The 45,583-nt window shown below is 70.8% G+C and carries 62 protein-coding genes and 2 pseudogenes; 49 read left to right on the top strand and 15 right to left on the bottom strand.

Annotation, left to right across the window (positions count from 1 at the left end; all coding sequences use genetic code 11):
* The 5 genes and pseudogenes from ABZ896_RS28410 to ABZ896_RS28390 all read left to right on the top strand — a co-directional run.
* Positions 1–779 (top strand): annotated as a pseudogene (locus ABZ896_RS28410) (hypothetical protein); the annotation flags it as partial.
* A gap of 14 nt (positions 780–793) precedes the next feature.
* Positions 794–1,228 (top strand): conjugal transfer protein TraB, encoded by a 435-nt coding sequence (locus tag ABZ896_RS28405; protein ID WP_360935068.1) that lies wholly within the window; start codon positions 794–796, stop codon positions 1,226–1,228.
* A gap of 88 nt (positions 1,229–1,316) precedes the next feature.
* Positions 1,317–3,617, top strand: coding sequence for a winged helix-turn-helix domain-containing protein (locus ABZ896_RS28400; protein ID WP_360935065.1), 2,301 nt, complete (start codon positions 1,317–1,319; stop codon positions 3,615–3,617).
* 39 nt (positions 3,618–3,656) lie between these two features.
* Positions 3,657–3,851, top strand: a complete 195-nt coding sequence (locus ABZ896_RS28395) for a hypothetical protein (protein ID WP_360935062.1) — start codon at positions 3,657–3,659, stop codon at positions 3,849–3,851.
* A gap of 114 nt (positions 3,852–3,965) precedes the next feature.
* Complete coding sequence (locus ABZ896_RS28390) at positions 3,966–4,499, top strand: hypothetical protein (protein WP_360935059.1); 534 nt, start codon at positions 3,966–3,968, stop codon at positions 4,497–4,499.
* An 81-nt stretch (positions 4,500–4,580) separates the two neighbouring features.
* Here the strand turns inward: ABZ896_RS28390 and ABZ896_RS28385 are convergent, their stop codons facing one another.
* A complete protein-coding gene (locus ABZ896_RS28385) occupies positions 4,581–4,799 on the bottom strand; it encodes a hypothetical protein (protein ID WP_360935056.1) in 219 nt (72 codons plus the stop codon).
* A gap of 93 nt (positions 4,800–4,892) precedes the next feature.
* On the opposite strand from ABZ896_RS28385, the gene ABZ896_RS28380 reads away from it, so the two are divergent.
* From ABZ896_RS28380 to ABZ896_RS28275, 22 genes are all read left to right on the top strand, one after another.
* Entirely contained in the window at positions 4,893–5,654 is a 762-nt protein-coding gene (locus ABZ896_RS28380) for a hypothetical protein (RefSeq protein WP_360935053.1), read from the top strand.
* A 255-nt stretch (positions 5,655–5,909) separates the two neighbouring features.
* On the top strand, positions 5,910–6,374 hold the full coding sequence (locus ABZ896_RS28375) for an RRQRL motif-containing zinc-binding protein (protein ID WP_360935050.1): 465 nt from the start codon (positions 5,910–5,912) through the stop codon (positions 6,372–6,374).
* Positions 6,375–6,397: 23 nt separating this feature from the next.
* On the top strand, positions 6,398–6,964 hold the full coding sequence (locus ABZ896_RS28370; RefSeq protein WP_360935047.1) for a hypothetical protein: 567 nt from the start codon (positions 6,398–6,400) through the stop codon (positions 6,962–6,964).
* Positions 6,961–7,248, top strand: coding sequence for a hypothetical protein (locus tag ABZ896_RS28365; RefSeq protein WP_360935044.1), 288 nt, complete (start codon positions 6,961–6,963; stop codon positions 7,246–7,248). Before ABZ896_RS28370 ends, ABZ896_RS28365 begins: the two co-directional genes overlap by 4 nt.
* Positions 7,249–7,345: 97 nt before the next feature.
* A complete protein-coding gene (locus ABZ896_RS28360; protein WP_360935041.1) occupies positions 7,346–7,837 on the top strand; it encodes a hypothetical protein in 492 nt (163 codons plus the stop codon).
* A gap of 134 nt (positions 7,838–7,971) precedes the next feature.
* Positions 7,972–8,436 (top strand): Pycsar system effector family protein, encoded by a 465-nt coding sequence (locus ABZ896_RS28355; RefSeq protein ID WP_360935038.1) that lies wholly within the window; start codon positions 7,972–7,974, stop codon positions 8,434–8,436.
* A complete protein-coding gene (locus ABZ896_RS28350; protein WP_360935035.1) occupies positions 8,433–8,786 on the top strand; it encodes a hypothetical protein in 354 nt (117 codons plus the stop codon). Before ABZ896_RS28355 ends, ABZ896_RS28350 begins: the two co-directional genes overlap by 4 nt.
* Before the next feature lies 1 nt (position 8,787).
* On the top strand, positions 8,788–8,955 hold the full coding sequence (locus ABZ896_RS28345) for a pRL2-8 (RefSeq protein ID WP_360935032.1): 168 nt from the start codon (positions 8,788–8,790) through the stop codon (positions 8,953–8,955).
* Between the two features lie 75 nt (positions 8,956–9,030).
* Positions 9,031–9,522, top strand: coding sequence for an ATP-binding protein (locus ABZ896_RS28340; protein WP_360935029.1), 492 nt, complete (start codon positions 9,031–9,033; stop codon positions 9,520–9,522).
* The gene (locus ABZ896_RS28335; protein ID WP_360935026.1) at positions 9,519–9,719 is read left to right on the top strand and encodes a hypothetical protein; all 201 of its coding nucleotides are present in this window, start codon (positions 9,519–9,521) and stop codon (positions 9,717–9,719) included. Before ABZ896_RS28340 ends, ABZ896_RS28335 begins: the two co-directional genes overlap by 4 nt.
* A gap of 10 nt (positions 9,720–9,729) precedes the next feature.
* Complete coding sequence (locus ABZ896_RS28330) at positions 9,730–10,044, top strand: hypothetical protein (protein ID WP_360935023.1); 315 nt, start codon at positions 9,730–9,732, stop codon at positions 10,042–10,044.
* Between the two features lie 95 nt (positions 10,045–10,139).
* Positions 10,140–10,442 carry a hypothetical protein gene (locus ABZ896_RS28325; protein WP_360935071.1) on the top strand — a complete coding sequence of 101 codons (303 nt, stop codon included), beginning with the start codon at positions 10,140–10,142 and terminating at the stop codon, positions 10,440–10,442.
* 92 nt (positions 10,443–10,534) lie between these two features.
* A complete protein-coding gene (locus tag ABZ896_RS28320; protein ID WP_360935020.1) occupies positions 10,535–11,062 on the top strand; it encodes a hypothetical protein in 528 nt (175 codons plus the stop codon).
* Entirely contained in the window at positions 11,059–11,349 is a 291-nt protein-coding gene (locus ABZ896_RS28315) for a hypothetical protein (RefSeq protein WP_360935017.1), read from the top strand. The genes ABZ896_RS28320 and ABZ896_RS28315 overlap by 4 nt, the downstream gene beginning before the upstream one ends.
* A gap of 20 nt (positions 11,350–11,369) precedes the next feature.
* On the top strand, positions 11,370–11,549 hold the full coding sequence (locus ABZ896_RS28310; RefSeq protein WP_360935015.1) for a hypothetical protein: 180 nt from the start codon (positions 11,370–11,372) through the stop codon (positions 11,547–11,549).
* Positions 11,550–11,559: 10 nt separating this feature from the next.
* A complete protein-coding gene (locus tag ABZ896_RS28305) occupies positions 11,560–12,462 on the top strand; it encodes a hypothetical protein (RefSeq protein ID WP_360935012.1) in 903 nt (300 codons plus the stop codon).
* Positions 12,462–12,932 (top strand): hypothetical protein, encoded by a 471-nt coding sequence (locus ABZ896_RS28300; RefSeq protein ID WP_360935009.1) that lies wholly within the window; start codon positions 12,462–12,464, stop codon positions 12,930–12,932. Before ABZ896_RS28305 ends, ABZ896_RS28300 begins: the two co-directional genes overlap by 1 nt.
* Positions 12,929–13,105 (top strand): hypothetical protein, encoded by a 177-nt coding sequence (locus ABZ896_RS28295; RefSeq protein WP_360935006.1) that lies wholly within the window; start codon positions 12,929–12,931, stop codon positions 13,103–13,105. The genes ABZ896_RS28300 and ABZ896_RS28295 overlap by 4 nt, the downstream gene beginning before the upstream one ends.
* Before the next feature lie 79 nt (positions 13,106–13,184).
* Positions 13,185–13,421, top strand: coding sequence for a hypothetical protein (locus tag ABZ896_RS28290; protein WP_360935003.1), 237 nt, complete (start codon positions 13,185–13,187; stop codon positions 13,419–13,421).
* Positions 13,422–13,542: 121 nt separating this feature from the next.
* Positions 13,543–14,001 (top strand): RNase adapter RapZ, encoded by a 459-nt coding sequence (locus tag ABZ896_RS28285; RefSeq protein ID WP_360935000.1) that lies wholly within the window; start codon positions 13,543–13,545, stop codon positions 13,999–14,001.
* Positions 13,998–14,690, top strand: coding sequence for a hypothetical protein (locus ABZ896_RS28280; RefSeq protein ID WP_360934997.1), 693 nt, complete (start codon positions 13,998–14,000; stop codon positions 14,688–14,690). Before ABZ896_RS28285 ends, ABZ896_RS28280 begins: the two co-directional genes overlap by 4 nt.
* Entirely contained in the window at positions 14,684–15,214 is a 531-nt protein-coding gene (locus ABZ896_RS28275; RefSeq protein ID WP_360934994.1) for a hypothetical protein, read from the top strand. Before ABZ896_RS28280 ends, ABZ896_RS28275 begins: the two co-directional genes overlap by 7 nt.
* 88 nt (positions 15,215–15,302) lie before the next feature.
* Here ABZ896_RS28275 and ABZ896_RS28270 read toward each other — a convergent pair whose 3' ends face one another.
* Both ABZ896_RS28270 and ABZ896_RS28265 read right to left on the bottom strand, forming a co-directional pair.
* A complete protein-coding gene (locus ABZ896_RS28270) occupies positions 15,303–16,400 on the bottom strand; it encodes a ParB/RepB/Spo0J family partition protein (protein WP_360934991.1) in 1,098 nt (365 codons plus the stop codon).
* The gene (locus ABZ896_RS28265) at positions 16,400–17,134 is read right to left on the bottom strand and encodes a ParA family protein (RefSeq protein WP_360934988.1); all 735 of its coding nucleotides are present in this window, start codon (positions 17,132–17,134) and stop codon (positions 16,400–16,402) included. The genes ABZ896_RS28270 and ABZ896_RS28265 overlap by 1 nt, the downstream gene beginning before the upstream one ends.
* Before the next feature lie 564 nt (positions 17,135–17,698).
* Here ABZ896_RS28265 and mobF point away from each other — a divergent pair.
* From mobF to ABZ896_RS28240, 5 genes are all read left to right on the top strand, one after another.
* On the top strand, positions 17,699–19,441 hold the full coding sequence (gene mobF / locus ABZ896_RS28260; RefSeq protein WP_360934985.1) for a MobF family relaxase: 1,743 nt from the start codon (positions 17,699–17,701) through the stop codon (positions 19,439–19,441).
* Between the two features lie 137 nt (positions 19,442–19,578).
* Positions 19,579–19,776: a hypothetical protein gene (locus ABZ896_RS28255; RefSeq protein ID WP_360934982.1), complete on the top strand. Its 198-nt coding sequence runs from the start codon at positions 19,579–19,581 to the stop codon at positions 19,774–19,776.
* 626 nt (positions 19,777–20,402) lie between these two features.
* The gene (locus ABZ896_RS28250) at positions 20,403–20,831 is read left to right on the top strand and encodes a hypothetical protein (protein WP_360934979.1); all 429 of its coding nucleotides are present in this window, start codon (positions 20,403–20,405) and stop codon (positions 20,829–20,831) included.
* 611 nt (positions 20,832–21,442) lie between these two features.
* Positions 21,443–22,843: a replication-relaxation family protein gene (locus ABZ896_RS28245; protein WP_360934976.1), complete on the top strand. Its 1,401-nt coding sequence runs from the start codon at positions 21,443–21,445 to the stop codon at positions 22,841–22,843.
* A gap of 89 nt (positions 22,844–22,932) precedes the next feature.
* On the top strand, positions 22,933–23,229 hold the full coding sequence (locus tag ABZ896_RS28240) for a hypothetical protein (protein WP_360934973.1): 297 nt from the start codon (positions 22,933–22,935) through the stop codon (positions 23,227–23,229).
* Between the two features lie 54 nt (positions 23,230–23,283).
* Here the strand turns inward: ABZ896_RS28240 and ABZ896_RS28235 are convergent, their stop codons facing one another.
* Entirely contained in the window at positions 23,284–23,508 is a 225-nt protein-coding gene (locus ABZ896_RS28235) for a hypothetical protein (protein WP_360934971.1), read from the bottom strand.
* Positions 23,509–23,647: 139 nt separating this feature from the next.
* Here ABZ896_RS28235 and ABZ896_RS28230 point away from each other — a divergent pair, with 139 nt between their 5' ends.
* Positions 23,648–24,052 carry a hypothetical protein gene (locus ABZ896_RS28230; RefSeq protein ID WP_360934968.1) on the top strand — a complete coding sequence of 135 codons (405 nt, stop codon included), beginning with the start codon at positions 23,648–23,650 and terminating at the stop codon, positions 24,050–24,052.
* Positions 24,053–24,079: 27 nt separating this feature from the next.
* Here the strand turns inward: ABZ896_RS28230 and ABZ896_RS28225 are convergent, their stop codons facing one another.
* Both ABZ896_RS28225 and ABZ896_RS28220 read right to left on the bottom strand, forming a co-directional pair.
* Positions 24,080–24,988 (bottom strand): Ku protein, encoded by a 909-nt coding sequence (locus ABZ896_RS28225; RefSeq protein WP_360934965.1) that lies wholly within the window; start codon positions 24,986–24,988, stop codon positions 24,080–24,082.
* Positions 24,989–25,075: 87 nt separating this feature from the next.
* Complete coding sequence (locus ABZ896_RS28220) at positions 25,076–25,285, bottom strand: DUF6207 family protein (protein ID WP_360934962.1); 210 nt, start codon at positions 25,283–25,285, stop codon at positions 25,076–25,078.
* A 76-nt stretch (positions 25,286–25,361) separates the two neighbouring features.
* Between ABZ896_RS28220 and ABZ896_RS28215 the strand changes: the two genes are divergently transcribed.
* The gene (locus ABZ896_RS28215; protein WP_360934959.1) at positions 25,362–25,694 is read left to right on the top strand and encodes a hypothetical protein; all 333 of its coding nucleotides are present in this window, start codon (positions 25,362–25,364) and stop codon (positions 25,692–25,694) included.
* Positions 25,695–26,014: 320 nt separating this feature from the next.
* Here ABZ896_RS28215 and ABZ896_RS28210 read toward each other — a convergent pair whose 3' ends face one another.
* Positions 26,015–26,602, bottom strand: a complete 588-nt coding sequence (locus ABZ896_RS28210) for a hypothetical protein (protein WP_360934956.1) — start codon at positions 26,600–26,602, stop codon at positions 26,015–26,017.
* 410 nt (positions 26,603–27,012) lie between these two features.
* Here ABZ896_RS28210 and ABZ896_RS28205 point away from each other — a divergent pair, with 410 nt between their 5' ends.
* A complete protein-coding gene (locus ABZ896_RS28205) occupies positions 27,013–27,774 on the top strand; it encodes a hypothetical protein (RefSeq protein WP_360934953.1) in 762 nt (253 codons plus the stop codon).
* A 12-nt stretch (positions 27,775–27,786) separates the two neighbouring features.
* Here ABZ896_RS28205 and ABZ896_RS28200 read toward each other — a convergent pair whose 3' ends face one another.
* The gene (locus tag ABZ896_RS28200; protein ID WP_360934950.1) at positions 27,787–28,323 is read right to left on the bottom strand and encodes a DUF6233 domain-containing protein; all 537 of its coding nucleotides are present in this window, start codon (positions 28,321–28,323) and stop codon (positions 27,787–27,789) included.
* Positions 28,324–28,532: 209 nt separating this feature from the next.
* On the opposite strand from ABZ896_RS28200, the gene ABZ896_RS28195 reads away from it, so the two are divergent.
* Both ABZ896_RS28195 and ABZ896_RS28190 read left to right on the top strand, forming a co-directional pair.
* Positions 28,533–28,835 (top strand): hypothetical protein, encoded by a 303-nt coding sequence (locus tag ABZ896_RS28195; protein WP_360934947.1) that lies wholly within the window; start codon positions 28,533–28,535, stop codon positions 28,833–28,835.
* Positions 28,836–29,077: 242 nt separating this feature from the next.
* Positions 29,078–29,596, top strand: a complete 519-nt coding sequence (locus tag ABZ896_RS28190; RefSeq protein ID WP_360934944.1) for a hypothetical protein — start codon at positions 29,078–29,080, stop codon at positions 29,594–29,596.
* A 217-nt stretch (positions 29,597–29,813) separates the two neighbouring features.
* Here the strand turns inward: ABZ896_RS28190 and ABZ896_RS28185 are convergent, their stop codons facing one another.
* From ABZ896_RS28185 to ABZ896_RS28170, 4 genes are read right to left on the bottom strand one after another with little or no spacing between them, the layout of a single operon-like run.
* Complete coding sequence (locus ABZ896_RS28185; RefSeq protein WP_360934941.1) at positions 29,814–30,002, bottom strand: hypothetical protein; 189 nt, start codon at positions 30,000–30,002, stop codon at positions 29,814–29,816.
* Positions 30,003–30,005: 3 nt separating this feature from the next.
* Positions 30,006–30,155, bottom strand: coding sequence for a hypothetical protein (locus ABZ896_RS28180; RefSeq protein ID WP_360934938.1), 150 nt, complete (start codon positions 30,153–30,155; stop codon positions 30,006–30,008).
* Complete coding sequence (locus tag ABZ896_RS28175; RefSeq protein ID WP_360934935.1) at positions 30,155–30,796, bottom strand: hypothetical protein; 642 nt, start codon at positions 30,794–30,796, stop codon at positions 30,155–30,157. Before ABZ896_RS28175 ends, ABZ896_RS28180 begins: the two co-directional genes overlap by 1 nt.
* 46 nt (positions 30,797–30,842) lie before the next feature.
* Entirely contained in the window at positions 30,843–32,225 is a 1,383-nt protein-coding gene (locus tag ABZ896_RS28170; RefSeq protein WP_360934932.1) for a hypothetical protein, read from the bottom strand.
* A 194-nt stretch (positions 32,226–32,419) separates the two neighbouring features.
* Here ABZ896_RS28170 and ABZ896_RS28165 point away from each other — a divergent pair, with 194 nt between their 5' ends.
* Genes ABZ896_RS28165 through ABZ896_RS28150 form a run of 4 tightly spaced genes read left to right on the top strand, consistent with a single transcriptional unit; the run spans position 32,420 to position 35,488 of the window.
* Positions 32,420–32,569: a hypothetical protein gene (locus ABZ896_RS28165; RefSeq protein ID WP_167362005.1), complete on the top strand. Its 150-nt coding sequence runs from the start codon at positions 32,420–32,422 to the stop codon at positions 32,567–32,569.
* A gap of 21 nt (positions 32,570–32,590) precedes the next feature.
* The gene (locus ABZ896_RS28160) at positions 32,591–33,763 is read left to right on the top strand and encodes a cupin domain-containing protein (RefSeq protein WP_360934928.1); all 1,173 of its coding nucleotides are present in this window, start codon (positions 32,591–32,593) and stop codon (positions 33,761–33,763) included.
* Positions 33,760–34,665 (top strand): aldo/keto reductase, encoded by a 906-nt coding sequence (locus tag ABZ896_RS28155; protein ID WP_360934925.1) that lies wholly within the window; start codon positions 33,760–33,762, stop codon positions 34,663–34,665. The genes ABZ896_RS28160 and ABZ896_RS28155 overlap by 4 nt, the downstream gene beginning before the upstream one ends.
* Before the next feature lie 19 nt (positions 34,666–34,684).
* Positions 34,685–35,488 carry a hypothetical protein gene (locus ABZ896_RS28150; RefSeq protein WP_360934922.1) on the top strand — a complete coding sequence of 268 codons (804 nt, stop codon included), beginning with the start codon at positions 34,685–34,687 and terminating at the stop codon, positions 35,486–35,488.
* Here ABZ896_RS28150 and ABZ896_RS28145 read toward each other — a convergent pair.
* Positions 35,427–36,254, bottom strand: a complete 828-nt coding sequence (locus tag ABZ896_RS28145) for a helix-turn-helix transcriptional regulator (RefSeq protein WP_360934920.1) — start codon at positions 36,252–36,254, stop codon at positions 35,427–35,429. The two genes, ABZ896_RS28150 and ABZ896_RS28145, sit on opposite strands and share 62 nt — an antisense overlap.
* A gap of 175 nt (positions 36,255–36,429) precedes the next feature.
* Here ABZ896_RS28145 and ABZ896_RS28140 point away from each other — a divergent pair, with 175 nt between their 5' ends.
* From ABZ896_RS28140 to ABZ896_RS28105, 8 genes and pseudogenes are all read left to right on the top strand, one after another.
* Positions 36,430–36,591, top strand: a complete 162-nt coding sequence (locus tag ABZ896_RS28140) for a hypothetical protein (RefSeq protein ID WP_360934917.1) — start codon at positions 36,430–36,432, stop codon at positions 36,589–36,591.
* 329 nt (positions 36,592–36,920) lie between these two features.
* Positions 36,921–38,786: a DUF87 domain-containing protein gene (locus ABZ896_RS28135; protein WP_360934914.1), complete on the top strand. Its 1,866-nt coding sequence runs from the start codon at positions 36,921–36,923 to the stop codon at positions 38,784–38,786.
* Positions 38,787–38,864: 78 nt separating this feature from the next.
* Positions 38,865–39,665 (top strand): hypothetical protein, encoded by an 801-nt coding sequence (locus ABZ896_RS28130; RefSeq protein ID WP_360934911.1) that lies wholly within the window; start codon positions 38,865–38,867, stop codon positions 39,663–39,665.
* A gap of 217 nt (positions 39,666–39,882) precedes the next feature.
* Positions 39,883–40,110 carry a hypothetical protein gene (locus tag ABZ896_RS28125; protein ID WP_360934908.1) on the top strand — a complete coding sequence of 76 codons (228 nt, stop codon included), beginning with the start codon at positions 39,883–39,885 and terminating at the stop codon, positions 40,108–40,110.
* The gene (locus tag ABZ896_RS28120; protein WP_360934905.1) at positions 40,103–40,729 is read left to right on the top strand and encodes a sigma-70 family RNA polymerase sigma factor; all 627 of its coding nucleotides are present in this window, start codon (positions 40,103–40,105) and stop codon (positions 40,727–40,729) included. The genes ABZ896_RS28125 and ABZ896_RS28120 overlap by 8 nt, the downstream gene beginning before the upstream one ends.
* Positions 40,726–41,403: a hypothetical protein gene (locus tag ABZ896_RS28115; RefSeq protein ID WP_360934902.1), complete on the top strand. Its 678-nt coding sequence runs from the start codon at positions 40,726–40,728 to the stop codon at positions 41,401–41,403. The genes ABZ896_RS28120 and ABZ896_RS28115 overlap by 4 nt, the downstream gene beginning before the upstream one ends.
* 58 nt (positions 41,404–41,461) lie before the next feature.
* Positions 41,462–41,563: pseudogene (locus ABZ896_RS28110) on the top strand (restriction endonuclease); the annotation flags it as partial.
* 209 nt (positions 41,564–41,772) lie between these two features.
* Positions 41,773–42,138 carry a hypothetical protein gene (locus tag ABZ896_RS28105; RefSeq protein WP_360934899.1) on the top strand — a complete coding sequence of 122 codons (366 nt, stop codon included), beginning with the start codon at positions 41,773–41,775 and terminating at the stop codon, positions 42,136–42,138.
* Positions 42,139–42,215: 77 nt separating this feature from the next.
* Here ABZ896_RS28105 and ABZ896_RS28100 read toward each other — a convergent pair whose 3' ends face one another.
* Both ABZ896_RS28100 and ABZ896_RS28095 read right to left on the bottom strand, forming a co-directional pair.
* Positions 42,216–42,605 (bottom strand): hypothetical protein, encoded by a 390-nt coding sequence (locus tag ABZ896_RS28100; protein WP_360934896.1) that lies wholly within the window; start codon positions 42,603–42,605, stop codon positions 42,216–42,218.
* Positions 42,605–45,022, bottom strand: coding sequence for a Helicase associated domain protein (locus ABZ896_RS28095; protein WP_360934893.1), 2,418 nt, complete (start codon positions 45,020–45,022; stop codon positions 42,605–42,607). The genes ABZ896_RS28100 and ABZ896_RS28095 overlap by 1 nt, the downstream gene beginning before the upstream one ends.
* Positions 45,023–45,583: the final 561 nt, after the last annotated feature.

The raw sequence follows: 45,583 nt of genomic DNA, 5'->3' as shown, positions 1-45,583 counted from the left end.
CGGACACGGCGGGTTCATGGGGCTCGACCGGCGGGACGGGCCGGTTGGGCTGGGTGGAGCCGGGGCCGGTGCGTCCGGGGATCTGGACCGGCGCGGCCACCGGCGGAGGCGCCACGGCCGCAGCCACCGCACCGGGCACGGTGCCGGGTACCGGCGAGCCCCGCGTGTCGCCGTTCGAGGCGATGGGCATGGCCACGGCGGTCCCCGGCGAGGCCGGTGAGATCACAGTCGAGCGGGCCGACTCCCCCGGGTCGGGCACGCCCGCCGGCACCTCGAGTACGAAGGAGAACAGTGTGGGTGACGCGTCCAAGACCGGCGGCCTCGTAGCGGCGAGCCCGGAGCGTGATGCCTGGATCCAGCGGTGGGGCAGCGGCGGCATCGCGGACATGGACGCGCAGCACGAGACCGAGGTCACCCTCGACGACACGCTCGACGTCCTCGAGGAGCTCACCAAGCAGTCGTTCAAGGCGCACGAGACGTGCAAGAAGCTGTCCCGCAAGGCGCGAGAGATCCGGTACGAGCTGGACGAACTCGCCGCGGACCTGCGCTCGACGCACAACGTCATCGGCCGTCTGACCGGTGCCGCGATGGCGCTGCTGGCGGAGTCCATGGAGCTGCTGGCCCGCAAGGCCGACGAGATGTCGGTGAAGTCGCTGGCGGCGGCGGAGGTTTCCGAGACGGTGGAGAACGCCATGTTCGACGCCTACCGCCCGCTGCAGCAGGCCACCGAGGACGCGGGCCTGGCCGTGCCCGCCGCCCGTATCCACAACGAGAACTGAGAGGAGATCAGCACGTGAGCGACAACCTCCCCGCCGTCCCGGGCATGAACAGCGGAGGCGGTGCCAGCAGCGGCAACGGCTTCCTCGCCCTGGCCGGCCGGACCATCAGGCTCGCGGCCTCCGCCCTCTTCCTCAAGGAGGGCATGCACCTGCTCCGCTCGCACATGCAGGCCAACGCCAACGCGGCCAGCCGCCTGTCGGAGATGAACGACCAGGCCGAAGTCGAGGCCCGGTTCACCTCCATGATCATGGACCTCTCCACTCAACTCACCGGAGTGGCGGAGGCGTCCGGCGAGATGGTGAACGCCGCCGACGCCGTCGACACCAACGCCCGCGGCTTCAACTCCGCGCACGACCGGGAGTACCGCCCCGGCTACGAGGCGTCCAACGGCTCCGGCGTCAAGCAGGCCAAGCCCGGCTACTACCGGCGCACCGGCCGCCGCCGCTGAACAACCCCCACCACCCCACCGAGGGGCCGCGCCCGCCACCCGGCGAGCGCGGCCCCTCCCCCATTCCGCCCCATGAACGGAGGCAGTGTTGAGCACCATCGACCAGGCGGCGCCGGCCGCCGACACACCCAAGAGCGTCCCGGGCCACGTCATCTACCGGCGCGTCCTGGCCGAACGCACCTCCTACGCCCTCGCGGCCGCCGGAATCGCCGTCGGCCCGCAGCTGGACGACTCCGTGCTGTCCTACCTCGCCAGCGGCGGACTCGCGGCCGGCACCATCGCCTGGCTGTACGCGAAGACCAAGGACCCCGACCAGGGCCTGGACGTCATCACCCGCGCGCAGCGCTCCATCCCGTTCCTGACCGCCGCCGGCACCTACCTGGCGAACCTGATCACCCCCGGCTTCAACTGGTGGGAGGTCCTCGCCCCGGCCGCCTGGGCGGGCCTGATGGGATGGATGGCCCCGCTCACCCGCAGCGCGGGCTTGGTCCTCGAGCTCACCGAGCACCAGGAGCAGCTCGCCGACGGCGGCCCGCGCGAGCCGGTGACGTACGAAGAGTTCCTCGCCGCGAAGTGGGCGCACGCCACCGGCGGCGAAACCCGCCTGGTCAGCGTCCAGCCGTACCGCGCCGACCGGCCCGACTTCGAGGCCGTCATCGTCGCCCAGGCCGGGAAGGCCGTCCCCAACTACACCGAGACGCAGCTCGCCGCCGCGTTCGACTTCCCCCTCGGAACCGTCGCCCTGCGCCCCGTCCAGGGGTCCGGGCCCGGCCGCATGAGGGTGGTCGCCCGCCCCACCACCGAGGACACCGAACGGGCCGCGGAGGGGCTGCGCGGACTGTGGGAGACGGCCGTGTGCAGGCCCGGCGGCGCCGCACCCGGCGTGCAGCTGGTCGACTACCGGGCCGAAGCCCACCGGATCGTGCTCCTGGTCGCCTCCCCCGCGGGCAAGGAGATCCGCCTGCCGCACACGGCGATCTGCTCCGCCTTCGGCATCGACGACCCCTCCCGCCTAGTGATCGAAACGGATGGAATTCGCATGGGTGTTGTCTCCGTCTACAAGACCAACCCGCTGATGAAGGTCCGCAAGGCCACCGTCGAAGACCTGACGATGGACTCCAAGGGCCGCATCACCATCGGCATCTGCCACGACGGCAAGCCCGCCCGGATGCGGCTGTGGGACCCCAGCCAGGGCGCCCTGCGCGGCATCACCGCCGGCGTCACCGGCGCGGGCAAGTCCGTGCTGCAGAACCTGATCCTCGCCGCAGAGAAGCGCTCCGGCGTCGTCTCCTGGGTCGGCGACGTCCAGGGCGGCATGTCCCTGCCGGAGGCGGAGGGCCGGGTCGACTGGTTCGCCAAGGGCCCGGTGGAAACGCTGATCATGCTGACCGTGGCGCACGCGGTCATGAAGTACCGCGAGCGGATCTCCAACGAGATGGGCCGCGGTGACTTCGCCCTGGGCAAGCCGTGGCCGCTCATCAACATCACGCTCGATGAGATCAACCGCCTGCTCTCGCACCCCGACGAGGACATGCGGAAGCTGGCGGCCTACCTGATCGCCGACATCCAGAAGACCGGCCGCAAGGTCGGCATCGGCATCCGGCTCGCCGTCCAGTCCCTGCACCTCAAGGACCTGGGCGACGACGACGCGATCCGCCAGCAGGGCAAGGTCGGCGCGCTGTTCCTCATGCGCACCGCATCGTCCTCCACCAAGGAGATGGGTCTGGACGGCATCGCCCCGACCGGCTTCCAGATGGAGAACATCCCCGCCCGGATCTACGAGAACGGGCAGATCGAGGCGCTGTTCAGCGGCAAGGACGACGAGGACGGCGAGTCCACCGCCGGCATGGCGTACATGTTCCTCGACGGCCGGGCCAAGTTCATGCGCACCTTCTTCGCCCAGAAGGTCGACGGCGTCTACCCCGACCTGATCGAGCTGTACGGCGAGGACCCGGTCACCGGCCTCACCGACGGCGAGGCCAAGGTCGCAGCCGGCGCTGCCGAGCTCTACACCCTCCGGCACAGCAACCCGTTCGCCGACTGCGACACCCTCGCCCAGGCGTTCGGCGGCGCGAAGAAGAGCGCTGGCGCCAGCGCCCAGTCCGAGCAGTCCGACACGGACGGCGACGATGACGGCGGCGGCGAGGCGGCCGCACTGTTCGACGCCCCGTTCGGAGCGCCGTTCGGCGCGGAAGCGGAACCCGGCGAGGAGCCCGGCCTGCAGGACCAGATCTACACGCTGCTCGCCGACGGGCCCATGAGCCTCAAGGACCTGCGCGAGGCCCTGCCCGGCTTCCAGCCCTCCAGCGTCAGCAACGCCTGCACCCAGCTCAAGGCGAAGGGCCTGGCCAAGCCGGTCAAGCGCGGCGTCTGGCAGCGCGACAACTGACCACCAACCGAACCCAGTTCACGAAGGAAACCGATCACCATGGCCGTGTCGCTCTCCCTTGTCCTGCTCACCGGCATCATCGTCGTCGTCCTGTGGCGCAGCGGCTACCTCCGGCTCTGGCCGACCCTCACGGTCGCCCTGTTCGGGTTCAGCCTCGCCTCCACCGGCATCGCCCCGGGCATCCGCGACGCGATCACCTCCGTCGCCGGGTGGATCAGCTCCATCTCCTTCTGACCCCGTCCCGAGGTCACGGACACGACCGCAGCACCCCTCCCCGCCCCTTGCGCCCTCCCCGCCACCACGGCGGGGAGGGCGCACCCGTCCCAACACCGTGAAACGGAGAACACCGTGAACTTCAACCCCACCGCCGGCCGCCCGATGTCCGAAGCCGAAGCCGCAGTCGCAGCCCGGCAGATCTTCGAAAAGAGCTTCGGGCCCGACCAGATGGCGAGCAGCACCGAGTCCGAGCCGGTCCGGCACTTCCCGACGTCCTTCCGCGACGAGAGCCCGACACCCACCCACGGCGACGCCCCGCCCGTGTGGCAGGACGACAAGCGGGTCGTGCCCCCGTGGGCGGCAGGCCTGGCGGTCGCCTCCATCGGCGTCGGCGCCGGGGCCACCGGTCTCGGCTGCGCGGCCTGGCTGCTGTTCAAGGGCCTGGCCCTCGTCAGCGTTCCCGCTCTCAGCCACTTCGCGCTCATCGTGATCGCCCCGTTCGCCGGTGCGGCGATGGTGCTCACCGCGGCTGGCACTGCCATCGCCAAGGCGAAGAGCAGCAGCACGACGAACGTCTACGAGGGCTCGGTCGTGCAGAACACGCAGATCAACAACACCAGCCACCAGCGGGGCATGTTCTCCCGCACCCGCAACGACGTCCGCTGAACCCGGGCACCCTGCCTCGTATCCGACACCTCGCCCGCGGGCTGGGGCTTCGGGTGCGGGACAGGCCGTCCGGCCTCACGGTCACTCGTAGTCGATCCAGATCCGCCCATGGTCGTCGACCTCGGCACCCCGGATCTGCCCGTCCACGATCGCGCCGTTGATGACCACCTCGACGTCGTAGTCCACGTCGATCCACAGCACACCGTCGTCGTCCGTGTACGCGGGCCAGATCTGCCCGTCCGTGTCCACGACCTCATCGAAGACGACTTCTTCCGGCTCATCGCGGGTGAACCACCCCATCGCAGCCGCCTCCCTTCGCTTCCGGGCCGTCGATCACAGCTTGGCCCACTCGCACGCTCCGTGAACACCGCATCGACAACAAGGAGTTGCCCCGTGCCGTCCAACAACAACACCGGCCAGGACCGCCAGGAGCTCGCCTACCTCCCGGTGCTCTACCCGAAGACCCCCGCCAAGGAGCCGCGGTTCGCCGCACTGCGCACCTGGTGGACGAAGGCGTGGGAAGAGGACGGCGTCCTGAACACCATGTGGGAGGACATCCTCAGCGCGCCCGAGGACGGCTTCCGGTACATGGCCCCCTGGCTGCGCACCGTCCTCGCCGTCGCCGGGATCTCCTTCGTCGTGCTGCTGGCCCGGGCCGCCGGCGAGGTCGTCCTCGAGGCGCTGCACCAACTGCTCACCGCCGTGCCCAAGGTGCAGGTCGGCGTCGACACATCCAACGGCGTGTTCGCCGTCGTCGACCAGCCGGTCCGCACGTACATCGCGCAGCATGCAGCCGGCCTGCCCGTCGCGGCCTCCACCGTCTACACGCTGTGGCTGCTCACCGGCATCGTCGGCCTGGTCCTCGGCTGCCTCTCCAAGAACAACGGAGTGCGCGCGATGTGGACCGCACACGGCGCGGCCACCGTGTTCATGGTCTGGACGGCCACCCCCGCCACCAGCCGACCCGTCGCAGCCGCGCTCGCCGTCCTCGCCTGGACGTTCCTGTCCGCCATCGCGATGCGCGGCCTGACCCTGCGCCGCCGCGTCCGCGCCGGGCGCCCGGCCAAGGTCACCGTCAAGCCCGAGATCCACGTCCCGGTGCCGGTGCCGGTGCCGGCCGCGCCCGCCGACAACGGCTGCCCCTTCCGGAACTGACCTCCGGTCGCTCCGCCTGGTCCTCGCCCACCCGACCGGGGTGGGCGAGGACCGGACAGGCCGACCGGCCGCCTCGCACCGCGCCCGCCGACCAACGCCGTCGGCGGGCGCGGTGCTTGCTGTCCACCGACATCTGGAGGAACCGCTCGTGCTCATCCCCAGACCGCGCCGCCGGATCGGCCGGCCTCGCCCCCACCGGCCCGGCCTGCGCTACCCGCAGCGCCCCGTCCGGCTGCCCGGCGCCTGGAGGCAGTGATGCCCCGCCCCCGGAAGAAGCGCCGCCGCAGCGAGTCGAAGCGGGTATCGCGCAGCGAGGCACTGCTGCCCGAGTACGACCGCGGCGCGGTCCCTCCGGGCCTGGTCACCCGCCGCCAGTTACGGGACATGGGCCTCAGCCCCGGCGGCAACAAGGGCGCGGTGGCGATCCTGCGCTGCAAGTGGTGCTCCTACCGGCCGTGGCTGTCCTGCAACCACCCCACCCGGGGCTTCCTGCTCCGAGTCGACCTGGCGAAGCCCAAGCGCATCCCGACGCTCGCTCAGGAATGGGCGCTCGACCGGGCGATGGCTGCTCGCCAGACCTGTGGCCAGTGCGGGAGGCGCTTTTACAGCTGTCTCTCGAAGCGGCTCGGGTGCTGCCTGGAGTGTCACGAGGGCACGCCGGTGGACCCCACCAGCTACGCCGCTCCCGCGGCTTCGTCCTCCCCTCAACTCGCCGCCTGACCAACCTCGAAGGAGAGTCACCCATGCTCAGCACGCTGTTCACCCGCCGCCCCGCCGTACTGGACACCGCGATGTGGACGCCGGACGGTACGACCGTCGTCCAGCGCTACCGCGGCGCCGTCGGAGAACGGGAAGGCGCGATCGTCCTCGTCTACACCGCCGATGGCGACCGAGGGATGTCGTACTTCGCCGCCGCCTGCCTCGGCTGCACCTACCGCGCGGCCAGCAGCACCAGCCGCACCCGACTGACCGAGCAGGAGGCCGCCGACCTCGCCAACACGCACGCGGCCAACTGCCGTGCGCTGGACCGGGGCATCCCGACCGCGCCCGACGACGACCAGGCCGCGAAGATCGTGCGAGCCCGGCTGGCGGGCATGCGCAAGCACGGCACCACCAGCCGCCAACACGTCCACCTCAGCGACTTCCACGCGGATCGCGTCGACCTCCAGCGCCCGGCGGACTTCATCAAGGTGAGGATGCTCCGGCTCGCACAGGATGAGCCCGACTTCCTGACCGCCCAGCCCACCGCCAGCGGCACGGGCACCCAGTTCCTGCTCCTGCCGCACCCGCCCCGGACCCGCACGCGGTGAGCACCCGAACCGCTCTGCTGCTCGCGGCCGCCGTACCGCTCACGGCCACGGCGGCCGCCGTTGTCCTCAAGGCCGGCCACTGGCAGATGACGTGCTCCCGGCACGGGATCTGGCTGGAGCCGCGTCCCCGGCCGAACTGCCCCGACTGCCACGGCGCCGGCGGCTGGTGGACCAGCGGGCCGTACCCGGACATGGAGGCCTGCTGGTGCTGGGCAGAGCGCCGCCAGTTCTCCCTCCGGCTCCTTCCGGTCCGGGACCCCTGGCCGGACGAACCCCCGTTCTGACGGATCCCCGTGCCGCCCCGACCAGCTGACAGCGCTGGCCGGGGCTGTGCGGAGGACCGGACAGCCCGGTCGCTCCCGAACCCTGATGGAGCTGCACGTGACCGAGACCATGACCTCTTCCACCGTCGCGGCCGGCGCGGACTCGCCGTTCGCCCTGCTCTTCGACATCGCCCTTGAGATCGGTGTGCAGGGTGAGGACGAACAGCGAGAGGACGCCAAGACGGCCGCCCTGGACCACGTCTGGAACCGCTACCCCGACACCTTCGGCAAGGCCGTGGACGACGACGACTGGTCCGGTCGGCCCGCCCTGCCGGGGGCCGCGCTGGAGTCGTGCGCCGTCGCCTACCTGGACGGCGGCTGGTGGCTGCACCACACCGTCGACGGCGACCAGGAGCGCGACGTCCTCACCCTCATCGCGCCCTGCACCTGCGGAAACGGCTACATCGACACCGCCCTGGACGGCGAGTGGGACTTACTCGACGTCCTCAACGACCTGCGCGCCACCGGCGGCCGCTTCCCGCACAACAGCGACCGGCCCGACTGCGGCAGCAGGCCCCGCCTGCGCGCCTGGGGCGACGCCCGGCCGTGACAGCGCAACGGGGCGGCGGGCGGATCCCGCCGCACGCCGCCCCCTTCTGAACCACCGACGTACCCAAACCGACCCAGGCGGCCCGCGCGGTGTGCGGGCCGCCTGGGTCATCCCGGCAAGGAGAACACCCGCTCATGACGACCTCCACGGTCCCCGCCTCCACCATCGACCAGAACCTGGACACCGCCTGCGCTGCCGTCGCCAGCGAGATAGGACGCACGGACGGCAAGGCGTCCTTACTGCTGGCCTTCAACGGAGCGGTCCTCGCTGGCCTCGCCTCCGTCGCAGACAAGGACCTGCCGCCAGTGACGAAGATCTTCGGCGCGCTCGCCGTCTTCGCCCTGGGCGCCGCCGCCGTGTTGCTTCTCCTGGTCGTCAGGCCCCGCTTACGCGGCGACGACAAGGCGTCCTTCCCCTACTGGGCGCGCGTGGACGAAACCGAGATCCACGCCTGCATGGACGGCGACACCCGCGCTTCGCGCATCCGGGTCTTGTCCATCCTCGCCGTACGGAAGTTCACACACCTGCGGCGCGCGGTCGATCTGTCGCTCGCCGCCGTGGCCCTGCTCGCGCTGGCCGCCGCCGGCGCTGCGCTGTGACGACGGCCAGGGCGGCCCGCACGCGTCTGGAGCGCGTCCGCGCGTCGGCCGGTATCGCCCAGCTCGCCCTCCAGCAGATCGAGGACGATCTCAAGGCCGACGACGTCGACCAAGAGGTGCTCGCCTCGATCCTGCGCGAGCTCATCGAGGACACCGACCCGCCCGGCGGGTTCATGGCTGCCGTAGCGCAGTTGCTCACCGTTGCCGCACGCCGCGCTGAGCAGATCGAGCCCGACCGCGACGGCGACGCTTCCTGCCCGCTGTACGAGGCCGCCGCCCTGATCACCGACAACGTCGGGATGCGTCTGATCTGGGCTGCCCAGTCCCTTCACCCGCAAGGAGGTCACTGAGATGGCGAACGAGAAGGCGACGAACCCGCCTCGAGGTCAGTGCACCCAGTGCTGGTACCACGCGTACGCCAGCCGTCAGGCGCACGCGGGACTCGGTCCGCGTGAGGACTGCCCGGCCTGCGTGGACCACATGGTCAACGGCCACCCCCACCACATGATCGTCCGCTGACGGTCCCCGCCCGCTTCCTGCCCACCTCTGCCGGGGCCACCGCACGGCCCGGCGCTCCTTCAACGGAAGGACCCGATGCAACTGCTGACCCTGCCCGCCGGCACCATGTGCGCCCTGGTCGGCCCGCCCGGCTGCGGCAAGTCGACCTTCGCCGCCCGGTACCCCGCCAGCTGGCGCATCTGCCTCGATCTCTACCGCCTGGCCGCGACCGACTCGGAGGCGGACCAGACCGCAACCCCAGTCGCCGCCGAGATCCAAAACCTGCTCCTGGACGCGCGGCTCGCCCGCAACCTCCGCACGATCATCGACAGCACGAATGTCATGGCGCACGTGAGAGCCGGACTGCTGGCCCGGGCCCGCTACTGGCAACGCCCCACCGCTGCCGTCCTGTTCGACGTTCCGCTCGCCACGGTTGAGGCACAGAACGCCTCCCGCGACCGGGTCGTCCCGGTGCACGTCGTCCGCGAGCTCCACGACCTGACACCCACCCGCGAGCAGCTGCTCACCGAAGGCTTCGGCACCGTTCACCTGGCCTCCGAGCTCGCTACGGCGGGAGCCGGCCGGTGAGTCGGGCGGCGCCCGGTCCACACCCTCACCCGCTCACCCCGGCCGACCTTCCGAACGGTGACGAGTGGTGGCACGGCTGCCCGGACTGCCACCTGCCCATCCAGGGCGGCGGGGCCGGCCTCGCCGCACACCGCAGCACCGTCCACACGGCCGCCGGGGATCCCCGGCGGCCCATCACCATCCGGCTCGACCACTGAGGAGGCCCTTGTGACCGCTCCAGCCCAGCCCACCGCGCACGACACGTTCGCCGCGCTGAGCGTCTGCTTCACTGCGGATCTCGCCGCGATCGTCGGTGAGGAACCGCCGGTCGGTATCACCGCGACCAGCTTCATCGACCTCGTGGAACGCGCCATGCACACCTTCGGCGCCGCGAACCGTGACCACCTGCAGCGCGCCGGCGAGGAACTGGACTACGCGGTCGGCCACCTCACCGAAGCTCTGACTCTCACCGGGAGCGACCAGCGCGACCGGCTGGCGAGGGCGCGCACGCATCTGCGGTACGCCATCGAAACCACCCGCTGACCCCGTTGAGCGCACTCTGTGCCGCCCCGACCCCGGCCACCGCTGGGGCCGGGGCGGTCGCAGTGGCCCCTCAACCACGAAGGGAGATGGACGTCATGGGCCTGCCCTACTACGAGGTGGACGTCCCGATCAGCAGCACCACCCAGCCCGGCCTGACCGGCGTGCACATCTTCGCCGGACCCGCCGACAGCCGCAGCGCCGCCGTACGGATCGCGCACGAGGTCTACGACGCGGCGCGCGCCGCACAGGAGGCCGGACTCGAGATCCCCGGCAAGCGGCCGGACGGCTGGGGAGCGAGCGGCTACCGGCCCGGCTGGGAGCCCGACTGGCTCTCCGCGATGGCCGGCCGCTGGGACGACCCGTACAGCTGGCTCCGCGTCAGCGACTTCGACCTGTAGCTACGCCCCGGGACAGGCGCTCAAGGCGTCCAAACCAGTTCGCCTGTCCCGGGCCTACCCAACCCGTACGAGACGAGAGGGAGATCCCAAGTATGGACTCCGTCCTGCGCGGACAGGCCCCGAATGGGCATCGCGCACCCCTACTGACTACCGCCGCCGTGCCGTTGACCGGCACGAGCCCGGCCGTCGGTGATCTGCCCGAGGGCGACTGGATCCGCGGCATCACGATCCGCCAGCCCTACACGGCCTGCATCCTCGCCGGGAAGAACCCGGAGAACAGGCCCGTGAACTGGCCGTGGCGAGGCTGGATGATGATCCACGCCGGGCAGAAGCTGGAGAAGCCCGCGCTGCGCGACCCGCTGGTCGCCACCGCGATCCGGGGCCGCGAACTGCACCTCGGGGCGGTCATCGCCGTCGCCCGCCTCATCGACTGCCACCCCGACCAGGGACCCGAGAAGTGCACCAGCCCCTGGGCGGAACGCGGCGTGCAGCACCTGGTCTTCGCCGACGTCCAGGAGCTCGCCCTGCCCGTGCCCGCCACGGGCGCGCTTCCGGCCTGGAAGCCGTCGGAGGAACTGGTGATGCAGGTGTTCCAGCAACTGCCCCGCTTCCGGCCGTGACCCGCACGGGACGCAAGAAGGAGACGCCGCCGTTCCTGCCGGGCTTGATCCCGGCTCCCGGTGAGCTTCTCGTCTGGCGTGACGGTCAGCACTTCGACCGCTGGCAGGACCTCGCCTGCACGCTGTGCGGCCAGCCCACGCCCATGCGCTCCCACTCCGGCGAGCCCGTGCACAAGGCGTGCGCTGAGGACTGGATCACCGCCAACCCCGTTGAGGCCCGCCGCGGGCGGTTCGCCTCCGACCTCACGCCGAAGCCCAAGTCCAAGGGCCAAGGCGACCACTCCTGACCTCCACCTGGAGGACATCCATGAGCAGTACCCCACACCACGACGTCGACCAGGCCCTCGTCTACCCCGAGCCGCCCGCGCACCCGAACTGGCGGCAGCCCGGCACGGCGAAGCCCCGGCCGATCACCCCCGCCCAGCAGGAGCACAACCGCGAGCTCCTGGCGCTCGCCCTGCGCAAGCCCCGCACGAGCGCGGCGTAGGAGGCCGGCCATGTTCACCGACCAGAAAGAGGCCCTCGAAGCCGAGGCCCTCGAACTCACCCCGCTCGGCAGCGGCCAGAGCGCCGCCGCCTCCCTGGTGGTCGCCCACCACGCCCGCGACAAGGACGACCTCGCCGACCTCCTGGGCGCGCTCGGACTGCCCTGCACCGAGGACGACCTTGTCACCCTGCTCCCCCACCTCCCCACCGCCGACACCCCGATGACCGGAGCCCAGATGACCGCCAACGCCTTCACCGCCACCGCCGTCTCCATGCTGAACAACGGCGACAGCCCCGAGCACGTCCGCGACACCCTCGGCCTGTCGGAGAGCGAGCTCGCCGACGCCGTCCAGCACGCCAAGATCGCCGAAGCCGTCCAGACCACCGGCCTGCCCGCCGACGACGCGGACACCGAGGACAGCGCCGACGCCCCGGAGACGGCCCCGGCCACGGTGCCCGACAGCACGATGGACGCCGACCAGACCGAGGCCCTGCTGGTGTGGGCGGAGAACCACCCGGCCGCCGCCATCCGCAACCGGGCCGCCCGCGTCCGCAGCGACCTCACCGAGCTGACCGAACGTCGTACCGCCGACGCAGCACAGCGGGAGGCAGAGGAACGGGTCGCCAGGGCCAAGGCCGAACTGGAGGCCGCTCAGGCACAGCTGCGCCAGGTGAAGTCCGGCGGCGGCCGCACCGCCACCGAGGACCAGGCCACGTCCGACGGCCAGGTCACCACCGCCGTGACCGCCGCCCCCGCGCCCAACGGCAAGCGCAGCAAGGAGCAGCTGGCCGCCATCCGGACCTGGGCGCGCGCCAACGGCCACCAGGTCGCCGACGCCGGGGTGATCCGGAAGTCGGTGGTGGACGCCTACGACGCCGCCCACCGCACCACCGCCCTGGCGGAGGCGAGCTGATGGACACCAAGCCGCTCACCATCGACGGCTTCCTCTACACCGTCCCCGCGCCCGGCGACGGCCCGGGCACAGCCCGCTTCCAGATGGTCGTCTCCCCCACCGATGACGCCGCGGACGACGTGGTCTGGTCCTGCACCACCAGCGACCCCCGGATCGCGTACGCCCTGCTCACCGACATCCAGGACGGCGACCTGCTGCACGTCTCCGGGTTCCTCACCCAGTTCGACGATCCGGCTCAGCCCGCCCGGCTCGCCGTCGACGACCTGGAGGTCCTGGCGCCCGCACCGGCGCGGGCCCTGCAGGAGATGGTCCTCGACAGGTACGGCGACTACGTCGTGGTGTTCGACGCCGACACCGAGGCCGTCCCGGTCTTCACCGCGGCCGGCCATTGGGTCGGCACGGCGAAAGACCCGGACGCGATCGGCACGCTGATCGAGAACCACGAGCGCGTGAACGGCGGCGACGGATGACAGACACGAACACCGCGCAGCGCACCGTCCTCGAGCGGTTCCCCGCCGGAGCTCCCCGCGGCTCGTGGCCGGCGGAAGAGTTCGCCGCCGGCCAGCGCGACCAGGGCGTCGACGCCCGCGTCGTGATGGACCTCAATAACGACCAGTTCCTCGTGGTCACCGACACTCCCTGACCCTCCCCTCAACGAGCGCCGCGCCCGCCTCACCAGCCGGGCGCGGCGCTCTCTCGTCTGCAACAAGGAGACCCCGTCCATGCGCATCACCGTCCAAGTCGAACCGCGCCACGCCGACAACAGCGCCTGCGAGCACTCGGTGAAGCCGTCCGGGAAGCCCCGCGACCCCGAGTCCGGATGCCCCGGCCGCACGCAGTTCGCCGTCGTCTGCTCCGAGCACGGCGACGTCGACCAGCCCCACCACGTCAAGCAGCTCGCCGAGCCCGCGGCCACCGAGCACCGCCAGGAGCACCGCGCCGCCCTCGCCACGCGCTGACCCCGCGCCCGGCCCGGCCGGGATCGCCCCTCATGCCTGTGGGGCGGCCGACGACACCGACTCCGGCCGCCCCACAGCACCACCCTGCCCCGACCTCCACCACCCCGAAGGGGAGCTCCACGTGCCCGAACCCGACACCGAACGCGTCATCACCCTCACCTCGTTCGGATTCCTCCACCTTCCCCGCGACACCGAAGGCCGCCCCGTCCCGCCGAAGGCCGACCGCATCGAGGACGTCCGCGACCGGCTCCGCGACCCGGCCGCCGCCCGCGACATCCTCGACCTGGACGGCCTCGACCCGCGCGTCCAGGCCGTCGTCCTCGACACCCCCGGCGCCCGCGACCTCCTCGACAACCTCGCCGACTACGCCGCCCTCCCCGCCGGTCCGAGCCGCATCGCGATCGGCTGTGCAGGAGGCCGGCACCGTGCAAGCGGCCTCACCGAACTGCTGGCCCGCGCACTCCGCGACCGCGGCCGCCAGGTCGAAGTCGAACACCTCCACGTCCACCTTCCGCGTGTGCTGAAAACGCCTCCCACCAGCCCCGCCCACACCACCCCCGAGCAGGAGCCGACCCGATGAAGCGCCCCTCCCTCTTCCGCCGCTGCGGCAACGCGCCCGGGGCTCTCAGCCCCGAGGACCAGGCCGCCGTCGACCAGTTCCGCGAGCTGCTCGCCGCACTGCGCGACATGGAGACGTGGACGCCCGGCCTCTACCGGGACATCGCCGTACGCGTCGGCCCGTTCGTCGAAAGGGCCCACCCTCGCCTGGGCGACGATCACGGGCCCGACCTGATCGCCGTCTCCCTGGTCCACCCCGACACCCCGCACGCGTCGGCCTACCTCCACGGCCACCAGCTCGGCTACACCGGCAGGGGCTGGCTGCGCTGCGAGACGGACAAGATCCTCGGACTGTGGCACCCGGCCCTCACCCCGCTCACCCACGCCGCGGCCGGCCTCGACATCCCCGACGACGTCGGCATGCGGCCCGCGCACTACGCCGTCCACGTCGAAGCCCGCCGGACGGACAACTCCGGCCGCATCCTGCTCCGCATGGGCCCGTACACCCAGACCTGGCTCGCCTCCCGCGACGCGGACCGCCTCAACACCCTGCTGGAGGGCAGGGCGGCCACCGTCATGCCCGGGTACACGGTCACCGCGAAGGACACCGGATTCCACGTCAGCGACCACACCTCCTACCGCGACCCGCACGAGGACGACGCCTGCAAACTTCTGGCGGCCCTCCTCGAGGACGTGAGCTCCCCATGGTGACGACGGCCCTGTACGCAATCGAGACCAGCGAAGCCGACGACGGCACGACCGTCCCCACCGAAGGCATCTGGACCCCCAGCAGCGAAGACGCGACCGACAACGGGTTCATCGCCTACAGCGGGCTGTACGTCGCCGGCATCGGAGCGCCGAACGACGACGCCCTGTACCCGGACCGGTTCGTCGTCCTCGGGCACCACCGGTGGGCAGACCTCATCGAGGCCGCCGCCGCGTTCATGGACCGAGTCCACGGCTGGCGCAACCTTCACCTCTACCCCGGCGACGACCCCGCGGTGCTCATCCACCGCATCCCACGGGCAGTTCACACGCACGCAGTCTTCTTACGGCACCCGCACCCGGACCACCCGTGCGGCTGCGAGTGGGAAGACACCTGGCGCCTGATCTGGTCACCGCCCACCGAGCCCGGCGCGGTCCCGGTCACCGCCATGCGGCACCCCGCCGCCCCGGCAACCGCCACGGGTCTCCCCAACCCCGACCAAGGGGCGCCCGCCGTCTGGGCACCCTGACGCACACGGCTGAGCATGCAGAAGGCCCGTACTCCCCGCGAAGCGCTGCGGGGGTACGGGCCTTCTTGCGTTTCAGGGCCCTGGGGACTCAGGCAGGCTGCTGCTCTTGCTGGTTCAGCTCCTGGAGCAGCGTGCCGTACGCGTCCGGGTGCTGCTCGCGCAGGATCCGCAGCCACGTGCGGGCGCCTTCGACGAAAGCGGGCAGCTCCATTTTCGTGTGCAGGTGCATTGCGATGTGTACCGGGTCGTCGTACGGCAGTTGGCGCACCGAGCGGCCGTCGTCGTCCTTAGGGACTTCAGTGTCGGCGAGACCATCCAACCGAGGACTCGGCAAGGAGCCGTTCAAAACCGGGTTTTGAGCCGGTGCTGCTTCGGCCGCAACCCCCTGCTCCGCGGCTGGCCTCAAAACCGGGTTTTGAACCGATGCCAGCTCACGCCCAGCCGCGGGCCTTGGCTCGGCGGCTTTTGCCTTGATCTCGGCGACACGGGTGCGCTGCTCCGTGTGGTTTGAGGACCGGGCAACCTGCCGGGCCTCCTTGATCTTCAGTGTTCCGGCGTCGACTTCCTCCCGCAGATCCGGCGCCAGGTTCAGCAGAGCCAACCGTTGGGAGACGAACATCTGCGACTTCCCGATGCGTTCGGCCACCTTCTCCTGGCTGCCGTGCCGCTTCACCATCCCGGCCAGGTACTCGGCCTCCTTGATGGGGGCCAAGTTCTTCCGGTGGATGTTCTCGATCATGACAGCCTCGTCGATGCGGCCGTCCTCGTCACCGAGCTGGTCCTGGACACGAATGTCGATCCGGGTCCACCCGAGTTGCCGGGCGGCGGCAAGGCGCCGGTTGCCGGTGACGACGACCCACTCCGCCTCCCGAAGCAGCTTGCGGGTCTTTGCGGGCGCTTTTGCGACTGCTTCGGCCTTGGCCTGCTCGAACACGGACCGGGAAACCACCGCGAGCGGTTGGAGCTGTCCGATCTCCTTCATGGACGCCTTGAGCTCCCGGAATTCCGGGTCGTCGTCGCTGTAGTCCTCTTCCGGCCGTGGGTTGTCAGGGTTACCGACGATGGTGTGCATGAGCACGGTGACGGGCGGTTCTGTTGGCTCCGTCGCCGCGTTGGTCTCCGCTGTGCCGGTCTTGTTGCCGCCACCCAGGAGCTCGGACCAGTCCTTGCGCTTGGAGGCCGCCATCAGATCTGGCCCTTCTTCCCTGCACCGATCTCGAGAGCGAGCCTGTAGAAGTCCTCGCGGGCTTCCATCGCGACCCGGTTCTTCTTGTACTGGGTGACAACGAGGCCTTCGAGGGCGGCCCGGGTGTGGACCTTGTAGTGGCGGATCACGGTCTTGGCGAGGTTCCAGCCCTGCCCCAGGACGAAGTTCTTCGTCTGCTCGAGGTCGGCGTCGCCGTCGCGGGGATCCCAGTTGTTGATGACGACCCAATACTGCTTGCCGAGCGGCTTGACGACTTCCTCGATGGTGTCGCGCGTAGGCATGAAGCCGAGAGGCTCGGGCTCGATGGGCACGATGACGTCATCGGCGACCTCCAGGACGGCACGCATCGCGTCGGCAGCGGCGCTGTCTCCGAAGGGGTCACCGGCGTGCTGCTTCTCGTCTTCGGGAAGGTCCATCCATCCAGGGGTGTCAATGAACCCGCGCTTGACCTTGCGGGACTTCTTCAGCTCAGGGAAGAAGGCGAGATCTGCGCGGGAGCGGGTTTGGATGAAGGAGAAGGGAAGATCGTCTCCGACACGTTCGGACCACCATGTGGTGGAGCCTTGAGGGTCGGCGGAGACAGCCGCCACGTAGTCGGGTTCGCCGTCCGGGGACTCGCCCAAGACGTGGGAGGTGATTGCCGCAAGGTTCACGGTGAGAGTCGACTTGCCGACTCCGCCCTTGCGGTTGATGAGCGCGGTGATCCGTGCCATGAGTGGTACTCCAGGGTTCCGTATGCTTCCCGGCCATCGATGGCCGGTACTAGCGGACCGGCACAGCATGGCACACGGACCGGCCACGGCTCGGGCACGCGAGCCGTGGCCGGCGCGTTAGAACCGGGTTTTGGAGCAGATACTGACGAGCTGAAAGCGGGAGCAACCAAAACCCGGTTTTAGAGACACGACACCAGCGAGACCCAGGCGGCATCGCGCAACGAGCGGGGTGAAGGGAGTCGGTGACGTGGTGCGGGGCTGTTCGTCTTCGGCTGTCGGACGGAGGGTTACGCGGGGGTGCGCGGGTTGACGGTGGAGTCGTCTGCTGTCGGTCTGTGTGGTTGGTGCGGTGTGGACGGGCGGCTGCGGCGCAGCATTTGCCTGGCCCTCTGTAGGGGGCTGAGGTCAAAAGGCGGTGCCCGTCTGGCGGGCGTGAGGCAGCGGTCGGCGCCCGTCGCACGGGACCGCTCGTGAAGGTTCGCTGAACTCTCCCGCCCCGCGGGATCGGGTCTTTTCCGCAGGTCAGAGCCGGTGTCCCCTACGGGCATGATCAGTGTTGCGAAAGTGCAGAGGCGGAACGCCTGGCGGTACTACGTACGTGGCGTGGCCTTCGGTGACGGTCGCCGCCCGGCCCGCCAGGCGTTGAAGGACGCCCAGAAGATGGCCGGGCTCCCGCCCGGGGTGTGGATGGGGCGCGGCCTGGCCGCGCTCGGGCTCGCCGCCGGACAGACGGTGACGCAGCGGCAGATGGAGCTGCTGTACGGGCAGGGCCGGCACCCGGACGCCGACCGGATGGAGTGCGAGCTCCTGGACGACGGAGTGGACCCGGAGACGGCACGGCTGGCCACCGTTCTCGGGCAGCCGCCCGAAGAGATCGAGAAGCGCGGGCTGACCCCGCTGTTCGCCCTCGACTGGGTGTTCCGGCCGCAGGCGTCCCTGATCGTCCTGTGGGCGCTGGGGGACGACCGCACCCGGCGGGTCATCGAGCGGGCGCACGAGCGGGCCATCACCGCCGTGCTGCGCTGGCTGGAGGATGAGGTCGCGGAGACCCGGTGGTCCTCGGGCCGCCAGCGCGCGAAGGCACCGGCTCTGGTGGCCTCGAGGTGGAGGCACTTCGACAACCGAGACGGCTTCCCCCTCCTGCACGACCACCTCCTGATCCTGAACCGGGTGCAGCGCCCGGACGGCACCTGGGGCGCGCTCGACACCCGGCGCCTGTACCAGAACGTGGTGGCGGCCGGAACGCTGTACACCCTCACGATGACGACGGAGGTGTGTGAGGAGCTGGGTCTGGCGACCGTGCCCCGGGAAGTGACGCCGGGCCTGCGCCCGGTCATGGAGATAGCCGGGGTGGACCAGGTCCTCATCGACTGGTCGGCCACCCGCCGCGAGCAGATCGACGCGGCCCTGGAGGGCATCACCGACAGGTACGTCGCCAAGCACGGGCGACTGCCCAGTGAGCGCGCCCGCCACGGACTCGGCTGGTGGGCGGCGCAGGAAACCCGCCGCGCGAAGAAGACCCCGAAGCCGCTGGAGCAGCTGCGCGCGTGGTGGCGTGCATCCGCGATCCTGCGCTTCGGCAAGGAGATGGTCGACGGGCTGCTGGAGCGGTGCCGGGCGGCCGGCGCGGCGATCCGCTCCCGAGTGAGCCCGCACGTGGACGCCGTGCTCGCCGCCGTCGACGTCGCTGCGGTTGTCTTCACCGTGCGCCGTACCTTCGCCCGCCGTCACGTCCTGGCCGAAGCCCGCCGACACCTCCTGGAGACCCTGCGCGGCCGTGAGTTCACGCGCGGCCTGGACGACTACATCGCCGACCAGGCCCTCGCCCGCCACTCGCGCCAGCTCACCGTTCCCCAGCTAGGCCGTCCGACGCCGGCACCGGACCAGCTCACCTACACAGCCGACTTCGCCTGGCCCCACCGGTGGTGGATCGCCAGCACCGGTGACAAGCCGCCCCGGGAGTCGACCAGGTACGAGCGGGCCCGGGTCGCCAGCCTCGCCCTGCAGAACGCGATCCGTGACTCTGCTCTCACCCCGGAGCAGCGGGCCGCCGCCGTCCAAGACCGCCAGCAGCCCGCACTGCCGGAGCAGTTGGAGGGCCGTACAACAGACCCGGCGACGTGGATGCGGACCCCGGAGAACCTCGACCGGTTCGCCGCCTTCACCAGGGCAGCCGAAGCCCGCCGCCGCGCCATCGCCGACCGGCCACAGCCAGACCGGCCGGACGGCGCGATTGCCCCCGGCGACCAGCAGCAGCACCAGACGCCTCAGCCCGGCCAGGGCGGGGGAGCGGCCCGCGACCGCTGAACGGGCCGGGCCCGCCCGGCGGGACAGGAGACAAAGCCGCCGGATCAGCCTCCGGGACGCGGTCGGCGCACGCGTCCCGGAGCCGGCCGGGAGCGGCGAGGGTACGGGGAGAGACCAGCCGAAGCCTGGAGGCCCCGATGGTTGATCCGATCCCGCTGCCCTCGCCGGAGCAGTTGGCGCGGCTGAAGGAGCTCGCCGACGCGTCCCGGCTGCGGGCGGCGCTGAACCCGCCCCCGAAGCCGCCGCGCCGCCGTCGCCCCACGCGGCAGTACCCCGGCGGCAAGCCCAACCCCCCGTGGCAGCCCGCGCGCCACTGCCGGTGCCGCCGGGGATGAACCGGTCGACCTGGTGCGCACCGCACCGCCGATGACGTTCATCGCGCGCACCGAGGCGCACCACGATGAACGTCATCCTGCGCACCAGTGCGATGACGTTCACTCCCGGCTGCCACACCGGTGCGCATCACGGTGAACCCAGGCGATGCGCACCGCACCGCGATGCGCACACTCACGGTGACGGTGCGCAGGGATGGTGCGGCTGGTGCGGCACCCCTTGTCGAGGTGTGCCGCACCATCCGCAGACCCCTTGGCGCCTTGAAAATCAACCCTTGTCGAGTTCTGCAACCGCGCCCTTTTCCCCGGGCCACGGTTCGCTATTGACCGGATCCTCCCTTTATGCGTGCGCGATGCTGTGCACCGAGGGGAGCACTCTCCCTCCCGCACCCGCTCTTGGTGCCCTTCACGCTGAGTGAATCGGTGCGGGTGCGGTTCACTCCCGCACCACGATGCGCACCGGGTGCGGGAGTGAACCGCACCGGATGCGCACCATCAGGCGGGGAAGTGCGCTGCGTCGTGCACAACTCATCGCACCGCGCGCACCCGGTGCGCGCGGTGCCCTGTGGGCTCGGGTGTCCAGCGCGTGGCACCGGCCGTACACGGCGCGGTGGTTCTATGCTCCGTCCGTGGGACAGACCCCGGCGCAGAAGGCCGCCAAGGCGGCACGCGGGCAGCAGCCGAAGAAGAGGCCCGGCAAGGCAGAGATCGAGGCGTTCAAGCGAGCGCAGTCGGCGAAGACGAAGGCGGGCGGCGGGAAGCCGGCCACGAAGAAGACCGCGGCGAAGAAGCCGGTGCCTCCGCCGCGCGGCTCGGTCCGGGCCGCCTACCCCGGCACCTGCCCGGCCTGCCTCAAGGACTACGACAAGGGCACGGTCATCACGAAGGTGGGGGAAAACTGGGGACACCCCGGCTGCGCGCCCCGCCAGGCGTCGGCGGCGGAGCGGGAGTTCGCGCGGAACAAGGCCAGGATCGAGAGCGGCGAGACGTTCCGCTCCCGCAAGCCCTCGGACTGGCGGCGCGGCGCCTCGGTCTCCAGCACCCGCCCCGCCCGCTGAACTCCGCGTCCGGCAGTGTGGCGTCGGCCACGGACGAACCGTCCGGTCAAGGGGCGGTCAAGGGTCAAAACGGACACCGCGGGCCGGAGTGATCAGGTCGCGGACAAGGGGTGATCCCGCAGGGTGGCACCCGTCCCGCACGCGCCCGATGCGTGCGGGACGGACCAACAGCCGCCCGCCCCGGCCCTGATGCCGGAGAAACGCGAGGACACCGTGCCCACGCCGACCGCGCCCACCCCCGCCCCCCGCTCCCGCTGCCGTGCACGTCCGGGACCGGGGAGTACCGCCGACCGCCCAGGCCTCGCCGTCCGGCCCGGTCGCGCGCACCGTTCCGGGTGCTGGACAAGCCCCGGCGAGCTCCTGCCGCGGGCACTTGTGGTCCCACTGCCGATGCCACTTCCGTGCCCGACACCCGCCCACCCTGCATTTGCCCAGGTCATCACGGCTTTCCGGGACGATTCCGGATCGTCACAACCCTCTTATCTCTCTAAATACCTGAATGGAATGACGGTGAGAGAGCAGATCATCGGGTCCGGGGGCCCGGCGCCCTCTGCGGCCGGGGGCCGGCGCCCGGCCGGTGACCGGACGCGTACGGCGGGAGGGCGAGTCTGATGGCGGGCAAGCGCAAGGAGAACGAGGCGGGATCGAGCAACGACCTGCGCGCGGATGTGCTGCGCGTCCTCGGGGTGCTCAAGGTCGCCACGGCCGACCAGATCCAGCGGCTGTCCTTGCCGCACCTGACGTACCGGCACACGGACAAGCCGACGGCGGCCAAGCAGAAGGAAGCCAGGACCGCCTCCCACCGGGCCGCGGCGAACGATCTGCGGCGCCACGGCCTGGCCGTCGACGGCGGCCGCACGCGGCGCGGTGAGGAGTCCCGGCTGCTCACACCGGCCGGGCTGGCTGCCGCCGCGATCGACCTGGACCGCGCGCCGGAAGAGATGGGAGGCATGCCCAAGAGCGCGGGCCGCTCCGGCGCCTCGCACTCCATGACGGTGAACGAGACGGTCATCGCGCTGATCCGCCCGAAGCCCGACCTCGACCTGGTCGCGAAAGAGCCGGCCGAAGCGGTCGCCGCCGCGCAGGCCGCCGTCGACGCACCCGACGGGATCGGCACCATCACCTCCTACGCCACCGAGGTCGCGCTCCCGGTGAAAGGCACCTGGAAGAACCCCGCGATCGGCAGCGTCCGCGCCGACGTCGTCGTGACCGCGCCGGGGGCCGGTGTGCCGCTGCTGTTCATAGAGGTCGACAACTGCACCGAGGAAGCGGTCATCATCGCCTCGAAGTTCGACAAGTACATGAGGTTCTTCCAGCGGAAGGAGAAGGACACCGACGGCATCGAGAAGGCGATGTGGCGCACCCGCTGGTCAGCACCACGTGCGGGGGCGGGAGATGAGCGTGCGCACCCGCCGGTGCTGCTCGTCTTCCACCAGTTCGGCAAGCGCTCCGCCAAGAGCCAGATGGCACACGTCGCTGACCTCACCCGGCCGCACTGGCAGGGCCGATGGGACCGTGAGGACGGCTTCCGCTCGTACGAGGGCCGCATCCCGATCGTGGCGACCACGCTGGAGCTGCTGCGCGAGCACGGTCCGGCCGGGCCCGCGTTCTGGCGGTTCGGCCGTGACCACCGCGAGCCGCTGCTGGACGCGATCGGCAACCCTCGCAGGGACGCCGCCCTCGCCCGCCACCACCGAGCCGCTCGGGAAGAGCGACGTCGGCGCGAGGCGCAGGAAGCCGCGGAACGGGAAGCCCGGCGTCCTGTGTGCGCGGACTGCGGCAACAAGTTCAGCGACGACCGATGCACAGCGGTCGCCCTACGGGACTGGGGGCAGCCGCGTGAGTCCCACCCGCATCTGTGCGAGGACTGCCAGAGCCGGGCCGTCGCAGCCGAGCGGCAGGCCAAGGCAGACGAACGCGAGCGCCAGGAGCAGGAGCGCCTCCGCCAGGAGGCGGAAGCCGAGCAGGCCGCGCGGAAGGCCGGCGGCTGGCTCGGACGCTGGCGCACCTGACCCGGCCGGTTCTTCCACCGGCGGCGCGGGCCAGCCCACGGTGCCGGTGGAAGAACCGCGTTGTCGGTGGCGGCTGCGACGCTGGACGGATGAACGGAGACGAGCAGCTGCGCAACGGCCGGGTCTACGGCCATGACCACGACGACCCCAACCCCGGCCCGCTCGCGCACCGGACCTACGCCGAACTGGTCGGCGGACCGCTGGACGGCCTGCTGCTGGACATCCACGGATGGCGGCCCGTGGAAGTCGACGACGGGGTGGCCCTGTCCACCGAACTCGGGCAGTTCCCCGGCGGCCGGTCGCTGTACGACCCGCGCCCCGGCGAGGCGCGTACGCCGGGCCCGGGGGTGAGTTGCCGCTTCTACCACTCCGGCGACATGCCCTGACCATCGCCCCGACCACGGCAGGTCAGCACGCTGCCCGCCCCCGCCACCGGTCTGCTACCGCCGGCCTTCCGTCAGCTGGCTGGCGGTGTTCTCGATCCACAGCAGCGTCCACTCGACTCCGGACCGCCACCCGGGCTCGGCGCCGTCGTACCGGCCTTCGGCGTCGGCCCGGATGTTGGCCGCGAGGGTGCGCAGGTCCTTCTGTAGTCCCTGCCGCCGGGCCGTGTCCATGGCCTGGCGCATCTCGTCAGTAATGTCACCGGGTCGGAGCTCGCTCATCGACCCACCTTGGACGATCTCCCCCGGAGAAGGCCATACCGCGAGGTCATCAACCTGGACACCGCACGGCGAAGTTCTGGTCAGCCGGTGATCGCCCGTGGCAGGCTCTGCCCTCCCAGGCAGGAAGGAAAGTGCCCCAATGCAGGGTTTTGCCGAGACAGAGGGCGAACTGTGCCCGGACTGCAAGGCGGGGCCCGGCCCCGAGAACACCTGCGTCGGGGTCGGGCTGCCCATCCAGATGTGGCACACGCCCGACTGCCCGACGTGGACCATCATGCAGATCAACATCGAGGCCGGCTCCCGGCGCATCAAGGAGCAGGACGCATGGGCCAAGGACGTCTTCCCGGCCGCTCACGACCGCATGAAGGAGGCCGTCGCCGCGATGCCGCCGGGCACGGCCGCGCAGCCGTTCATCGACGCGTTGGCTGAACTGGTCCAGGCGCAGGCCGGTACGACGGGGTTCGTCGTCCTGCACCGGTGGGCGGAGATCCTGGAGCGGCACTTCCCGCCGGAGCTCCCCGACCCCGACCACACCACCGACTAGGCACCAGACACCCCCGACCACGGCAGGTCAGCGTGCTGGCGTTCCGCGCCGACCGCCCGGCCGCCCCGCAGTCCTCGAGGAAGCCTTCGGGGAGAGCGCCTTCTTCGCGGGTGTGGCCGGAGCCTCGGTCGCGTCCGTGCCGGGCGTCTCGCCGCGCGCCGCCCGGGCCTTGCTGACGGACTCCTGCAGCGCGGCCATCAGGTCCACCAGCTGCCCCGGCCGGGCCGTCGGCTCGGGGGCCTGTGGCGGCTGACGGTCTTCCTGCTTGGCCTCGATCACCGCGTGCAGGGCCTCGGTGTACCCGTCGGTGAACTCTGGGCCGGTGAGGTCGTCGCGGGTCATGGCGTCGATCAGCGCCACGGCTTCGTCGATCTCGTCTTCGTCCAGATCGACCGGCGGCGGGACCACGGCGGCAGGGTCACGGATCTCGTCTGGCCACAGCAGACCGTGCAGAGCGATGACATCTCCCCGCACCCTCAGCAGACCGAGCCGCTCACGGCCGTGCCACGCGAACCTGGCGACCGCGACCCGCGAAGCTCGCTCCAGGGCACGGCGAAGCACCAGGTACGGCTTCGCCGCGACGGTGCCCTGAGGCTGGAGGTAGTACCCGGCCCCGATGCGCAGCGGATCGACGGCGGCGGCCGGGATGAACGCGATCAGCTCGATGGCGCGCGCCGTGGGCAGCGGCAGGGCCCGCAGCTCTTCGTCCGTGACCGGGATGACCCGGCCGTCGGGGAGTTCGTAGCCGCGCCCTATCTCGCCGAAGGTGACCTCACGGTCCTCCCGCTCGCACCAGTAGCGGTTGCGCACCAGAGCGTTGTCGGCGGTATGGATCCTCCGGAAACGCACGCTGTGATCTTCGGTAGCGCTCAGGACCGTGATCGGGACGCTGACGAGCCCGAACGAGATAGCGCCGTTGAAGATGCTCGCGGGCATGGGGCACACCTCCAGGACCCCGAGCACTACCAGCCTAGAAGCCCCGCCACGGCGCGGCACGAGCACGGCCAGGCGCTCGCCGAGGCCCTACATGTCGGCGGCCTCGTGCAAGTCCAGGAAGAACCGCAGCCGCACGCCGGGCTCGCCGGGCTCCCGGGTCGTACGGTCCGCCGGCGCCACCGCGCACCGCCCGGCGAGCAGCTCCTGGATGGCGAACGCCGTCTGGTCGTCGGCCGCCGCCACCTCCACCACGGCCAGGCCGGGCACCGCCACATGTGCGTCGTTGATCTGCTTCATGTACGGCACTACGCTCCGGTGCCCGCAGAAGTTCTCCTACTTCGGCGGCTTCACCCGACCGAGTAGGGTCACGGCCATGGCGACGACTGAGGCGGTGCTGACCGCACTCGCAGAGCTCCGTGAGGATCTCGACACCGGTGCGTGGACGCCGGATGAGTACGAGCGGGTGCTCGCCGTGACGGTGCGGACGGAGGGCCCGGCAAGCGCAGACGCCGTCCGTACCGGGCTGCGCGCCGCCGGGCCGGAGGGGACCGACGGGCGCCTCATCGTGGTCGCGGCCCGCTGCGGGTACGTCCTGGACGGCCTGAGCCTCACCAGCGCGGAGGACAAGGAAGCGGTGCGGGACGCCCTCGATGAACTGCTGGACCGGGTGGTCCTTGCAGGCATCCTGCCCCCAGCCGCCATCTGACGGCTGGGTCCGGCCATGAGCCTGTTGCACGGGGTGTTGCGGTAGGCGTTGCGTCAACGTGTTGCGGTAGGTGTTGCGCTGGATGTTGCGCGCGCCTCCACGGCGCCCCGGAGTCCGACCAGGTCACCCTGCGCGTACGGCGTGGTCGGGCCGCTGACATCCCCGTTGCGGCCCCCCTTCGCACATGCCCTGGCTGGAGTTGAGGGAGAGGAAGAGGCGGGATGGGCGGCGCGGACGCAGCCGGGGATCGGGGCGCACTCGCCGGTGTCGCGCGTCGGCCCCGCCGCCGCGCCGGTCCGCCGACGATGCGTCGGCGGGTGTCAGTGGTCCGTGGGCGGCCCGATGTGGAGCGACCACTGCCCGGTGAATTCATCCAGGTCGATCCGCAACGGCTCCAGCGCATCGGCCTCCTGGACGTCGGCCCGGATGATGCGGCCGGTCCCCAGATGCAGCGACACCCGCAGCTGGCGGCCGATCCGGTTGGGCACCTCCATCCCCATGAGGGGGAGAGACACCATGGCGCCGGCCTTCAGCACGAAGGGCAGTTCCACGCTCACGCCGTCGTGCTCGAAGCGCATAGGGGCGTAGAAGGTGACAGCGGGGTTGAAGATCAGCTCAGTGCGCCGGGCCCGTTTCCATCCCAACCGCTGCACGGCCCGCAGCCGCCACAAGGCCCGCCGGATGCGGTGTCCCGGGATGTCGCGCCAGATCGAGTAGCCGACGATCGTCACGTCCAGGCGGCCCACATTCGACACATCGGTCCGTACCCACCAGCGGCCGTCGTGCTTTTGCCGGGTGGATAAGACCTCGACGCGGCCACCGGTGAGGCGGTGGCTCCATATCTGCCAGCCGAAACCGGCCGCGCCGGTGACGGCTCCGAAGACGGCCAGCGCATTCGTCCAGTTCATGATCCGGAGCGTAGAGAGCTCCGAGTACGGCCGTCCGGCGATCAGCCCTCCCCGCCGCGACTGCCTACGCGCGCGTGATGGTGTAGCGCACGCCGGGCCCCCACCGCTCCATCACCGGGGCCATGCACCACTGGCACAGAGGGCAGCCGCCGCTGCCGTACCGGTACGTCTTGCGCTGGCACCCGGCACACAGACCGACACGGTCACCGGGGCAGGTCAGCGCAGACGGGTCCGGCTCCGAGACCGGGGGCGGGGGAGTAGTCGACATCGTGCGTCCTGTTCTGGGCGGCGAACACCAGCCACCTCGCCCGCAGGATATCCGGCTGAATGACACGACTGTTCGAGCCTCGCCCCGGCCTGGAACACGACTGCACCCCACTGGCGTACCGGCCCTCCGATACGGTCGCGCCATGACCGACGCCCTGCGCCCTCCCCGCACCACGTGGGAATACTGCCTGTCCGCCGCTGACGAGCTGGTGCTGTGGCACATGCGGCAGGGCCGGGACGTCCCGGAAACCGATCGCCCCCGGGTGGTGACACTGATCGGCGCCGCCGCGTACGGCCTCGCCTCCAGCATCAGCCTGGACGGGCCCGACATCGCAGGCCTTCCGCTCACCGGCCCCGATGAGAGCCGCTCCGCCAGCGTCCGGGGCGTCCTGCAACACCACGCCCTGACCGCCCTCCAGACGTCGCCTTACGAAGTCCTGGGCGCTGCCGAGCGCGAGCAGCTGCTCGCCGCGTACGGCACCTCCGCGTTCGACCTCGCGCGGGAGACGGCGGTCGCGGTCATCACCCACCACGCCCAATCCTCCGGGCAGTCAGGGCAGCCCCACCCCACGATCAGGGACCGCGCGCCCGAGATGGCCGGCATCCGGGCGGCCGGAACCAAGGTAGACGTCGAAGAGGCCCGCAGCCGCCAGCAGTTCCTGAAGACGTCCGGAGCGATCTGGGTCGTCTACGACGAAGGCCTCAGCCGTCTGCCCGTCCTGTGCACCCGCTGCCAGGCCCGCACCGGCCTGACGCTCCAGGCCGACGCCGAAACCGGCAGCGTCCGCGTCATCTGCCCCGACCGCCACACCACCCACGATCACCGCCTCACGACCGCCGGGGTACAGGCAGCCCTCGCTCTCGGAGGGGCGACCCGATCCGACGACATCGAGATCAACGCCTAGAAGCGGGTCAGGTCAGGACTCGCCGGACTCTGAGCCGGTGATGTGATCGAAGCCCTTCAGCAGCGGGCTCAGCTCCTGGGCACAGCCGCACAGGGGGCACAGCCGGGTCGCCGGATTCTCCGCGACGTTCAGGGCACGTTCCAGATCGAGCAGCGGAGCTCCCTGCGGCGCTTCGTCGCAGTCCGGCGCGTGCAGGACACCGCCCCGGTCCGGTCCTCGCCCGCCGCGGACCTTCGCCAGCACCCACCCCGACGCCCGACGCTCCCCGAGGACCTCCCGCACCACCGACTGCGGCGACCGCTCCAACCTCTCGGTGACGACCTGGTCGTAGTCGACGCCGTCGACCCGACGCACGTGCTGCGGGGCGCGCACCCACACCCGGTACTCCGCCGCCTCCACGCTCCCGTCCTCGAGGTCTCGGTACGACGGCAGCCCCACGAGGAAGACCCAGCCCGTCTCGGTCTGCCGCCGCTTCCACAGCCGCGCGACGATCTCCTGCTGCTCGGTCCCGAGCAGAGGATCGGCGGGCAGCACGACCCTCACGGGCACAGGAACCTGCCCGGGCCCGGCAGCGTCATCGGAAGGCGTCTTCACCGCCCCACAGTAGGCAGGCCGCTCCGGCAGGGGAGTGGCGCAGACGGATGCGGCACCGCAAGGATGGGCGAGGCCAGCAGCCCCCGAGTACGAGGACATCACCTGACCGTGGACAGCTTCTCCGAGGCCCTGATCACCGAAGTGCCCCTCGCGGGGGTGACGGCGTGACCGACTTCCCCGGCCCCATCCCGATGCACGGCGACAGGGTGGAGATCCTGGCCACCACCTTCGTGGCGACCATCACCGGGAAGATCACGTCGCGTGGCGTCCTGGTCGACGGCAACGGGTTCGTTGAGCTCGTGCTGCCCGACGGCGACCCGCAGCAGCGCCGCGACCTGGAGCGGGCCACGTGGTACCAGTACCGCCTCTACGACGGAGATGCGCTGCTCTACTCGTCTCCGGGCCTGCAAGTACGTGAGACCCGGCGGGAGGGCGACGGGGCGCTGGTGGTGATGGGCTCTCCCTGATCCCGTCCCTCTCCCGGGCGGTGGGGACGTCCCACAACTCCCGCACGGCACGAAACCGGTGGTGCTAGGCGGGGATCGCTCGTACAGGTCCGGCGCGCGACAGCGGACCAGGCCGGTGGCGCCAGCCGGGACGGCTCCCGAAGTCGCTGCGCCACCCTGCGGGATGACGAGGGTCCGGACGCGCACTGCGCCCGGACCACGGCGTACTCAGGTATTCCGACGTCATCAACCGGAAGGCAGCCATGAGGTTTCACACGCACCACAGCACCCAGCCGAACACGAACGCGCCGATCAGGTACGGCGACCCAGGAGACCTGTGGCACGCGATGGCCCGCCTCCATGCAACCCATCCCGAGCCGGTCGGCCTCATCGAGCCGTTCGAGCGGCCGTCGGCACGGCTGTCGATCGTGAAGCCGGAGGACATCGTCGTCTCGGCGCGGGTGGAACTGTTCGAGGACGAGCCGGTGAGCCGCCTTCACGACGTGATCGAAACGGTGTCGCGCCGCCTCGCCGGGGACGGCGAGCTCGGCGAGTACGCGCTCGTGCCCGACGTCGCACTGGAGCTCATGATCGGCGTGCGGCAGGAACTGCCGCTGCACAGCGCCCATGTAGAGGGCCTCACCCGGCTCACACGGGACGCCCTCGGCAACATTGGCGCGGGCAGTGGCCCCGGGGAGGGGAACTGCTGCCACTGCGGAGGGACCGGCCTGGCCCGCCCTCTGTGGAAGCCGTCGTTCTCAGCCGGTCACGACGCCGCGTAGTTCCCGTACAGCACGTTCGCGGTGGTGCTGGTGATCGCCTCGTACAGGTCCAGGGCGCGGTCCACCTCGAGCAGCAGCGCGCCCGCCGGCGCTTCCTCGCAGTGCAGAACAGGGTGGTGCGTCCGCAGGGCGATCGAGACTCGCTGAGAGGGATCTCCGCAGCAGCGGGGCCCGGTCCTCCCACCGGATGACCGGGTCCGGAGCGCGTGCCTGCTTGTCAGCGGGTGCGTTGCTCGATCAGGGGCCCTCGTTTCCAGGTGACGCCTTTGGTGTCCTCGTCACGGGCCATCCACACCATGCGGGGCCCGCCGTTGTCGGCGGCTTCGGCGACGCGCTCCACCAGCGTGGTGCAGAGGTCCGCGGCTTCGTCCTCCTCGATGTCGTCGGCCGGGAATCCAGCCCGCACGTCCTAGCGGACCTCCTGCCCGCCCCGGAGAGCAACGGTCAGGAACTCGGGCTGCTTCACGTCCCACCACACCTGCTCGATGGTGTCGGCCCGCACCACCCGCACTCCCCGGGCCTCGCTGTGCAGCTCCACCCACACGTCCATGACGGCCATCAGCCCTGCCCTCCCGATGCGCGCCGGGACTCCATGCCGATCGCGTAGGCGACGTCCTCGGACAGGCTCTCGTAGGGCAGACCGGCCTTCTCTATGATCCCGGCGAGCACCCCGGGCTTGGCGTACGGGGCGCAGTCGGTCAGCCCGGCCTCCAGGCGGGCCAGACGGCGCAGGAAGCGTTCCATGTCGACCTGACCGCCGCCGCGCATCGCCTTCCACGAGTGCGCGTACCGGTTCGCCCAGTCCTGCAGATGACTCGCCGCGCCGTCGAACAGGCCGTCGGCGTCCAGCTTGCCGGGATGCCTGACGCCCATCGGCCGGAGCCGGTGGTGCCGGGCGGCGGAGGGACGGTAAAAGACCCAGAGCTCCGCGCCGCTGCCGCCTGAGTCGACCACCACCGACCCGGGCATCAGGTCCCACGCCTCCTCGATGGCGGCCGCGGCCTTGTCGATGTCGCTGGCCGGTCGTCCGGTCACCAGCTGCACGTGACCGAGCCAGCCGGTGCCGTGCTCCAGCACATCGAGCACGGCTCCCGGCAGCGGCCCGTCCGGAGCGGCGATCTCCCGCGCCCACATCTCCTGAACGTCCTCGCCGCCCTGGAGGAACTGCTTGCGCCTGCGCTGCTGTTCGTGGTCTGTCATAGGCCCCTCTTCCCGTAGACCGGCTCTGCACCTCCCGTTGTACCGATCACGCCGCCAGCAGGTGCGGGACTCCCACGAAACTTGGCCTGCATCCGTCCACGGGCCAGCCGCTTTGGCCCGCCGGGGCGTTGTCAGGCAGCGAGGACGTCCCGCAGTTCGCGTACGGCGCGTTCGTGTTGGTGCTCGGTGGGGATCGCCTCGTACAAGTCCAGAGCACGGCGGTGGACAGGCCGGTGCGGTAGTCGCCGGGCAGTCCGTTCAGAGCGGCGACCGTACGGCGGCACGCTTCTTCGCTGTCGCCGTCGTGGTGAGCACAGGCAGCGCCGTCGATGTGCAGCAGGGTGCGCGTCATGGTGCTGGTCGGCGCGGACAGTTCCAGGGCGCGAAACTGGCTCTCACGGGCGCGGGCCGTGTCCCCGAGGGTGGTGTAGGCGTGACTCAAGTGGACGTGGTGTTTCTGCTCGCCGTACGTCAGCCACGTATCCGACCGTTCTCCCTCGGGGAGCCGTTCCATCAGGGCGTCAGCGGCGGCGAGCGCGGCGCGGGCCTGCTCGGGCTGGTGGTTGAGGGCGTAGGCGCGGGCGGCGACGGCGGCCGCCAACACCGCGGCGGCGGTCGGCCGGTTCCCGGCAGCGTGGCGGGCCTGTTCGGCGAGGCCGGCGGCGGCCTTCGGGGCACCGTAGTTGAGCGGGACCATCGCCTCGCGCGCCCGGACCCAGGCGTACAGCTGGCCGTCGCCGGATTCGGAGGCCGCCCGGGCGGCCGTGTTGAACCAGGCGCGGGATTCCCGGCGGCTGCCCAGGTCGTGTAAGACGATCGCGGTCATCCCGGCCATCTGCCCGGCCGTGCGGCACAGCCGCGCCCGTGCCGGGGCGGGCTGCGGGACGGTGAGCAGCGGGCGCAGGGTAGTGAAGTCGGTGACCAGGTCGGCCAGGACGCGGGTGGGCTGCTGGCCGTGGTAGCCGTACCCGTAGCTCTCGGCTGCGGCCTCGAGGTCGGCCAGGTCCTGGGGCACGTTGGGGGAGAGGGTCTGGTCGACGTCGGTCCGGGCGGCGGTGAGCGCGGCGAGGGCCGGAGCGGTGAGGCCGGCGGCGAGCGCGCCACGCAGCAGGTTGCGGCGCTTCATCGGATCATCTCCATGGTGGGACTCCGTGCTGAGAACGGCGGTGTCCTCCCAGGGTTGCGCAGCCAGGCCCAGGAGGGCACCGGGAATGCGCAGACCGTCGGCGATTCGCTCGACAGTTGCCAGCGCGGTGACAGATGCGGCGCCCCGGGCGATCTGGCTGACGCGATCGGACTTGAGCGCGCACGCTTCGGCGATTCGGTTGAAGGAGATCCCCGCGCCGTGGGCCGTCGCGAACACCGTGGTGAAGTCCCGCTCGTGCAGGGCCCGGACGAACCCGGGGTCGGTCAGCAGGTGGCGTGGCAATTGGGCAGGTGACGGCGGTAAGTCGTCCACAAGTCCCCCTGAAAGCCCGTGGAATGACGCTGCGTCAGCCTCATGACCATACCCACCGTGGGGGCCCCATGACGGGGTTATCGCCAGGGCTTGCCGTGGCTGTACTGGGGGTGTTCGCGGCTGTGCCATCCAGGGCCCGGCTATCAACCCCGCAGGAGGATTCCATGCAGAGTCCCGCCACGCCCCCGCCCGCCACGTCCGGGCCGTCGACCGGCGGCCTGGTCCGTTCCCGCCGGTCGATCGTCGCCGCCCGGGGCCGCAACGCCATCCCCTCGGACGGCGGCGGCACCGGCAAGAGCGACGGCAACGACTGACGGACCGGGAGCCCTGACGCGATGACGCACACGTCCATCGCGGCGTGCCTGGGCGAGGGCTTCCTCGCCCAGGCACTGCACCGCGAACACCGCCACGTACCCGGCGCCCTCGATGTCGCCGGACTGATGACCTTCGACGACCTCAACCAGATCCTCGCCGCCCACCGGCTTGAGCCGCCGCGCATGCGACTGTCCCGCGACGGCGAGACGCTGCTGGTCGGCGGCTACACCGCTCCGGTGGCCACCCGCCGCCACACGGTGTGGCACCGCCTCCACCCAGCCGAACTGCACGCCCGCCTGAAGGAGGGCGCCTCCCTCGCCCTGGACAGCGTCGACGAACTCCACCCGCCCCTCGCCCGCCTCTGCGAAGCGATCGAGCGCGAACTGCACACCCGCGTACAGGCGAACCTCTACGCCTCCTGGAGCGCCACCGAGGGCTTCGGCGTCCACTGGGACGATCACGACACGGTCATCGTCCAGCTGGACGGCGCGAAGCGGTGGCGGATCTACGGCACCACCCGCCCGTACCCGCTCTACCGCGACATCGACGATCCCGGCGAGGCGCCCACCGAGCCGGTCGCCGACCTGGTCCTGTGGCCGGGCGACGTCCTGTACGTGCCGCGCGGCGTGTGGCACGCGGTCTCTGCCGACCAGGGCACCCGCTCCCTACACGTCACCTGCGGACTGCAGACCCACACCCCCACCGACCTGATGACGTGGGTGTCCGAGCAGCTGCTCACGCACGAGGACTGGAGGCGCGACCTGCCACTGCTCGCCGCACCGGACGTCCAGGCCGACGCCGTGGACGGGATGCGCAAGCGGCTCGCCGAACTGCTGGACGACCCGACGCTGCTCACCCGCTACCGGACGGCGATGGACGGACAGGCCGTCGGCCGGATGGTGCCGAGCCTGCCGCACATCGACACCGTCCCCGCCGACGGCGCTCTGCGGGTGAGGCTGACCACCGCCCGCGCCGTGCTGGACGTCGGCGAGGACATGGTGACCTTGTCGGCCGCCGGCACCGTGTACGAGTTCGCGCCCGCGGCGGAGGTGGTGCTGCGCCCGCTGGTCGACGGCCGCACCGTGGACCTGGCCGCGCTCGCCGACACGGCCGGCCTCGCCCTGGAGGACGTCGCCGCCCTGGTCCAAGAGCTCGTTGCCGGGCAGGCCGCGACGGTGGGGAGTCTTCTGTGACCGCACAACTCGCTCTCGGTACCTACCGGTGCCAGGCGATCCCGGAGGCGGCTGCCCGCGCGGCCGCCTCCGGCGCGTGGATTGACACCGCCCCCAACTACGCCACCGGCCGCGCACAGATCCTGCTGGCCCCGGCCCTGGCCGCCCACCCGTCCCTGAACGTCTCTACCAAGACGGGGTACTTCACCGCGGCCACCGGCGCCGACGCCGTGAACGACGGTGTCCTCACCGAGGACCAGGCCGCCGCCGGGCACAGCCTCGCCCCCGGCTACGTGCGCTGGCAGACCGGCCGCAACCGAGCCCAGCTCGGACGCGACCGGCTGGACCTGGTCCTGCTCCACAACCCCGAGCGCGCCCACCCCGGCGACCGCCCCGCCCTGCACCAGGCGATCCGGGACGCGTTCACCGTCCTCGAGGAAGCCGTGGCGGCCGGGCACGTGACCGGGTACGGCGTTGCCACGTGGGCGGGCCTGGAGGAGGAGGCGTTCACGGTCGGGGAGCTGCTCGCCCTGGCCGCCGAAGCCGCCGGCGGACAGCACCACCTGGTCGCCCTCCAGCTGCCGGTCAGCCTGGTGATGATGACGCCGATCGTGCAGGCCCTTCACGGCCGTGGCCCGCTCCCGGCCGCCGCGGACGCGGGCCTGCGGGTGATGGCGTCGGCCCCGCTGCACGGCGGGGAGCTCCCCGGCATGGTCGACCAGGAGCTCGCCGACCTCATCCGGCCGGGCCTGGCCCCCGCACAGGCGTGCGTCCTCGCCGTCGCGTCATGCCCAGGAGTGACAAACGTCCTTCTCGCAGCCTCCGGTGCGCCACACTGGAAGGAGGCGGCCGACGCCGTCGCCCAACCCTCCCTGACCACCGCCAAGTTGCGGGAGATCACTGATGTACTCGCCTCCCCCTGACCCGGATACCGAACAGCGCATGCGCGCCCACCACGCGCACACCGCGAAGGCCCTGGACGTTCAGGTGGAGCCGGGCGCGGAGTTCTGGGGTTGGGCCGGGCGCACCCTGGGTGCCCCGGCCCGCACCGCCACGGGCGAGGCCGTATGGCTGCGCCTGGTGTCCGCGCCGGAGGACAAGGCCGCGGGGAAGCTCTGGGACGGCGCCCTCGATGCCCAGCACGCCTTCGGCGACCTCGACGGCCACAAGCCCGCCCTCCTGGCCGTCCACGACGTCGTCGACGACAGCATCGCCTACCGGGCGGAGCTGTCGTCGCGTGTCGATGAGCCGGTCCTGTCCGACGACCCGGTCCTCCAGCACGACCTCCAACTGCCGGACTCCTGGTGGACCGGACTCGCCGGGACGCTGGAGAAGGTGACAGCCGTCGACACCGACCGCGTCGCCGTACGGCAGCAGTACATGGACCGCGCCATCCCCGAGTTCGTCGGCATCCCGGCCCCGGCCGCGCTCTGCTGGACCACCGCCCACGGCGACCTGCACTGGGCGAACCTCACGGCACCCCTGCGGATCCTGGACTGGGAAGCATGGGGCCGCGCCCCAGAGGGGTTGGACGCCGCCACGCTCTACGCCTACACGCTGCTCAAGCCGGGCACCGCCGCCCGCGTCCGCGACGCTTTCCCTGTGCTGGGCAGCCCGGCCGGCCTCGCCGCCGAAGCGACCGTGTGCGCCCAGCTGCTCCAGACCGTGAGCCGCGGGGACAACCTCACTCTCGAAGGCCCGCTGCGGGACTGGTCCGAGGAACTGCGCCGCCGCCAGTCTGCGTAGACGGCTGGTCGTCCGTGCAGTCGCGCAGGTACTGGTGGACACAAGCCCGGAGCTTGGCAAGGTACGTATCCACATCGCTCTTGACGTAGTCGAAGACCCTGTCGTGGTCCTTCATCTCGTACGCGGGGACGGTGATGAAGGCTCGGAGCAACGGGCTGGTGGCCAGATAGAGGGCCAGTTGAGGAAGGCCATCCGCGGTGGCAAGTTCCTTCACCTTATCGAGGAAGAAGCTCACCTCGGTGACCCCGTAGGCGGGCTCCGAGTAGTTGAGCAGAGGCGACGGCGCCCTCATCTCTCCGACCTTCTCTAACTCCGCCCGCCGGAATTCAGGGGTCGGCATCGTGGCCAGGAAGTCGAAGTAGGCGTCCGCTATGCGACGCTCACGGCGCCGGTCTCCCATCTCTCCCTGTTCCAGGGACTCCTGAAGGGAGCGCACCTGGCCGTGGAGCCGGTCCACTTCGGCTCCGAGCGCGTCGATCTGCTCCTGCACGTTCTTGGCGTTGCCCCGCTCCGCCCGGGGCCGGGCGTCGTTGAGCGGTGACCACGCATTCACCCAGGGCCTGGGGTCCTGGCCGCAGGCGCGGACCAGCTGTTCCAGGGTGCGCTGCTGCGGCCAGTTCTTCCCCGCCGTGATGCCGCGCACCGTGTTCCCCGAGAGGCCGGCCTTCTTGGCGATGTCTTCGGGGCTCTTGCCGGTCTCGGAGACCAACTGCCGAAGCGCCTGGGTGAACTCTTCCTGCGTGCGCGCCCTGCCTGGGTCGGCCATAACTCCCCCTCGATGCTCCGCAATTTCGGCAGATCGTAGAAGTTGCGGCGGCTCCTCATCAGGGCTTTTGCCGCACGTGGCCGCAACCTCGTCCGACGTCGATCACTTCGCGCCACCTGCGAGCGGCACCGACCTACAAACGTGTCATCACTCGCCGATGAACACGGAGAACCCCATGTCGCTGTACGAGATCGCTGCCGAGATCGGTCGCGGCCTGCTCACCCAGCTGCCGTCCGCGTTGCTCGTGGCCCTGACCACGGCTGGTCTCACCACAGCCGGACGAAGGCGGCGCAACCGGGCCAGGGAAGAGAGGAACGGAGAAAGCAGCGGCGGCTAGTTCCCACAGGGGGCCGCTGGCGGCGTAGCCGATCCGTACGGCAGCCTCTTCGGCCGACCCCAGCAGTACCGGCGGCCTTGCGCCGGCCCCCGCCACACCGACCGTCGACAGCGTCTCGTGTCCTCGGAGACCGGCCCGCTTCACCCTGGCTTGTCGTCTTCAAGACGGATTGTCATTCTTCGCGCCGAAAAATATCCACAGGTCGCCGCTCCGGCGGCGAACTCTATCCACAGGGGAACCGCCCTACCTTCGTCGTCCGGCGTGGGGGTCCGCTTCCGGCGGCACCGCCACGCCCCAGCACACCCGTGTACGAAGGGCGTTGGACGACGATGGCGCAGACGAAGTTCGACCGGCAGGTTGAGGAGACCGCCGAAGCCGTGATGTTCGGGATCGGCCGGTTCCTGGGCGGCCGGGACATGGACGGCATCAAGCGGACCAACGCCACGTTCCTGCGGTCCGCCACCCGCGTCCTGCCGAAGGTGGAGGGCCGCGTCTCGAGGTCGTCGTACCGGGCCGGGTGGCAGCGCCTGACCTTCCGGATGACCTTCGTCAGCGCGGCGGGGTCGGGCGGGTGGTGGACCTGGGAGAACCAGGAGACGGCCCGGTCCTGGTGGGAGCACCGGGACGTCACCCTGCAGACGCTCCAGTCGGGCGGGATCGGCGCGGCCTCCACCGCGGCCGCCGGCGGACTGGCGTACGGCTGGCTGACCCGTGAGCGCCGGGAGTTGATGCGGGAGTGGGTCGTCCCGCTGCACGAAGCGCTCTACCGGCCGCTGGGGCTGGCGGAGCAGACCGACCCCCGTCGCTACCTCCACGTCCCGAAGAACTTCAGCAACGACGACGCCCGGATACGCGTCGACCTGCCCACGCACCTGGCCTTCTCCCGCGACCTGGTCGCCGACCTCATCACCCAGAAGCTCGCCCTGGAGGGCGTGACGTTCTCCTGGCACCCCGAGGGCCGCACGCCGTACGTGCTGGTGAAGAAGACCCGCAAGCCCCCGGCCAAGGCCGCCTTCAAGGACCCCAAGGTGCGCGAGCTGGTCGCCAAGGCGCCGGAGTCCGCGCCGGTCATCGGGATCGGCACCAGCGGCAGGACCATCTCCGTCGACCTGGACGCCGATTCGCCGCACATCCTGGTCAACGCCTCCACCGGCGGCGGCAAGTCGGTGACCCTGCGCTGCATCACCTGCCAGATGCTCCACAACGGCTCACAGGCCTACATCCTCGACTACAAGCGGATCTCCCACCCCTGGGCGCGCGGCATACCCGGCGTCACCTACTGCGCCGACATCGCCGACATCCACGACGCCCTGATCGAGCTCGGCATGGAAGGCCGGCGCCGGGTGCGCGTCGCAGAGGAACTCGGCATCGACGCCGTGGACGCCATCGGCCCCAGGCTGCTGATCCTCCTCGAAGAGGTCAATGCGACGCTGAAGCAGCTGGCGCGCTACTGGGAGAGGCTCCGTGAGTCCGGCGACCCGAAGGTCTCCCCGGCGATCGACGCGCTCAACGAGGTCCTCTACATGGGCCGCCAGGTCCGCATGCACGTGCTCCTGGTCGCGCAGTCCGCCACCGCCCGCGCCCTCGGAGGCCCGGAGGTCCGCGAGCAGTTCGCCACCCGCATCCTCGCCCGCTACAGCATGAACGCCTGGCGCATGCTCGCCCCCGAGGTCCACCCGGCGCCGAAGTCCACCAAGCACCACGGCCGCGCCCAGGTCGTCATCGGCGGCAGCGCGAGCGAGACGCAGGTGCTGTTCTTCACCGACGCCGAAGCCCGCGAGTGGGCCACCACCGGCCCGCCACCCACCGCGAAGACCCGGTCGGCCACCCCGCCCCAACCCGCCCCCGAACAGCTCCAGAAGGCCGCCGACGGCTCCACCACCGCCACCGTGGACGACGTGCCGCCGACCCTGCCCACCGCACCGCAGACGGCCGCACAGCCCACTCTCCCCGCCGCACAGCCCGCGGCCGCCGTCGCGGTCGACGACGACCAGGCGGTGGGGCTGCGCGAGGCCCACGAACACCACCTGCCGGAAATCACCCTCGCCGCCCTGCGCTACGCCCGCGCCCACGACCCCACCTTCCCGGCCTTCGCGGCCAAGCGCGGCGCAGAACTCCTCTACCGCGTCGGCGACCTGAAGCGCTGGGCACGCAACCGGCCCCGCGCCGCCGTCGGCACCACAGACCTGGACTGAACCGCCACGGTCCAGCCCCGGCCCGGAGAACTCCCGGTTCACCAGGCGTACCCACCCCTTTGAAAGGAACGACCCACCATGACGATGCTCCCGGACCTGCTCCGCCTCACCGCCCCCGTGCGCGAGACGCTGGACACCCTGCCCGCCTCGAAGGCGTTGATCGGCGTCGGCACCGACGGACAGCCGGTCGCCATCGACCTGGACGATGCCGCGCACGTGCGGGTTACCACGTGCAGCGGTGGCGGCAGCTCAACGATCCTGCGCACCCTCACCGCCCAGTTCCTGCACCACGGCGCCCACGCCCTGGTCCTCGACATGAAGCGGATCTCCCAGCCGTGGGCACGAGGGTTGCCGACGGTGACGTACCGCGCCGACGTCACCGACATCCACGACGCCCTGGTCGGCCTCGCCACCGAGGTCCGGCGCCGCATCGACGTCATCGACCGCCACGGCAGCGACGTCGGACTGCTGCGCCTGGTGGTCGTGTTCGAGAACGGCGACGCCACCCTGCGGAGGCTGACCCGCCACTGGGAGACGGTCCGCCGGCCGGGCGACCCGCAGGAGTCCCCGGCCATCACCGCGCTGATCGACGTCCTGTTCGCCGGCACCATGGCCCGCATGAACGTGCTCTTCGACGGCGACCCCACCCTCAACGCCCTCGGACCGGAAGGCCGCGAGCAGTTCGACACCGTCATCCTCGGACGGGTTCCCACCAGCACCTGGCGCAGGCTCGCTCCGGCGGCCCGCCCCGCACCCCAGCACCGCGGGCGCCTGAACCGAGGCCGTGTCCACGTCGTCCAAGGCAGCACCGCCCACCAGACGCAGGTGCTGACCCTGACCGACCCCGAAGCCCTCGGGCGGGCCACCGGCGCCTACTGACCGGTCCCGGACACGCCACGGGCCCCGGGGGGAGAAGACATCCCCGGGGCCCGGTGTATGGAGGACAACCAGGCGATGGAACTGGGACAGGCCCCCGACTCACCGACGGCACGAGACGCACGTCACATAAGGCCCGATGTCACGGTTTCCGGCCCTGCTGGCACTCCCTTGATGTGACGGGCGCACCGGGCGCCACAAGCAGCTCGAGGGGGACAGGTTGCCAGAGACAGCGATCGGGTTAGCGGCACTGGGCGCGATATTGAGCGCACGGCTGCTCTACCAGTGGATCCGCAGCCGGACGCAGGTCCAGATGGCCCGCCTCACCCAGCAGGGCGCCAGCGACCGCGTCCGTGCCCTGCCGCCGGGCAGCAAGGTCACCGAACGCAGGGCCGGCGAGGAACTGCGCATCGAGATCGGCGCGTCCGGCGGAGACGCCCGTGACTGACTTCGAGATCCATCTGGAGACCGCACAGCTCGAACTGGAGCCCTTCCGACGGCACACGATCAGCCACGCACCTGCTGAGTCTGCGCCAGAGCCGCGCATTCCGGTGGCCCCACCACAGCAGCGTGGCAGCGTCGCCCGGGTGGAGTTCGCCCAGTTCTACGAGCAGCACATGCCCAACCTGGTCCGGCACCTGCTGCGGCAGGGCGCCAGCGGCCACGAAGCAGCAGAGGCCGCCCAGGCCGCCTTCGCCGAAGCGTTCGTGAAGTGGGAGACCATCGACTACCCCGCCGCCTGGCTCCGGAAGGTCGCTATCCGCCTCTACCTGCGCCAGCCAGCGCGCCGTGAGGACCTCACCGACGACGTCCCGGAACTGCCGGGCGGCATCTGCCCCCACCGCTCAGCGGAACTCAAAGAAGAAGAGGCCCGCGTCTACGCCGCCCTCGCAGCCCTTCCACCCCTGCAACGCGCTGTCCTCGCCTGGCACTTGGACGGCTTTGCGACCAGTGAGATCGGCGACGCTCTCGACATGACCCACGAAGCCGTACGGCAGAACTTGAGCCGCGGCCGCGCCCGGCTCAAGACGATCCTGCTCAGCGCGAACGACGGAGGCGAGCGATGACCCACTTCGACAGCGACGCCGAACTCGATGCTCTGCTGCGGTCCGCGGATGAAGCGGTGCTGACCGCCGTGGAGGAGAGCCTGGACCTCGACGCAGGCCGCGCGGTCCTGTTCGCCCAGGTGACGGTCCCCGAGCGCGGAGACCGCCAGCCCCCTAGCTGGAAGATCGGCCCGGACGGCAGCGTCACCGACTTCGCTGGCATCCCAGTAGAAGCGGCCCTCCAACGAGAGATCTACCCGAACGGATCAGTACGGCACAGCACCCGCGTCAACGACGTCAACGGTCGCGTCACCAACATCCTGGACCTGCTGGACCAGATCTCCTACGACCTCGACCTGCTCCGGCGATGGCTGGACTGCTTGTCGGAGGGGCGACCGCTGGGACCGGGGCACGTAGAGAACGCCGCCACACTGCTCGCTGCTCTGGTGGTAGGGGTTCGGGAACGCAACATGAGTGAGGAGACAGCTCTCGGCCTCGTTGAGCAGGCCAAGACGGTACTGCGGACCCTCTGGACCGATGTCCGTCCCCACATCGAGGGTGAGGAGGACCGGCGTTCCGCCGCCGACCGGCTCCTTAACCTGGAACTCGCCCTGGTTGCCACCAGGACCCTCGTAGTCGAGCTCTTCGCCGACGACGGTGACCAGTCGTCCCTTCGCCCAGTCCCCACAAGGTGACGCTGGACGGACAAACCACGGCCCGGACCTCGGGGAATCCGCCATGACATCCCCAGCGCTGGAAGGCACGGTTCGCCGCGTTCAGAACCGCGCCCGACTTGTACGGTCGCTCTACACGCGGCTGGACCGTCTCACCGAACCCCTCCCGGCCGCCACGTAGTTCGAGCAAGGGGAGCGGCCAAGATCCCAGGGCCTACACGCACACCAGTGCGATGCCGCAACTCGGAGCCCACGGCATCGCACTCAAGTGCGTGTAGCCCCTGGGACGACACCGCACACCTTCCGGCGGGGCCCGATAACGTCGTGAGCCCTCCCTGTCGCCCATGTGGGTGACGACGTTTACCGACCAACCGAGAGACCCTCATGGACATGAACAAAGGACCATCGGGCCCGGTGCCACCCACCTCCACCAGGGCGCAACTCATCGAATCCGGCGTGCTGGTCGACGTGCCGGCCCTCGCCTTGCAGACCGCCGGGCTCCCCTTCGCCGTCGGCGTCACCACGACGGCATGGGCCATGTACGTCGGCGACCAGGAGGACCGACTGGAGATGGTCCTGACCGAGGTGGGACGCACCGTCGCCCACATGTACCCCGAGAGCGAGAGCGGAGTGGTCACCGGCCTGTCCACGATCTCCGGGCAACTCCCGGTCCCCCACGACCAGTTGCACGTAGAGATGCACCCCGGGGACCAGTCAGAGGTGGTGCTGACCTTGTTGCTCCCGGTCGACTACTGAAGATGGGCCACGCCGCCGGCGGACGACGTCTGGCAACTGGCCGGAGTGCTGTCGCGCTGCATCGCGGCCCGGCGCACTCACCAGCCGTCGGGTGCGCTGCCCACCCACGCGATCGGCCGGCCCTCGCTGCTGCGGCCCCAGTGCGGTTCCTCCATCGAGGTCTCGTGACCGTCGGGCAACACGCAGATCCGCCCCCAGCGGCCGTGCTTGCCCGCGCAGACCTCGGTGAGCCGGTCCGCGTCGCCCTCCGCCACGGCCCGGTCGTAGCGGTCCTGGAACGGCTGGAGGCGGGCCTGGAGCTCCATGCCGAACTCCGTCTCCGCCGCCCCCACCCGGGTCCGCGCTTCCTGCACCCTCGGGTCGGACAGCACAGCCGAGATGACGTCCTCCGCCTCCGCGAAGGCCCTGGTGCGCGCGTGCCGCCGTACGGCTTCCTGCACGCGCCGCTCTTCCTCGGGCGCGGTCATCACGCCGCTCCTTCCGTGGCCGCCCACTCCAGCCCGAGGCCGGCCAACGCGGCGAGCTTGTCGACGGTCAGCTTGGCCCGACGGCTCTTGCTGTTGCTGAGAAACACTCCAAGCCGGACCTCAGACCCATCCGGCAATGCCTCTACGTGGCCCCTGGGGACCGTCACAGAGCCCGTGCGGGCCTTGTACTGCACCAGGGCCGCAACGCCCTTCTCGAAGGCGCTCACGGGCGCCGTGGACGGCTCCGCAGACACGTCCGGCTCCACCGGGGCCGGGGCCGCGGCGAGCACGGTGACGCCGACGGCCTCCAGGCGCTCGCGCTGCCCGTCGGCCAGGGCCGCCCACACCTCGGGCCTACGCTGCCGGGCCAGCCACTTGCCCACGTCCATCCCGTGCACGGTGAAGCCGGGCAGGACCTCCGCCGGGCCGTCCTCATCACGCAGCAGCTCGCGCAGCGTGGCGTAATGCCGCTGCCACTCCGCAGGCCACTCGGGGTTCCAGTCCTCGTCCAAGGCCTCCAACGCGGCCTCCCACTCCGGGTGTTCGGCCAGCGCACCCGGACGGCGCAAATTCGAGAGCCACTGCCCCACCGGCTTGTCCAGCGCCGCCGCCGACCGGGGAGCGCACAGCGTCCAGTGCTCCTGGTAGTACACCCGGGCGGCTGCTAGGTTCTCCTGGAACCGCGCGTCGGCCGCCGACCAGGCCATGCCCAGCTTCTCCAGCCGCTGAGCGCGCTTGCCGGTCATCTGCCCGGCCCCGTACGCCCGCCGCTGCTCCGCGACCCAGGTCCCCAGCGGGAACGCGCCCTCCTTGTGCTCGTACGGCACCAATGCGTGGTGCTCACGCTCCGTGAACTCCTTGAGCTTCGCCCAGCCCCTCGCCCAGTCTTGCCGCTCCGTGTCGATCACGTTGAAGCTGACCCAGTCCGCGACCATCACCGGATCACGCGGAGCCGCAAAACGGAGCAGCAGACGGGTTTCTTCCTCATTATCGGCGGGCGCAGCACCAATGTATTCGGAGGGCTGCACGGCAGCCTTCTGAGGCTCCTGCGGGATCGCCAGCAATTCCACGGCCTCTTCATCGTGAGCCCGCAGACCCTCAAGAACTTTCACCAAAGGCCGGTACGAACCGGAGGTGAACATATCCTCCGGCGATTCATCGGGCTGGAGGAATACAGGCACGATCAAAGAGGCGAGCTTTCCCTGTCCGGGCTTCTGACGCAGCGCGCGACCGATCGCCTGCACGATGTCGTGCGGAGCCCCCTTGGGGTCCAACAGGGCCACCGAGTCCACGGCCCGGATGTCCACGCCCTCGCCCAGGACGCGGCAGTTCGAGAGCACGGCCCGCCGGGCGGTGGTCCCGAACTTGCCCAGGACGTCGCGCCGGCGCTCCGGGACGTGCTCGCCGCACAGCCAGTCCGCCCAGATCTGAGCCGGGTACTTCTCGGGCTGGTCGGCGTGCAGCCGCTTGGCCACGCGCTCCAGGCCCTCCGCATACGCCGCGGCCTCTATGGTCCGGTGGTGGAAGGTGATGCAGGTCTGGAGGTTGTGCTGCTCCATCGTGTGCAGCAGCGCGGCCTGGAGGGCGCCCAGGCGCTGCCCGCGGACCTCCTCGGTGTGCCGCTCCTCGCCCATCAGCTTCTCCGGGGTGACGACCGGGTCCTGGAGCTCTAGGACGATGATCTGGTACCGCGCCAGCAGCTTCCGCGACACCGCCGACGCCAGCGAGAGCTTGTAGAGCACCGGCCCGAACACGGCCTCATCGTCCATGGAGGCCGCCATCTCCTGCGGCAGCGCGTCCCGCACCCCTTCGGCGACCTCCCAGTGCGGAGGCCGCTCCTGCCAGATCCGAGGCGTCGCCGTCAGGTACAGCCGGCGGTACGCCGGGATCTTCGTCTGGTCGTGGATGTCCGCCCACGCCTTACCCATCGAGCCCGACGTTCGGTGCGCCTCATCGACCACCGCCAGGTCCACCGGAGCGAGCTGCTGGCCGTAGACGCCCTCGAACGCCTCCACGAGCACGCCCAGCGACGCGTAGGTGGCGTAGATGGTCACCGGCCCTGCCGAGTGCCACAGCGCCAGCTGCACCGGGTTGGTGGTGCACCGCACCCCCAGGTGGAACAGCTCCGGGTCGTCCAGCGGCGAGCACACCATGACCGCCGGCCCCTTGTGCCCGGCCTCGCTCCACGCCTTCACGGTCTGCGCCAGAAGATCCAGGGTCGGCACCACCACGAGAATGCGGCCCTTGGGCACAATCCTTTTCGCGGAGGCCGCCGCGATGATGGTCTTTCCCGTCCCGCACGCGGCGTGCACCTGCCCACGCAGACCATTCCAGGGAATGCCGCCCGGCGGGATATCGAGGCCACGCACAATGGCGGCTACGGCCTCAATCTGGTGTTCACGCAGTTTCACGGCCATTCCCGTGTTCTCCTTTTCGCGGAATGCGACGCGTAATCGGAATGAGAGTCCGGCGCGGTGAGTAGCGGGCCGGGTAGTGGTGTCTGGTCCCAGACTCTACACAATCAGCGCCCGTGATGCATCATCCATGCGACAGCTTCCCCCGGTAGGCTGATACTTGACCGAATCTCGCCCCACGCGCACGGCTCATGGGGTATGCTGGCGGAGTATTGGTGAACGTGAGCGGACGGTTTCGGGAGTCGGGGAGGGGTTCGGGTGGAGCGCAGCGGAGCCCGTCACTGCGGTGGGGCCGGCACCCCGTCAGGCCGATGGTCCGTCACATCCGTTGCGGGGGTGGTGGCCTGGAACCCCAGGGGCTACACAGTCCCGCGCGCGATGCACTTCCCCTTGCTGCCAGCCCTGGCACCCGCGCTTGCGCGGGTGCCCTCAATTCGCGCTTGCGCGAATTGACATCCCGTCGGAATTCCGTTTACGGAATTCCATTCCCTCACCCCGCTGGGCTCGACGGTCAACGGCGCCCACTCCTGGATCGTGCTCGGCGGCGGCTTCTCGCTCCAGCCC

The sequence above is a fragment of the Streptomyces sp. NPDC047072 genome (genome assembly GCF_040643855.1).
In the GTDB taxonomy this organism is placed as follows: domain Bacteria; phylum Actinomycetota; class Actinomycetes; order Streptomycetales; family Streptomycetaceae; genus Streptomyces.
Note: the sequence above shows the minus strand (reverse complement) of the source record. Positions and strands in the feature narration are given on the sequence as shown.

Coding starts and splice junctions, on each gene's coding strand:
- ABZ896_RS28135 (WP_360934914.1), top strand. CDS start 36,921: ATGGCGCAGACGAAGTTCGACCGGCAGGTTGAGGAGACCGCCGAAGCC.
- ABZ896_RS28140 (WP_360934917.1), top strand. CDS start 36,430: ATGTCGCTGTACGAGATCGCTGCCGAGATCGGTCGCGGCCTGCTCACC.
- ABZ896_RS28240 (WP_360934973.1), top strand. CDS start 22,933: ATGAACGGAGACGAGCAGCTGCGCAACGGCCGGGTCTACGGCCATGAC.
- ABZ896_RS28150 (WP_360934922.1), top strand. CDS start 34,685: ATGCGCGCCCACCACGCGCACACCGCGAAGGCCCTGGACGTTCAGGTG.
- ABZ896_RS28255 (WP_360934982.1), top strand. CDS start 19,579: ATGGTTGATCCGATCCCGCTGCCCTCGCCGGAGCAGTTGGCGCGGCTG.
- ABZ896_RS28270 (WP_360934991.1), bottom strand. CDS start 16,400: ATGGCGGCCTCCAAGCGCAAGGACTGGTCCGAGCTCCTGGGTGGCGGC.
- ABZ896_RS28180 (WP_360934938.1), bottom strand. CDS start 30,155: ATGGCCGTCATGGACGTGTGGGTGGAGCTGCACAGCGAGGCCCGGGGA.
- ABZ896_RS28320 (WP_360935020.1), top strand. CDS start 10,535: ATGGACTCCGTCCTGCGCGGACAGGCCCCGAATGGGCATCGCGCACCC.
- ABZ896_RS28305 (WP_360935012.1), top strand. CDS start 11,560: ATGTTCACCGACCAGAAAGAGGCCCTCGAAGCCGAGGCCCTCGAACTC.
- ABZ896_RS28130 (WP_360934911.1), top strand. CDS start 38,865: ATGACGATGCTCCCGGACCTGCTCCGCCTCACCGCCCCCGTGCGCGAG.
- ABZ896_RS28165 (WP_167362005.1), top strand. CDS start 32,420: ATGCAGAGTCCCGCCACGCCCCCGCCCGCCACGTCCGGGCCGTCGACC.
- ABZ896_RS28210 (WP_360934956.1), bottom strand. CDS start 26,602: ATGAACTGGACGAATGCGCTGGCCGTCTTCGGAGCCGTCACCGGCGCG.
- ABZ896_RS28395 (WP_360935062.1), top strand. CDS start 3,657: ATGGCCGTGTCGCTCTCCCTTGTCCTGCTCACCGGCATCATCGTCGTC.
- ABZ896_RS28215 (WP_360934959.1), top strand. CDS start 25,362: ATGGCGACGACTGAGGCGGTGCTGACCGCACTCGCAGAGCTCCGTGAG.
- ABZ896_RS28280 (WP_360934997.1), top strand. CDS start 13,998: ATGAAGCGCCCCTCCCTCTTCCGCCGCTGCGGCAACGCGCCCGGGGCT.
- ABZ896_RS28355 (WP_360935038.1), top strand. CDS start 7,972: ATGACGACCTCCACGGTCCCCGCCTCCACCATCGACCAGAACCTGGAC.
- ABZ896_RS28345 (WP_360935032.1), top strand. CDS start 8,788: ATGGCGAACGAGAAGGCGACGAACCCGCCTCGAGGTCAGTGCACCCAG.
- ABZ896_RS28275 (WP_360934994.1), top strand. CDS start 14,684: ATGGTGACGACGGCCCTGTACGCAATCGAGACCAGCGAAGCCGACGAC.
- ABZ896_RS28145 (WP_360934920.1), bottom strand. CDS start 36,254: ATGGCCGACCCAGGCAGGGCGCGCACGCAGGAAGAGTTCACCCAGGCG.
- ABZ896_RS28340 (WP_360935029.1), top strand. CDS start 9,031: ATGCAACTGCTGACCCTGCCCGCCGGCACCATGTGCGCCCTGGTCGGC.
- ABZ896_RS28325 (WP_360935071.1), top strand. CDS start 10,140: ATGGGCCTGCCCTACTACGAGGTGGACGTCCCGATCAGCAGCACCACC.
- ABZ896_RS28290 (WP_360935003.1), top strand. CDS start 13,185: ATGCGCATCACCGTCCAAGTCGAACCGCGCCACGCCGACAACAGCGCC.
- ABZ896_RS28095 (WP_360934893.1), bottom strand. CDS start 45,022: ATGGCCGTGAAACTGCGTGAACACCAGATTGAGGCCGTAGCCGCCATT.
- ABZ896_RS28375 (WP_360935050.1), top strand. CDS start 5,910: ATGCCCCGCCCCCGGAAGAAGCGCCGCCGCAGCGAGTCGAAGCGGGTA.
- ABZ896_RS28105 (WP_360934899.1), top strand. CDS start 41,773: ATGAACAAAGGACCATCGGGCCCGGTGCCACCCACCTCCACCAGGGCG.
- ABZ896_RS28160 (WP_360934928.1), top strand. CDS start 32,591: ATGACGCACACGTCCATCGCGGCGTGCCTGGGCGAGGGCTTCCTCGCC.
- ABZ896_RS28310 (WP_360935015.1), top strand. CDS start 11,370: ATGAGCAGTACCCCACACCACGACGTCGACCAGGCCCTCGTCTACCCC.
- ABZ896_RS28175 (WP_360934935.1), bottom strand. CDS start 30,796: ATGACAGACCACGAACAGCAGCGCAGGCGCAAGCAGTTCCTCCAGGGC.
- ABZ896_RS28225 (WP_360934965.1), bottom strand. CDS start 24,988: ATGCCCGCGAGCATCTTCAACGGCGCTATCTCGTTCGGGCTCGTCAGC.
- ABZ896_RS28295 (WP_360935006.1), top strand. CDS start 12,929: ATGACAGACACGAACACCGCGCAGCGCACCGTCCTCGAGCGGTTCCCC.
- ABZ896_RS28230 (WP_360934968.1), top strand. CDS start 23,648: ATGCAGGGTTTTGCCGAGACAGAGGGCGAACTGTGCCCGGACTGCAAG.
- ABZ896_RS28385 (WP_360935056.1), bottom strand. CDS start 4,799: ATGGGGTGGTTCACCCGCGATGAGCCGGAAGAAGTCGTCTTCGATGAG.
- ABZ896_RS28300 (WP_360935009.1), top strand. CDS start 12,462: ATGGACACCAAGCCGCTCACCATCGACGGCTTCCTCTACACCGTCCCC.
- ABZ896_RS28190 (WP_360934944.1), top strand. CDS start 29,078: ATGAGGTTTCACACGCACCACAGCACCCAGCCGAACACGAACGCGCCG.
- ABZ896_RS28265 (WP_360934988.1), bottom strand. CDS start 17,134: ATGGCACGGATCACCGCGCTCATCAACCGCAAGGGCGGAGTCGGCAAG.
- ABZ896_RS28220 (WP_360934962.1), bottom strand. CDS start 25,285: ATGAAGCAGATCAACGACGCACATGTGGCGGTGCCCGGCCTGGCCGTG.
- ABZ896_RS28370 (WP_360935047.1), top strand. CDS start 6,398: ATGCTCAGCACGCTGTTCACCCGCCGCCCCGCCGTACTGGACACCGCG.
- ABZ896_RS28115 (WP_360934902.1), top strand. CDS start 40,726: ATGACCCACTTCGACAGCGACGCCGAACTCGATGCTCTGCTGCGGTCC.
- ABZ896_RS28235 (WP_360934971.1), bottom strand. CDS start 23,508: ATGAGCGAGCTCCGACCCGGTGACATTACTGACGAGATGCGCCAGGCC.
- ABZ896_RS28245 (WP_360934976.1), top strand. CDS start 21,443: ATGGCGGGCAAGCGCAAGGAGAACGAGGCGGGATCGAGCAACGACCTG.
- ABZ896_RS28205 (WP_360934953.1), top strand. CDS start 27,013: ATGACCGACGCCCTGCGCCCTCCCCGCACCACGTGGGAATACTGCCTG.
- ABZ896_RS28100 (WP_360934896.1), bottom strand. CDS start 42,605: ATGACCGCGCCCGAGGAAGAGCGGCGCGTGCAGGAAGCCGTACGGCGG.